Below are 57,671 nucleotides of genomic sequence, written 5' to 3'. Positions count from 1 at the left end.
GTGATTTTTTGTTATCGATACAAATGTATAAGTGATCAAAATAAAAAACAAACCCCGAAGCGATATTTCGTGAAAAATCAATCCAGCTTCCGTTTTTTAATAAAATCGAAACAAAATAGGTCAATTTTGGAAAAATTTCAATAATACTGCCATATACTGGCATGTCGTCTAACAATAAAAAAGCCCCCGGGGCCGGGGGCTTCCTATAAAATATGTACGTTTCCGTCAGGAAGCGAGGCATTTGTCGATGATCGCCTGGAGCTGCGGCTCCTTGGCGATGAGCTGCTGCAGCAGTGTCAGCTGGTTCTTTGCACGGTTGTAATTGTGCTCGGGATACTTGATCGGGTAATATACATCCCCGTTCAGGTAATCGGTCAGGAAACGGATCCCCTGCATGTAAATCATGAACTTGCCGGCATAGAAAAGGTGTTGCTTTTCTGTTTCGGTGAGCGTGCTCCCTACTTCGGAAAGGTAACCCTTCATGAGGGCTTCGTAATATTCGTCGCGCACTTCGATCTGGCTGAAATCGCGCTCTTCCTCGCTCACGGGGCACACATATGTGCGCACCATATCGCCCAGGTCGGAGATCACTTTGCCGGGCATGAGGGTGTCGAGGTCGCAGACGCAGATGCCTTCGAAGCTGCCCTTTTTCAGCAATACATTGTTGATCTTCGTATCGTGGTGCATGAGGCGGTCGGTGAATTCCGGGTTGGTTTTCAGCGACTCGAACGTTACCGCGATATCGCTGTACCGGAGGAACTGCTCCACCAGCGACTCCGCGAATTGCTTCCGCTCTTCCTTCGCCGTGCGGATGGCCTCCTGGAAGGATGCGTAGCGCAGGGTGAGGTTGTGGAAGTTGGGAATGGAAGCCCTGAACTCGTGCAGGTCGATGCCGTGGAACATCCGCGCCATCAGGCCGAACTGCTTCGCGGCTTCATACGCCTGCCGGGTATTATCCGCCTGGTCTACCGACGTGGAATCAGGGATGAACGGGATCATCCGCCAGTATTCATCGCCATGCTGGTACATCTCTTCGCCCGCCACCGTGGGAATGGCTTTGATGAAGAGATATTCCGGATGGTGCTTGTCGAGGTAATCGCCTGCCAGTTTGAGGTTGCGGGCAATTACATCTGGCTCGCGGAAAACGTAGGTATTGATCCGTTGGAGGATATAACGCTTATCATTTGGCCCGGTGAGCAGGAATGTGTTATTGATGTGCCCGCTCCCGAATTTCTGCATGCTGAACTCGCCGGGCTGAAGCCCGAATGCGCTGATGATGTCGGTATGTACCATTAATGCTGCTTATTTCCAGAGGTTGTCGGGATATTCTCCGCCGTTCACGAGAGCGGACAGGGAAGCCTGTACGCCCGGAGCGTCTTCCTTATAGGTAACACCGAACCATTGCGAGCTGGTGGGGATCACTTTTACGGAACCCAGGCCCGCTGCGATGAAGGAATCCACCACGATGGGGATGAAGAATTCTGATTTGGGATTGGAAAGGTTTTGCTCGAGGAACTGGCTGAACAGTTTTTCGCTCACTTCGAACACGGAAGGATCGAAACCCCAGAAGTTCATGGACACGGGCGTTTTAGGGCCCAGCTCCACTTTCTGGTCGCCGTCTTCGTACGCGATCTTACCATCTTCCACGGTAATCTTTGTACGCTCCACGATACCGGCCAGGTTGCCTTCGGCATTCACTTCGCAAACGCCGCGGGATACGGAACCGTATTCGCTCACGGTTTTGCCCAGCTCATACCCTACCACGCTGTAGCGGTTGGAATCGCATTCGTTGCGCAGGAACTCCGCCATTTTCTCGAATGCGTCGCGGCCATAGAAGTCGTCGGCATTGATCACCGCGAATGGCTCGCTGATAGCGTCTTTCGCGCAAAGTACTGCGTGAGCGGTACCCCAGGGCTTCGTACGGTCGGCCGGTACTTCGAACCCTTCGGTGAATGCGTTCATATCTTGAAAAACGTACGCCGTTTCTACTTTGCCTTTCAGTTTCGGCTCGAAAATCTCTTTGAATTCCGCCGCAAAATTTTCACGGATAATGAACACGATTTTTCCAAAACCTGCGCGGATAGCGTCATAAATGGAATAGTCGATGATCGTTTCACCGCTGGGGCCAAATTGCTGGATCTGTTTCAAACTTCCGTACCGGCTGGCCATACCGGCCGCCAGGATCAATAAAGTCGGTTGCATTGCTGATATTAGTTTTAATTGTCAGGTCGAATTAATATCGGGGGCTAAAAGTAAACATTAAATTTTTCCCAAACCGTTATAATCCGTTATTTTTTCGACCGGTTATACAAAAAAAGCGCCGTTTTTATTGAATCCGTCTATTTTTGTGACCTTGCCCCTACGGGAGCAGCCACCCCGCTCATGCCAACACCAAGTATGATAAGCAACGGGGATTGAGAAACAGTGTACATGAATTTCTTGTTAACAAACAGCTTCAAATGAAAAAACTAGTACTGGCGGGAGCCATGGCGTCGCTACTTGCCTCCTGCGCACAAAAAGGACCGCAGCAGGAACAGCCGCTGCAGCAGCAACAAAAGACGAATCCGGAAGAGATCAAAGAGAAAATGCAATGGTTCGCCGACGCCAAGCTCGGGATCTTCATTCACTGGGGCATTTACTCCGTGAACGGGATCGATGAAAGCTGGAGCTTCCACAACAGAAAGATTTCACACGCCGATTACATGGCGCAAATAAAAGGCTTCACCGCTGATAAATACGATCCCCAGGCCTGGGCCGACCTCATCGCCGCCTCCGGCGCCCGCTACACCGTGATCACCACCAAGCACCACGACGGCGTGGCCCTCTGGGATACCAAACTCAACGACCTCAGCACCGCCAAAGCCACACCCGCCAAACGCGATGTGCTCACCCCCTTCTTCGATGCCATCCGCCAACGCGGCATCAAAGCCGGCGCGTATTTTTCGCTCATCGACTGGACCAGCGACGATTATCCCGGTTTCCTGAAAGACAGCAGCCGGTATCAGATCAAAGACGACACCGCCCGCTGGGAACGTTTCCGCAAATTCTACCAGGGACAAATGGCTGAAGTTATGAACCAGTTCAACCCCGATCTCTGGTGGTTCGACGGCGACTGGGAACACAGCGCCGACGAATGGGAAGCGCAAAAGGTGCGCAAGATGCTCACCACGCACAACCCCAACACCATCATCAACGGCCGCCTCATGGGATACGGCGACTACGACACCCCGGAGCAGAACTTCCCCGTGCAGCGCCCGAGCTTCCGTTGGTGGGAGCTTTGTATGACCATCAACAACAACTGGGGATGGCAGCCGCAGGACACCAACTGGAAAACACCCTACGAAGTAATCACCATATTCGCCGATGCCATCGGCAACGGCGGCAACATGCTGCTCGACATCGGTCCCAAGGCCGACGGTACCATCCCGCCCGAGGAAGAAAACGTGCTCCGCGAACTGGGCAAATGGAACAAAAAGCATGAGACCGCTATTTTCGGTACGCTCGGCGGCATCCCGCAGGGCCACTTCTACGGACCTACTACTTTAAGTAAAGATTCTTCCACACTCTACCTCTTCCTGCCCGCCAAACAATCCGGCGAGATCATGGTGAAAGGGCTTGACAATGCGATCAAGGAAATTACGGTTGTGGGGAACGGAACAAAACTGAAGCACAAGATCGTAGGCAAGATCAGCTGGAGCCCCGTGCCCGGGATCGTCTACATCAACGTGCCCGAAACCGTCCTCGACACATACATGACCGTACTGGAGCTGAAGCTCGACAAGCCCGTGAAACTGTACCGCGGGAAGGGTGGATTGCAGGGATAGACAAAGCCTAAAAACCCACGTATATAAAAACGCACAGATGAAAAAAACGCTCCTATCCGCTTTAGCCCTGTGCCTGACGTTCGCCGCCAAGGCGCAACTGACGGCCAGACCCCAGGTGAACGTGGTGCCCGTACCGGCCTCCATCGAGGAAAAAACGGGAACACTGACCCTGCAGGGCACCAACGCCCGGTATTTCGCCAACAGCGAATCCGCCGAGCGCATGGCTAAACTCTATGCCGCTTACCTCGACGCCAATTTCGGCCTGAAGCTACAGAAAGGCACCATGCAAGACGCGCATGTGATCTTTTCCGATGATGACCATCTGCCACGCGAAGGCTACCAGCTCACCATCACCAACCGCAAAGCCGTGCTGCAAGGGCACGAAGCGGGATTGTTCTATGGCCTGCAAACCCTGCAGCAAATTTCACGGAACAAGACCAAACTGGGGCTCGTACTGCCGCAGGTCACCATCAAAGACCAGCCGCGCTTCGGTTATCGCGGCGTGATGCTCGACGTGGGCCGGTATTACCTGCCGGTAAATTACATCAAGCAGTACATCGACGTGATCGCTTCGCTGAAGCTCAACCGTTTCCACTGGCACCTCACCGAAGACCAGGGCTGGCGCATCGAGATCAAGAAATACCCGCGCCTCACCACCGTGGGCTCGCAGCGGAAGGAGACGTCCAAAGGCCATCTCAGCGAAAATAAATTCGACGGCACACCGCACGGCGGCTTTTATACGCAGGAAGAAGTGAAAGACATCGTGGCCTACGCCGCGGAACGCTTCGTGACCGTCGTCCCCGAAATCGAAATGCCCGGCCACGCCACCGCGGCGCTCGCCTCCTACCCCCAGCTGGGTTGCACCGGCGGGCCGTATGAAGTGTCCACCAAATGGGGCGTGCACAAAGAAGTATTCTGTGCAGGCAACGACGAAACGTTCACGTTCCTGGAAGATGTGCTCACCGAAATCCTGCCCCTCTTCCCCAGCCAGTACATCCACATCGGCGGCGACGAATGCCCGAAAGACCGCTGGAAGCAATGCGCCAAATGCCAGTCGCGCATCAAGGCGCTGGGGCTGAAAGACGAGCACGAATTGCAGAGTTATTTCATCTCCCGCATGGAGAAATTCCTCAACGCCAAAGGCCGCAAGATCATTGGCTGGGACGAAATCCTCGAAGGCGGCCTCGCGCCCGACGCCACCGTGATGAGCTGGCGCGGCGAAGCCGGTGGCAAAGAAGCCGCACGGCAACGCCACGACGTGATCATGACGCCGAATACTTACCTCTATCTCGATTATTACCAGGGCGCGCCTTCCGGCGAACCACTGGCGATCGGCGGCTACCTGCCGCTGGATAAAGTTTACGGCTACGAACCGCTCCCCGCCGACCTCACGCCCGAAGAGCAGAAACACATCATCGGCGTGCAGGGCAACGTGTGGACGGAATATATTCCTTCCGGCCCCGTATCGGATTACTTCACGTTCCCCCGCGCCCTGGCGCTGGCGGAGATCACCTGGAGCCCTAAAGCGAAAAAAGATTACACCGATTTCCGCAAGCGGATGCGCGGCGTATTGTACGACCTCGACAAGCGCGGCGTGAACTTCCGGATCCCGGAAGCCATCGGCGCTGAAAACACCGTGATCGCCGACCCATCCGGCGGCGGCGGCGAAGGCGTGGGCGCTTCAACGATCCAGAACGCCGCGCAGCGTTCGGTGGTGAAACTCGAGCCGCCCATGGCCGGTGCGGCAATTCATTACACGCTCGACGGATCGGAACCGACAGTAAAAAGCCCGGTAGCCGGCGCGCCGATCATTATCGCACCGAAACGCGACGAGACCATTACGCTCAAATACATCGTAACGCTCCCCGAATCCGGCCGCAGCAGCGGGGTGTACAGCAACACATACACCCGCAAGTCGTACAAACCCGCGGTGAGCGTAACGCCGGCCGGAAAAGGGATTAAATTCCAGGGGTATTTCAAAACCTTCACCGCCGCGGCGAAAGTGAGCGGCACGGCAGATACCAGCGGCGTGATGAACGACTTCTCGATCCGCGCTTTCCAGCGGCATCCCGCGTTCGGCGCCATATTCGAAGGATATGTGAAAGTGGACGAAGACGGACTGTACGAGATCGCATCCACATCCGACGACGGCTCCATCGTAAGCATCGACGGCGAGGAGATCGTGCAGAACGACGGCGAGCACGCGCCCACCACGCAAACGGGTATCGTACCCCTGCGCAGAGGCTACCACCGCATTAAAGTGCAATACTTCGACGCGGGCGGCGGCGACATGCTGAAAATCAATATCGGCGTGAAAGGCAAACAAAGCCTTAACTTGCGGAATGCGCTTTTCCACTAAAGACTTACTGCAAAATTTTCATACAACATGGCTGCCTGGGAACATCCGGGCAGCCATGTTGCGTTTGGACCAAATCCATCCGCTGGTGCAGGGCAACAAATGGTTTAAGCTGAAGCGCAATCTCGAAGCGGCGGGCGGTTTGCCCGTGGTAACGTTCGGGGGCCCGTGGTCGAACCACCTGCATGCCACAGCGGCGGCCTGCAAGTTGCAGGGCGCACCAGTGACGGGAATCGTGCGCGGGGAAGCGCCGCCGGAACCCTCGCAGACATTGACGGACGCGGCGGCCCTGGGCATGCGGATCGTGCATGTTTCCCGTGAGGCCTACGATAAGGCAAAGAAGGGTAAAATTCCGGAGGAATTGCGGACAGTTACGGACGGGGCGTATATTATCCCGGAAGGGGGCGGCAATGCGGAAGGTGCGGCGGGATGTGAAGAGATATTGGATTTGGGGGATTTCACCCCCTTTACACATATTCTCTGCGCCACGGGCACGGGCACTACGCTGGCCGGTCTCGTCAATGGCGCGGGGAAACGGGGGATCCAGGCGCAGTTCCTGGGGATTTCGGCGCTGAAGGGGGCCATTTCCGTGGAAGATGAAGTGCGGGGATTGTTGGAAGAGGATCGCGGGAACTGGGGGATACTGCACGATTACCATGAAGGCGGCTTCGCAAAGATCTCCCCGGCGCTGATCGCGGAGATGAATGACTTTTACGCGCAAACCGGTACCCCCACCGACCGGGTCTACACCGGCAAGCTCGTGCTCGCGTTCCGCAAAATGGCCGGCGAAGACCGCTTCCCGGCAGGCAGCAACATCCTGCTCATCCATACGGGCGGGCTGCAGGGAAACGCCTCCCTTCCACCAGAAACTTTACATTTTTAACAACCCTGTCACGGATACTGGCAAGGTTCTGGATGCGGGTAGGCTTTTACGCACCGGCAGCGTATATTTGACCTTCAGATCCTAAATTTGCCAACTTAAGAAGACCAGACAAGTATGTACTGTATGAAGCAGACGGTTAGATGTTTAATTGTGTTGATGTTCGTAACGGCCACCTTTTCCCGCGTAAAGGCGCAGGAATTCGTGCCGCCCGTATTGCCGGAGTTTTCGGCATTGATCAAAACAGGGAAAATCCAGCTGGACTGGATTTCCGGCTTTCCCAATGCCGTTCAGATCGGTGTGCAGCGTTCGCTCGACAGCGTGCTGAACTTTACCACCATCGGGTATGCGACCAATCCCACTTCGCAACGGAACGCCTACCTCGATAACAAGCCGCTTCCCGGCAAGAATTATTACCGGTTATTCATTCTTTTCAAGAACAATACCTACATGCATACCAAAGTAGTGCTGGCTACGGCTGATTCCACCATCGCGGGAGACACCAAGCTCGGCGCCTCCGACATCCCGACGATGACGACCACCAACGCCGAGGGCGAAAAGCAGGTTATTCCCTGGAAACCATCCAACTACATATACACAACCGCAGACGGGAACGTGAATATCAAGCTGCCGATGGCATTGCAGAAGAAATATTCCGTGAAGTTTTACGAGGCAACCGGGCAGTTACTCTTCGAGGTGGAACATGTAGCGGAGCCTTTCCTCATCCTGGAGAAAGCGATTTTCATGCATGCCGGCTGGTTTGATTTCGAGGTTTTCGAGAACGGCAAGCTGCTGGAGAAATGGAATCTTTACATCCCGCTGAGCTACCGTTAAATATCAGCTCCCGCCGGGAATAAGGCGCCTCTTACCATTTCGGCGTCGAAGATTTCAGAGAAATGGTGTACGATCCGGGCCCGCACTTCCTCCTCCGGCAGTGTGCGCCCGGTTTCTTTTTGCAGGGAAGTCACCGATTTGTCCTGAATACCGCAGGGCACGATGTTATTGAAGTAAGAAAGGTCGGTATTGACGTTCAGCGCGAAGCCATGCATGGTGACCCAGCGGCTGCAACGCACGCCCATGGCGCAGATTTTCCGGGCGCGGCCAGGAATGGAGGGATCGAGCCAAACGCCGGTTTCCCCCTTGGAGCGCTCTCCTGCCAGGCCATATTCCCCTATTGTCCGGATGATGACTTCTTCCAGGTTCCGAAGGTAGCGGCCGATATCGGTGTAGAAACGTTCGAGGTCGAGGATGGGATAGCCCACGATCTGACCCTCCCCGTGAAAAGTGATGTCGCCCCCGCGGTTGGTCTGGACGAACTGGATGCCTTTAGCCGCCAGGTCGGCGTCGCTCACCAGGAGGTGGTCCATATCCCCGCTTTTGCCTAGGGTATAGACGGGTGGATGCTCACAAAACAGCAGGTGGTGGCGGGTTTGAGGGATAGTTCCCGCCCCGGCCTCGCGCGCGGCGGCTTTGGCGTCGGTACCTTCCCGGAGGAGCTTCTCCTGCAGGTCCCAGGCGTCGCGGTAAGGGATCCGCCCGAGATCATTCACGATTATCTGCTGTTTCATCGCCTGCAAAGATAACTTAAAGTATCTTTGCAAAAATTTTCACCAATGACCGATCACATGCCGGAACTGGAAGACGAACTGGAAAACGGGGATGGAAGCGAAGAGATATACGAACGTGTGAACCTTGTGGTAGACAAGGGCCAGGAGCCCCTGCGCATCGACAAGTTCATCCAGGCCCGTATCGAAGGCGCTACCCGCAACAAGGTGCAGCAGTCTATCGAGAAAGGCATGGTGCTCGTGAACGACAAGCCCGTAAAGGCGAATTATAAGGTCCGCCCGCTCGACAGGCTCATCGTTTATTCCACCAAAAACCCCGAATCCACCGAAATAAAGCCTGAAAACATCCCGCTGGACATTGTGTATGAAGACGATGACGTGATGGTGGTGAATAAGCCCGCCGGGATGGTGGTGCACCCCGGCTGCGGGAACTATTCCGGTACGCTGGTGAATGCGCTGGCCTGGTACCTGGGCGACGAGAACGACCGTTCGGCCATCGAGCCCGAGATCCCCCGGTTCGGCCTTGTGCACCGTATCGACAAGAATACGAGCGGCCTGCTGGTGGTCGCCAAGTCGGACAAGGCCATGAGCGACCTCGCCAAACAGTTCTTCGACCACACCGTGGAGCGCCGTTACATCGCCCTCGTTTGGGGCGATTTCGAGGAAGACGCGGGCACTGTGGTGGCGCATGTGGGACGCCACCAGCGTTTCCGTAAAATTATGGACGCTTATCCCGACGGAGAATACGGCAAGGAAGCCATCACCCATTACGAAGTGCTGGAGCGCCATAATTACGTGACCCTCATCGCCTGCAAGCTGGAAACCGGCCGCACGCACCAGATCAGGGTACACATGCAACATACCGGGCATCCGCTCTTCAACGACGATACCTACGGCGGCGACCGCATCGTGAAAGGCACCGTGTTCGCCAAATACAAACAATTCGTGGACAACTGCTTCGAGATTATGCCGCGCCACGCGCTGCACGCGCAAACGCTCGGGTTCATCCACCCGCGCACCCGCAAGCTCATACAATTCGAAGCCCCCATGCCAGCGGACTTCAGCGGCGTACTGGAGAAATGGCGGAGATACCGCCGCAATCCCGAAGACTGATTATTTTCCCGCAGGACCGAACTTCCGGGGGAACCAGCTCACCGTAAACATGAAATATTGTTCGAGCACGTTGTTGCGTGTCTGGGAGAGGGTGTTGTTATTAGCCTGATTGACGATGCTCGTATTCTGATGGAGCAGGTCCAGCGCGGAAAGCGATAATTCCAGGTTCTTCCCCTTCATAAACCGGTAAGCGGCGCCCGCGTTCCAGATCGTGAAATTCACGCCAATTACAAAATGGCCGAATAGTGCACACGGCCTGCAGTCGCGGGGGCGACCGGCCGTGTCTCAAATCCCCCCTTTAATTGGCTAATAAGCACGCCGGTAATGTTTCCGGAATTGGATAAGTTGCATAAAAATCTAAGCATATGCTATTATCAGGAAAAACCGCCGTGATATATGGCGCCGGAGGCTCGCTGGGCGGGGCGATCGCGCAGGCGTTTGCGCGTGAGGGCGCTTTCGTACACCTAACCGGCAGGAATGCCGCGTCGGTCAACCAGACGGCGGAAGCCATCCGGAAAGCCGGGCACCAGTGCCATACAGCCATCGTGGATGCGTTGGATGCCGGGGCGATCGGCAGGCACCTGGAAGAAGTGGGGAAAGTGGATATTTCGTTTAACGCCATCGGTTGGGAAGACCGTCAGGATCAGCCGCTCACCGCCATGTCGGCGGAAGATTTCCTGCGGCCGGTGCGACGGGCGATGGAGACTGAATTTCTGACCAGCACCGCTGCAGCGCGGGTGATGATGCGGCAGCAATCAGGTGTGATACTCACGTTGACGGCCACACCGGGAGGCATCGGTTATCCGCATGTGGGGGGCTTTGGGCCGGCTTGTTGCGCGGTGGAAAGCCTGGCGAGGAACCTCGCTTCCGAAGTGGGCGCGCATGGAGTAAGGGTGGTGAACATCCGGTCCGGCGGGTCGCCCGATTCACGTGTGTTTCGCGAAGCGCTCGAAAACGGGGGCGCCGAAGTAAAAGGTTTTATGGATAAACTGGAAGCGGATACCATGCTCAAGCAAATGCCGATGATGAACGATATCGCGCAGGCGGCGGTATTCCTCGCGTCTGACCATGCAGCTAAAATCACCGGGATCACCCTCGACGTTACCTGCGGCACAACGGCCGCATTGAATTACATGGTGCCGAGGGTGCCCTTCCTGATACAACCATCTTAATAATTCAGCCATCAAACACATTCCAATTATTTTATTAAAAACAATCTACATATCAGAAATTCCGCTAATTTAGCGGTGTCATGGTTCCTATGTTCAGCCGTTTCAGGACACACCATATCTTCCTGATCTTTTTCCTGGTGGCAGTATCTTTTTCCGCCGCCGCGAAGCCCCGTCTCACCAACTTTACCTGGAATACTACCTGCCTCAACGATAGTGTTACTTTCATCATCACCGACGATACCGCCGGGATCGATTCCGTGAAATGGTATTTTGTGAGCCCGCCCCTCCGCCCGGAAGACTCCAGCAGCCGCATCACGGACGCGCGGCACCTATACGCCCTTCCCGGCACCTACACGGTAACGCTCAAAGCTTACCGCAACGGCGTGGAAGACATCACGACGCAGGCCATCACCATCGTTCCCCGGCAGAACATCGACCTGGGGCCGCAGAACATCACAATCTGCGAAAACGCCGCTCTCACCCTCACCGCTCCTGCCATACCTGGTGCCACTTACACCTGGTACTACCTCGAGGATACGGTAGATGGAACCAATACCTTCACCGCCACCGAAATGGCAACTTACCATGTAGCCATCAACGGTTGCCGGGAGATCGATTCGGTCAACCTGTTCACCTCGCCCATTCCTGACCTGGACCTGGGGCCCGACCGGACCCTCTGTACCGGTGAGCTCCTCACGCTCGACGCTACGGCGCAAAACGCCACCTACGTTTGGAGCACCGGCGAAACCTCGCCGACTATCGTGGCTTCCGGCGCGGGGGGCACTTACTCTGTGGTGGCCACGGTGGAAGGTTGCGGCGACTACACCGACCAGGTCACCATCAATTTCACCGGCCCTCCCCACCCTTTCAACCTCGGCAACGATACGCTGCTTTGCCCGGGCGAATCCGTGATCCTCGACGCCGCTACCGCCGGCGCCACGGGATACCAGTGGAACACCGGCTCCATCAATTCCCGCATCAACGTCCGCAACAACGGCACTTACTCCGTGTTCGTGAACATCAATAACATCTGCTCCGTGGTAGACACGATCGAAGTGCGCTACAGCCGCCTGCGGGATTTCAGCCTCGGCAACGATACCACCCTTTGCCAGGGTAGCTTCCTGGTGCTCTCAGCCGATCATGGCACGGGTATCTACCGCTGGCAGGATGGCTCCGACCAGGCCACCTATTACGTGGATTCCACCGGCTACTACAGCGTTCGCGTACAGATCGGCCGTTGCGTGGAAACAGATACCATCCGCGTCAATTTCCAGGATTCGGTGCGGGTGTACCTCGGCGAAGATACCGTGATGTGCACCGGCGAAACCCTCATGCTGCGGCCCATGAACGCCGGCATGCAGTACAAATGGCAAGACAGCTCTTCCGTCAACGTTTTCCCTGTAACGCAACGCGGCTGGTACGCCGTGGTGGCGGAAAACGTCTGCAACCGCTCCGTGGATTCCATCCGCGTATCGTTCACTCCCTGTGACTGCGAAATGTATTTCCCCACCGGCTTTTCTCCCAACGGCGATGGTTACAACGACTACTTCCGGCCAAAATACCGGTGCAACATCGGCAATTACAAACTCAGTATTTACAACCGTGTAGGCAATTTCATCTTCCACACCTCCGATCCGCAAGTGGCCTGGACGGGGCAAGTCAACGGCAAACCGGCTTCCATCGGCACTTACGTTTGGGTGGCGGAATATGTAGACCTGTCGAACCTGAAATATTACCGGAAAACGGGGACCATTACGCTGATCCGCTAACGGTCCAAACACATACATCGAAAAGCCCCGCGAACATTCGCGGGGCTTTTCGATGTATAAAGCGCGTTAGTTTTTGAAGTCGGAAAAGCGGGCGGTGAACACGGCCGTTTCGCGTTTTTTGAAGGGCACGTTCCAGGTGCCGTCGTACGTGATGAGGGCGGGCAGGAGGAGGTCGCCGAGCTTGGTCATCTGCACGTTCATCTTCACGTTGAAGTCGAAAATGAGGGTTTTGTACGACAGCGAATACCGGCGGCCCACAATTTCCATGGTTTCCTTATTGAACCAGGTGATCAGCTCGTCGTACACGATTTCGGCACGGTCGATGGCGTTGAGGTTTTTCTTCATGACGGCGCCGAAAACATAACAATCTACGCCCGCGAACGTGCCGGAAGTGACGCTGAAATCGTAGTATTTCATCAGGTTCCGGTCGAACACGGCAACTTTGCTGCCGACAACGGGAACACCGGAAATAGGTTTGCCGGGGTTGAAGATGAGTTGTTTGAGTTGCGAGCGGTGACGGGCGAGGCTGCCTTTGGCGGGGCCGCTATCGTCTCCGCATACGGTGCCTTTCGTGAAAAAGAGATTGGCGTATAGTTCTGCGGTGTAGTAATTGTAATCTTTTTTGCGGTCGTAGAAGTTGCCGGTCGTTTTTTCTTCGAGGACGGTCATGCTGCGGCAGCCGTTCTGCATATGTTGCCGGGTGCGCGACAGCAGGGATGCGATGGTTTTGCCGCCTTTTTTATCGGTGATGCGGATGTCGTTGTCTGCGGTGAATCCTACGATGCGAAGGTTTTTGAATGCGCGGTAGAAAGTGGTGTCTTCTTCCACGCGGCGGATGAAACCGTTTACGTCGAACCCTATGCGTTTGGCTTTCACCACATGTTCGTCGAGGTTGACGGTCATGCCTTTATATCGTGCGGTATCCTGTGCGGAGGCGGATATGGCCGGGATGGCGAGTAAGATCAGGAGAAATTTTCGCATTGCTCAAAAGTAAGTATTTCCGTGCAGGCGCGTGCAAGAATCGGGCCTGAGGGTGCGGATCAACCGGCTACTTTGCCGGCGAGGTACATGGCGGAGAGGGTGGGTGTGGGCGATCCGCCTTTCTTTTCGAGGGTGACGGCGAACATTTGCGCGCCGGGAACAGCTTTCATTTTCTGGAAGCCGGCGGTGGCGGTGCTCATGTCGAATACGCCTGCGTCTACGGGTTTGCCGTTGACGATGCTCCACAGCTGGTATTGCTGGTCGGCGGCGGGTTCAGGGAGGTTGTGAATGGTGAGGAGGACTTCCTGGGATTTGGGATTCCAGTACACGGTACCGAGCAGGCCGGGCCTGGCGGTGGTTACGGTGTACATATTCACCGTTTTCATGTTGCGGATGGTGGTGAGCATGGATTCACTTTCCTGCATCCGGGTCTGGAAGACTTTTTGTTCAGCCAGCATGGTTTCCTTTTCGCTGACGAGGGCCTCATACTTCACTTTCCACTCACTATCGGCCTGGCCTTGCTGGTAGATGTAGTAACCCAGTCCGATGACACCTGCGAGTGCGGCCACGGCCATTACTCTCCAGGCGGGATGAACGAGGGTGAGGGGCTTGCGCTCCCGGGGGACTTCCGCTTCATAGGCCGGTACGGCGCCTGCGGCGGTAACATCGGCCATTTCGGCGGACTGGTCGTTGTTGACCAGTAAAAACAGTTTGTCTTTTATACTGGCCGGAGGCGGCTGGCTTTGCATCTGGATATAACGTTCCATATCGAGCTGAGCCGCGTCTACCGCGGTTTTCAGCTCCGGCGACTGCTCCATGGCGCTGTGCAGTTCCCGAACTTCAAGTTCGGTCGCAAGCCCGGCAATGTAGCTTTCGATAATCCCGGATGATATGTAACGTTGAACGTCCACTTTGCTATTTACTGATTACATCTGTTTTAAAACATTACGCAACTGGATAATGGCGTTGCGCATTCTGGTTTTGACCGTTCCCAAAGGAATATCCAGCAATCTGGCGATTTCTTCCTGGGTGCACCCCTTATAGTAGGCAAGATCAATAATCGTCCGCTGTTCTTTACTCAGCTTTTCCAACACCTTGGTGAGGCCAAGATGATCCACGGAGGGATGAACCGTTAGCTGACTTGTTTGTAGATATACGTCGTTGCTAAGTTCATGGATTTTTTGATCGAGCTTGTGGGCTTTGGAACGGAGTGTGTCTATGGCAGTATTGCGGGCGATATTGAGCATCCATGTGAAAAGACGCCCTTTCTCTGTGTCATATTTTTCTATCCCCCGCCAGATTTTTAAAAACACTTCCTGCAACACATCACTGGCAGTATTTTCATCATTGAGCACTTTCAACACTACGCCGTAAAGCGCAGGTGAATAGTGATCGTACAGGTATCCGAATATCTGCTGGTCCCGCGCGCGGAGGCCCTGCACCAGTTCGATTTCGGTATATGTATTAGAAGTTCCCAAGTGTTGGATTCGGAAATAGTGGCTCGAAAATAATAAAAAATATTACAATATCAATTAAATCGGCATAAATATTTTATTTAATGCCCGGTTTTACCGCCGCTACCGGAAAATATCATTTCGGGAAAATCATCTTATAATCCACCCGGATCTTGCCTTTCGAAATATCGTCGAGGCGGCTTTTGATGAGGCGCTTTTTCAGCGGCTTGAGGTAATCGATAAACAGCTTGCCTTCGATATGATCGTATTCGTGGAAGATTACGCGGGCGGTAACGCCATGAAACGTTTGCTCCTGCGGCTGGAAGTTTTCATCAACATACCGCAGCGTTACTTTCTCCGGCCGGTACACATCTTCCCGCACTTTCGGAATGCTGAGGCAGCCTTCGTTATACGCCCAATCGTCGCCATCGGTATCAACGATATGCGCGTTGATGAACACCTGCTTAATGCCTTCATCGCCGGGAAATTCGTTCTTCTCCCCTTCTTCCAGATTGTCGATAATCTGCCGGCTGTCTACCACAAACAGGCGGATAGGCCTGTTGATCTGCGGCGCAGCGAGCCCTACCCCGTTGGAGGCATACATGGTTTCCCACATGTTATCGATCAGCTGTTTCAGGTTCGGGTAATCAGGCGTGATGTCCGGACAAACCTCCCGGAGCACTGCGGCTCCATAGGCTACGATTGGTAATATCATTGTTAAATGTAATCTGTTGGAAAATGCAAATTTACGAAATTCCTGCCAGCCGTCAGCCGTTGTACTGCAGGTACTCCTGCAAAAGGATGGTGGCGCTGATTTCGTCGACCAGCCCTTTCTGCTGGCGGTCCTTCTTCTTCATCCCGCTGTCGAGCATACTCTGGAAGGCCATTTTCGAGGTAAAACGCTCATCCACCTGCTTCACCGGCATATCGGGAAAGTGTTTGGCGAGGATGCGGATGCACTCTTGCACCAGGGCCGTTGCGTCAGTTGCCGAGCCGTCGAGGTTGCGGGGCATGCCGATGAGGACAAGCTCCACCGCTTCCGCCGCGAAATATTTCTTCAAATATGGGATCAGTTCGTGCGAGGGAACGGTTCCCAGCCCGCTGGCGATCATCTTTAAAGGATCTGTTACCGCCAGCCCCGTGCGCTTCTTGCCATAATCAATGGCCATTATTCTCGGCATTCGTCAGGATTTGAAAATGAACATGTCTGCAATGGCGAATACGGCATACACCACGCTGGCGATGCCATTGGTGGTCATGAACGCGATGTTTACGCGGGAGAGGTCGTTGGGCTTCACCAGGCGGTGTTGCGCGATCAGCATGCCGATAAATAAGGCCGCCCCGATCCAGTACACCCAGTGGAAACCACCCATGAGCCCTATCGCCACGGCCAGTCCCGCCGCCACGATGTGCAACACCTCCGAAAAACGGAGGGCCCCCACCTTGCCCAGCCTGGCCGGAATGCTATGCAGTTGCTGCGAACGGTCGAAATCTTCGTCCTGCAGACTATATATAATATCAAAACCGCTCACCCAGCACAGCACCATCACGCTCAGGAGCACCGGCAGCAGGCTGAAATAACCCGTCACCGCGAGAAAAGCCCCGATCGGCGCGAGCGACAGCCCCACTCCCAGCACCAGGTGGCACAAGGCGGTGAAACGTTTCGTATAACTATATCCCAGCACCACGATGATGGCCACGGGCGAAAGGAAAAAGCAAAGCGGGTTGATGAACCAGGTGGTCCCCATAAACAAAACCACGTTGCCGATCACGAAGTACAGTGCATTGCTGGCGCTGATGATTCCCGCCGGGATCTCGCGCTTCGCCGTACGCGGGTTGCGCCGGTCGATCTCCGCATCCAGCCAGCGGTTGAACGCCATGGCGGCGCTCCGGGCAAACACCATGCAGAGCACCACGAGCAGGAACAACTTCAGACTGAAGGGCTCCCCGCCCAGGTAACCGCCAAAAAGAAACCGGTCAACGCGAACGGCATGGCGAAAATGGTGTGGCTGAATTTAACGAGCGACAGGTAATTCCGGATAGTGTCTGATGCCATGTCTATTTTGCTTTGGTCAGTTTACAGAAAAGGTCCCAGATCACGATCCCCGTGCTCACGGAGATATTGAGGGAATGTTTCATCCCCAGCTGGGGTATTTCGATGCACCCGTCGGCCAGTTGCATCACGGTCGGGTCCACCCCGGATACTTCGTTGCCGAAAACCAGCGCCAGCGGGCGATCTCCTGGCACAAAATCGTTGAGCATCACACTGGTAGCGGCCTGCTCGATGGCGACAATGGCGAAACCCTCGGCACGGAGCGCTTCCACAGCCTCCACGGTGGTCGGAAAATATTGCCATTCCACCGTATCAGTAGCGCCCAGGGCGGTTTTCTGGATATCGCGGTGCGGGGGTACCGGCGTATAACCGCACAGCACGATCCCCTGGAGCAGGAAAGCATCCGCCGTGCGGAACACAGACCCCACATTATGCATGCTGCGGACGTTGTCGAGCACCACCACCAGCGGCGTCTTATCCGCCGCCTTGAATTCCGCCACCGATTTCCGGCCCAGTTCATCCATTTGTAACTTCCGCATGGCGCAAAGATACCACAAGGGGATATATTGCCCTCATTTTTTCCACCGCCCATCCGCCTTAGCCCTTAGCGCCCTATATTTGCCGCATGGCTAAAAGCAAAACGGAAGAAACGCCCCTGATGCAGCAACACAAGGCCATCAAAGCCCGGTACCCGGATGCCGTGCTGCTGTTCAGGGTAGGAGATTTTTATGAAACGTTCAATGAGGATGCGGTCATCGCGTCCAAAGTCCTCGGTATCGTACTCACGAAAAGAGCCAACGGCTCCGCTTCGTTTGTGGACCTTGCCGGTTTCCCGCACCACTCGCTGGACACCTACCTCCACAAACTGGTTAAAGCCGGCCACCGTGTGGCCGTGTGCGACCAGCTGGAAGACCCCAAAATGGTAAAAGGCATCGTGAAACGCGGAGTTACCGAAATGGTTACGCCCGGCGTGGCCGTCAACGATAAAATCCTCGAAAACAGCCAGAACAACTTCCTCGCCGCCGTACATTTCGGGGGAGACGTGACCGGCGTGGCCTTCCTGGACATCTCCACCGGCGAGTTCTACATTGCGCAAGGCAGCCTCGAATATATCGACAAACTGCTGCAATCATTCCGCCCCGCCGAAGTCATTTTCGCACGGCAGCAGCAAAAGCATTTCCGGCAAACGTTCGGGTCGAGGTTTTATACCTATAATCTCGACGAATGGATTTTTACCGGCACCTACGCCCGCGAAATCCTGCTCAAACATTTCGAAACACATAACCTGAAAGGGTTCGGGGTGGAAGAGATGAATGAAGCGATCATCGCCGCAGGCGCCACCATGCATTATCTCAAGGACACGGAACATCCCAACCTGCAACATATCACCAGCCTGCAACGCATCGATCAGGACGATTTCCTGTGGATGGACCGGTTCACCATCCGCAACCTGGAGCTGCTGCAAAGCACCGTGGAGCAGGGCAAGTCGCTCATCGGCACCCTCGACCACACGCTCACCCCCATGGGCGCGCGGCTCCTGAAGCGCTGGATCGTGTTCCCGCTCCGCGATATCCAAAAAATCAATGAGCGGCTCGACGCCGTGGAAACCCTCATCCGCGAAACCGAACTGACGCATAAACTGCAACAGCACCTCCGCAATGTGGGCGACCTGGAAAGGCTGGTGTCCAAAATCCCGCTCCGCAAAATCAATCCCCGCGAAGTGATGCAGCTGGCCAGGGCGCTGAAAGAAGTGGAAGATGTGGCCGCCCTGCTGAGCGACATCCAGGACCCGCTGCTGCGCCAGCTCCAGGAGCAGCTCGATCCCTGCAGGCCTATCCTGGACAAGATCCTGGTTGAAATATCCGACAATCCGCCCGTGCTCGCCAACAAAGGCGGCGTGATCAGGGAAGGGGTCGACAAAACACTGGACGACCTCCGCGCGATTGCTTCCAGCGGCAAGGAATACCTGCTCCGCATCCAGCAGCAGGAATCGGAAGCCACGGGCATACCTTCGCTGAAAGTGGCGTTCAATAACGTGTTTGGCTACTATCTCGAAGTGACCAACACGCACAAAAACAAGGTACCCGACACCTGGATCCGCAAGCAGACGCTCGCCAACGCCGAGCGCTACATCACGCCGGAACTGAAGGAATACGAAGAGAAAATCGTAGGCGCCGAAGATAAAATCATGGCGCTGGAGATTCAGTTATACGATGCGTTGATCCTGGCTTTGCAGGAGTACATCCTGCCGGTGCAGCGCAATGCGCAGGCCCTCGCCCGCCTCGACTGCCTGTTATGCTACGCCTATAACGCCGTGCAATACAAATATCGCCGGCCGGTGGTGAACGACAACTATCATATCAACATCACCGAAGGCCGTCACCCTGTGATCGAACAGGGGTTGCCTCCCGGGGAAAGTTACGTCCACAACGATATCCTGCTGGATCACGAGCAGCAGCAGGTGATTATCCTCACGGGGCCCAACATGTCGGGTAAATCGGCGCTGTTGCGGCAAACGGCGCTCATCACGCTCATGGCGCATATGGGCAGCTTTGTGCCGGCCACGGCGGCGGAGATTGGGCTTACCGACAAGATTTTCACCCGTGTGGGCGCCAGCGACAACCTCAGCGGCGGCGAATCGACGTTCATGGTAGAGATGAACGAAACTGCGAGCATCATCAACAACATCTCCCCGCGCAGCCTCATTATCCTCGACGAAATCGGCCGGGGCACCAGCACGTATGATGGCATCTCCATCGCATGGAGCATCGTGGAGTACCTGCACGATATGACGGAGCACCGTCCCAAAACCCTTTTCGCCACGCACTATCACGAACTGAACGAGCTGGAGAACACGCATTCCCGCGTGAAGAACTTCCACATCACCAACAAGGAAGTGGGCAACAAGATCATTTTCCTCCGGAAACTGGCGCCTGGCGGCAGCCGTCATAGCTTCGGTATCCACGTGGCAAAGATCGCGGGGATGCCGCCGCAGCTCATCAAGCGCGCCAACGAAATCCTTTCCCAGCTGGAAAGCCAGCACATCGAAGCGCCCATGGAACAGATCGCCGCGCCGGTGCAGAAGATGCAGCTCAGCATTTTCGACACGCACAGCGATACGTTCAAGGCCATCCGTGAAAAGCTCAACGACATGGACATCAACCGCCTCACGCCCGTGCAGGCATTGATGAAACTAAGCGAGATCAAGGATATGATTCAATAATCTTTTTATCCGACAAGCATAAAAAACCTCCGGTCAAACGACCGGAGGTTTTTCGTTATTGATCACGCTTAACTGTGGTTATTTTTTATCCCACCAAACGCGGCCTGTGATCTCTTCCGGCGCGGAACCATACTCGCCGCCGGACATCATCTCTGATACGGCTGCGCTCCAGTTCGGGCGGTTGAGTTGCTGCGGAACCGGGAGGGCCCAGCGGCGCGGGGTTTCGCGGACAACACCATTCGTCACGAAAGCTTCGCGGTTCAGGATGCCGCCTACTTTGGGATAACCCAGGCGCTTCCAGGAAGCCCAGGCTTCCCACGGCTGCTTAAAGTGGTTCAGGTATTGCTGGATGCCGATCTTCTCGAGCAGCACGTCGGTAGTACCGGTAAACGCTACATTCGGGTTGGCGAGGTATGCGTCGATATCCGCTTCGGGGATCGCCGCGAAGTCAACGATGGCCGCATCCTTACCCATTTGCTCGTAGGAACGGACAGACGCTTTCACGCCTTTCACGTACCATTCCTGCGCATCCTCGGTCGACAGACCGCGAACGGCCAGCTCGGAGATCAGGAAGCACATTTCCGCATAAGAGGCGAAAGGCTGGGTGTAGCGTGCCTCTGCTCCGCCGTCGGCCGCGAGGTCGAACAGGCGGTTCTGGTAAGTGGAGAGGGTATCGTAGTTCACCGTCACGGTATTGCCGTTTTCTGTAATCTGGAAGCTCTTCACACCAAACAGCCGGCTGTTTTCCACCGCTTTCGCCGCATCGGGAGAAGCAGGCATACCCACGTATTGACGGGGATTCCAGGTAGCGGAAGCAGGGAATGCGCCGCCTGCTTTCAGCCGGTTGAAAGCGGTCTGGTCAAAGGCATTTTTCTTGAAGAACAGCTCCAGGCGCGGGTCGTTGTTGGCATACAGGTAGTCGATGACCGCCTTGCCGCCCCGGTTGGCGAAGCCTTGCGCTGCCCAGTTGCCGCCGCGGGCGAAGTTATTGGTACCGGAAATGAATTTCCATTCCTCCGTGATACCGGTGAAGAGGCCGGCCGGGCTGGCGAGCACTTCCGCCACGATGGCGCGGGTCTTCTCCTGGTCGCGCTTGATGAGGCGCATGGCGATTTTGAGGCGCAGTACATTGGCTGCTTTCGCCCATTTCGCCGCGTCGCCGCCGTAGAATACGTCGGAGGTTCCAAAAGTGACTTGTCCGGCCGCAGGTGTCGTCAGCGCGGTAATGGCGCCTTTCAGCTGCGCATCGAACTGCGTGTACAGATCGGCCTGGGTGTCGTATTTCGGTGTGAAGTTCTCTTCGGTGCGGGCTTTCAGCGCTTCGGAATAAGGGATGCTGCCGTTCACGTCGGTCGCGCGCCAGGCACCCCATACTTTGTGTACAGTCGCGATTGCGGCGATATGCGCGTAGCGGGCCCTTTCCTCACCGCCCATGGCTGCCACCTGGCGCTCGATATCTGCCAGGTTGCGGCCGAAGTCGGTGTAAAACGCGCTGTACCAGCCGTTCACATTGCTCACAAGATTGAATATGGACTCAGGGTTACCGTTCGGGTAAGCGACGGTAAACTGCATCCAGGGCATGATGTAAGAATAGTTGTCGTAAAACCACTCGAAGTCGCGGTCTACCATCGTTTTCTGCGACTGGGTAATCAGTTGCTCCGGTTTCATGTTCTGAACGATTTCCGGATTGGTGTTCAGCTCGGAAAAGTCGCGGGTACAAGCGGTGGCAAAAGTTGCCAGTGCCAGCGCGCCCACTCCGAATTTATACATTGCATTCATGATAATCTTTCTTTTTTGATGTTAGAAACCAACTTGAACGGTGAGGGCCATGTTGCGCACGAAGGGCGTACCGCCGTATTCGGAGAATGCGGAGGTCGCGTTGTTACGGATACCTTCGGGATGGATGCCGTCGGGCAGGTTGTTGAAGAGGTAACCGAGGTTACGGCCCACCAGCATCAGGCGCAGCTTGTTCAGTTTCAGTCTTTCGGTGATGGAAGAAGGCATGTTGTAGCCAATAGAAACTTCGCGCAGCGCCACATAAGTTGCATCAAATACGGAAGCCTCGCGAATGCCGATACCCCAATCGCCGATCATGCCATAATAGTTCAAAGGGCTCATGGCGGACACATAACCTTTATCGTATGCCTCCGGGTATGTCATGCCGCTGAGGTCAACCTCATTGCCATTCACTACGCGCTTGGTACCGCTTTCAAACACGCCATCGGGAATCATCCCATCATTACGCTGACGGACGCTGCCATCGGGCGCGAGATCCGTCCATGCCAGACCGCCGCTTGCGGCATCACGGCCGGGCAGGGTGCTGGCGAGCGTACCGCGACCGGTACCATACTGGTGCGAAGCGGAGAAGATATCGCCGCCGATGCGCGCCTGGATCAGGAATCCGAGGCTCCAGTTCTTATACGTAAAGCTATTGCTGAAACCGAGGTTCAGGTCAGGGGTAATGTTACCCACGCTGGCATAACCGCGTTTGAAGGAAGTACCGTTGGTGTTGATGATGGGCAATCCGGATTTGGGATCGCGCACATAACCGTAATCGGTCACCAGTTCACCGTAAGCTTTGCCTACTTCAGCGATAGCGTGCACGCCCTGGTCTTCGTTCATCTGGTAAGTACGGATGGAAGGGTCCAGGTCGATGATCTTGTTGATGTTGCGGCTGCCGTTCAGGTTAACGTCCCAGGTGAAGTCCTTACCGTCGACAGGGCGGCCGTTGATCGCGAACTCGATACCCCTGTTGCGGAGGTGGCCGGCGTTGATGATCTTACGCGCTACACCGGATTCGGAGGGCACGTCGAGCTGGAGGATCTGTTTCTTGATATCTGCCTGGTACACGGCCACGTCAAAACCCAGACGGTTGTTCAGGAAGCGGACGTCTGCACCGAACTCGAAGTTACCTGCCATGGAAGGCTGCAGCTTCATGTTGGGCAGCAATTCGGGCTGGTAGATGCCGTTAAGCGGCATGTTGGCCTGTCCGGCGCCGTTCCAGATGCCACTGGTGATGTAACCGGTGTTGTTCTGCCAGGCGGCGAGGTCCCCCCTACGTATGCATAACTGGCGCGGAGTTTACCGTACGTCATCCAGGAAGGCATGCTTTGCTTGAAGGTTTCGGTGAATTCCCAGGCCGCGCTCACAGAAGGATAGAGGTAGGAATTGGTGCCGGAACCATCAGGGTAGGTCAGGGCGCTGGACCAGTCATTACGCGCGGTCACATCGAGGAACCAGGCGTTTTTGTACGCCAGGCTGGCCGCTGCGAAAACGGAATTGATGCGTTTTGTGGGCAACGGGTAGTATTCGGAATTGAGGGTGCCCACACTGTTTTTCATGGAATAAAGCGCCGGTGTGCGGAGGCCGCCCACGGTATTCATGTTCCATCTGTGGCCGATCTGCGAGTTCCACATTTCAGTACCCACGTTTACGTTGAGGTCCCAGTCTTTATTCTGGATTTTAGGATTGAACATCGCGATACCGGTGAGGGTATACTGCGTTCTGTTCTGTCCGGCGGTGGCGAACATACCACGGTCGCCGCCGAAGTTGGCTGCCCAGCCGAGCTGACGGCGGTCGTCGGCCATTTGCTCATTGCTGAAGTTACCGCGGAGCACAAATTTCATCCAATCGGTAGCGGTCACGTTGAAGTTCAGGTTACCCATGAACAGGCTTTCTTTCCGTTTCCAGCGGTCTTCGTTCAGGGCATACCAGTAATCAATACCCGGATACTCGGTCAGTGCGTCCATGAGGTTGCGGCCTGCGAGGGTAGGTACATTGTACCGGGAGCTCCAGTAGTTCACATCATAGTTACGCGGGAAGACGTAAATAAATTTGCGGCCAATGTTCTCGGTGGTGTAATCACCGCCCTGGCGGCTTGGATTCAGCGTATTGGACGCCGTGTAGGAAACGCCCCCATCTACGCTGAGGTATTTTGATACCACGGCGGAAGATTTGAGGGAGAATACGTCGCGCTTGAAGCTGTTGTTCGGCTGCACGCTGTTGTTGTCGAGGTGGGAGTAAGAGAAACGGAAATTGGCTTTCTCGTTTCCGCCTTCAACGGCCACGTTGGTGTTGGAATACTTACCGGTTTGATACGTGTTGATCCAGTTGTCGGGCTGGGCGTTGAAGGGAGCGAATTCGCCGTTAGGCAATTTTACGTTCTGGCCGAGCATTTCTGGGCCGAAGCTGTAACCGCCTATCCAGTCGATGGCCTGTACGCCGCCTGCTTCCTGGCGGAAGAAGGGGTTTTGGCCGGCGCCGTATTTGTTTTGCAGCGCGATGGGAGTTTTGAATACGCTTTCGATCTGGTACGTCTGGTTTACTTCCACACCGATGCCTTTACGGGTCGTGCCTTTCTTGGTGGTGATGAGCACGGCGCCGTTGATGGCGCGGGAGCCGTAGAGAGCTGTAGCGGCAGCGCCTTTCAGTACGGTAACGGATTCGAAATCATCCGGGTTGAAGTTCTTCAGTGCGTTACCGAAGTTCACGGCATTGTCGGATGTTTCGTTTTCAAAGATGGTACCGTCGACTACGAAGATCGGCTGGTCGTTCCCGGTGAGGGATTTCGCACCGCGGAGCACGATGCGGTTGGCGGCCTGGGGGCCGCCGGCGGCGCCGGAGATGTCCACACCGGCTACTTTACCCTGGAGGGCTGCAACCGGGTTAATGGAGTTGGTTTTCGCGATTTCGGCGCCTTTGAGCTCAGTTACGGCGTAACCGAGTTTACGCTGTTCGCGCTTGAAGCCCATGGCGGTTACCACTACTTCGTTGAGGGACCGCTGGTCATCTTTCAGCACGATATTGAAAGACGCGGCGGATGCGGGGACTTCCTGTTGGGAGTATCCCATGAATGTGAATACCAGCGTGGCAGAGGGATCGACGCTGATTTTGAAGGTTCCGTCGCCCATGGTTACGGTACCGTTGGAGGTACCTTTTTCCAGGATGGTGACACCTGGGAGCGGTGTACCGGCGGCATCTTTTACGGAGCCGGATACTGCTTTCTTGTGCTGCGCCCAGGCTTGTGGGGCGATGCAGCATAACAGCAACGTGGCAAGCAGAAGAATTCTTCGCATAGCTTCCTTAGATTTTAATTTGTGATACGTGAATGAGAAAACATGAAAAAATAATAGACATACATATCCCTTATCGGCAAGAGCGACGCGATGCGGTAGTTATAACGTGTATGCGCACACGACATTGCGTTCATTCATGGCAATACAATTCCATTATCGGCAAGAGTGAAGCGATGCGGGAGTCATAACGTGTATGCGCACACGACATTGCGTTCATTCATGGCAATACAATTCCATACGGCGTGGAGGCCGTTCTACATACGGATTACTGCGGCTGATAATAAATGGGAGGGTGATGGCTTCCTGGAAATTTGGTTAGTCAGCTTTTTATACCCTGTTCACTGTTAATAAATCGTTTAAGCATTTGGTTCCGTAAAAACCTGTGCTGTATCCCCTTCTCCCCTTCGTGTAGTCCTTTCGGTTTCATTTACTGATAAAACGTTTTAGCTAACATCAATAAAAAAACCTGTGGCACCGGGAGCACTGATCATTTTCACGCACAAGTTTGCATTCGATTAAACGAACGGATGCAACTTAATTAAAGTTGCCGTACATCCAAAAGAAAAATTAACTTTTTTTGATAATCGGTTAACAAGACGTTCACGATCGTAAAAATAATACCATCGTGCATTAAAATAGTATATGTTCAAACATCTAATCGAGGATTAACTGCTCATCACCGGGTTGATAAGGTAAAAACACCATGATCAGGGTCATCATTTCCTGCGTCGTTTTCATATCGCCGTCGGCAAATATCATCCGGGGCGGGTTAAATGGATTATTCGGATTCTTGCTGGTATTATCATACGTGCCTTCTACCGTGAGCACCGAGCCCCTGGGCACTTTCACCAGTTGCTTGTACCGGTAAATCTCCTGCCACTTGAAATCCCATTCAGGAATATCCACCAGGCGCACTGTATCGCCCTGCGGCGTTACCGCCCAGGCCCTGAATCGCTTGCCCAACAGGTGCATGTGCGGCCAGATGTACAGCAGGCTCTGATCTGCCGGCGTCGCCACCTTCACCGTAAAAGTCTTAACCGTATCGGCCTGGATCATGAAAAAAGGATCGATGTCGCGCTCCCCTATCCCGCCGCTCCCGATACTGATCAGCTTCACTTTCCGTTCGATGGGCTTTTTCGTGAAAAACAGGTTTACCCCGGTGATGCTTTCCTCATCCTTACCTGTCGGCGCAAAATGTACTGTCAGCAAAATCACCCCGCGCTTCGGCATTACCCAGCCCATCCCGGCCGGATAGGACTCTACCGTTGTACCGGGTATCCATCCGCCGTAATACGTCATGCTTTTTTTATAAGGAAGATACTGGTCGAATTGCCGGCGGTCGCTTCCCGAAAGATCGACATACGGCGCCGTACCGTGGATATCAACGTCTTCCTCCACCGGATGAAATCCGAAATTGGCGTGGTGCACGACCTTTTTGTTATTGGAAACGAACTCCATCGCTTCCACATTCATGGAATCGGCGAGTTCGAAAGGAATTTTGAATACAATAAACCGCTCTTCATTGTCGCCTTTCACGAGGAATGGCTTTTCGGTTTTGAGCGTGAGGTCGGGCTTACGGTGATAAAGTGTGCCATTTACAAAATCCGGCACTTTCACCGAACCCTTCCCTTTCGGCGCTTTGGCCGCGGCCCAGCGCCCGATCAGGGAAATTTCTTCAGGGGTTAATTTTCTTTCATGCGCAAAACTGCGGTAAGCGCCATCCGGTTTCCAGGGCGGCATATACCCGCTTTCCACCACTTCCCGCACAAAAGATGCGCGGCGCGACACATCCTCATAAGTGATGAGGGGGAACGGCGCGGCTTCGCCTGGCCGGTGGCAAGGCGTGCAGTTACGGTGGATGATGGGGGCGATGTCCTGGTTGAAAGTTACTTCCTGCGCGGCGGAGGGCCGTGCGAATGCAAGGAACAGGAAAACGACGCTGGCGCAGCTTCTAAACATATCGGCAATCTTAATAATCATTGATGAGGCACCCGATCGGCTCGGTGCGGCTGTTTGTTACGGCCAGTCCTGCCCTGTTGCGGAGGATCGCGTTTTCGAGGTAGCGTTCCGTCACAACGCGCCGCTTCTTCCCCAAACCGGCCATCCGGTCGTCGATCAGCCCCCTGTATACGAGGGCGCCCCGTTGAGAGAAGAAAAAGGCTTCCGGCGTAGCGATCCCTTTCAACGCTTTGGCGGCGGCAAGCTCATCGTCGAGCAGCAAAGGAAAAGAAATCCCGTATTGACGGGCATATTCCTGCACCATCGCGGGGGTATACGCTTTCCCGGGAACAATTCCGTACATCTTCACATCCGGCAACTGCTGTTGCAGCTCGCGGAGCGCTGGGGCGTAATTTTTACAAAGCGGGCAATCCGGCGCCAGCAACACCACTACCGTCCCCCCGTTCCCCGGCTGCATACGCTGCAACGCTCCCTGTGCGTCGCGGAGGCGCAGCGCGGGCAGGCGCAGCGTATCGGCGGCACAGACAGACGTGCCCAACAGCAGTGCGAAAAAGAGGATAGAAACGGATTTCATGTTCTCTCAATTTAAGAAAAAGAAAAACCCCGGCTGCCAGGAGCCGGAGTTTTTCCGCAAATTCTCCACTATTTTTTATCCCACCATACGCGACCGTAGATGTCGGTCGGGCCCTGACCGAAGTCAGCGTCCTTCGCCATGTCATCAAAGGCGGCTTTTGCATTGGTGTAGTTACGGTCTGTAGATACAGGAATGTTGAAGATCGCCCTGCGGGGCATGATCTGCTCGACACCGTCTGCCATCACACGTTCCCAGGGGAAGATGGTGGATGTCGGATTGGGGAATCCGGTACGTTTGTAAACGCTCCAGCCTTCGTTCGCCTGCTTGAAGAAGTTGATGTAGGATTGAACAGCGATCTGCTCCAGGCCCGTTGCTGCATTCCACTTCACTTTGGGTGCATCGTAGGCGGCATTGATTTCGGCGTCGGTAGCCTCACTGTATTCCACAATAGCTGCGTCTTTCGCCATCTGGCTGTAGTAAGCCATAGACGCTTTCACGCCTTTCTCATACCAACCTTCCGCTTCTCCGGGTGCGCCAACGATACTGCGGGCGGCCAGCTCTGCGCGATAGAAGCACAGTTCAGCATAAGTCAGCAGCGGGAAGGTTACCCTGCCGGTTCCGCCGTTTGAGTACGGGCAGAAAAGGCGGTATTGCACACGGCTCAGCGTATCCAGCACCAGATCCGCGCCGTTCTTGCGGATCGTGCGGGTGGTGTAATATTTCGCATTAACCGGGTTGGCGGCGGCATCAGGAGATGCGAAACTGCCCACGTACTGGCGGGGATTGAACACGGCCGTTGGTGGCAGTTTTTCCTGTGCTTTGGCCAGGTCAAAGTTTTCCTGGGTGTAGGAATTCTTCTGGAAGAACATCCGCAACCTCGGGTCGTTTGTAGTGTAGAGGAAATCCAGCAACGATTTCGGCGCGCGGAAGATTGCCGCGGTCGGGTCCCAGTTGTTTTGCGAACCGGTGTGTTCGCCGGTGGTAACAAAATCGAGGTTGTCGGCATTTCCTGCAAAGTTGTCTGCTGCATTCGCCAGCGCTTCGGTAGCGATGGTTTTTGCTTTAGTGGCATCGCGCTTCAACAGGCGCATCGCGATCCGGACGCGGAGGGCGTTCGCTGCTTTCACCCAATTGGCGGCTTCCCCTTTGTAGAACATGTCGGCATTACCATAAGAGGCCTGCCCAGAAGCAGACTTCAGTGTAGCGATAGCCGATTTCAGTTCCGCCTCGAAGGTATTGTACAGATTCTGCTGATTATCGTAAACAGGCGTCATGGTACCACCGTAACGTGCCTGGAAAGCCTGCGTATAAGGCATGCTGCCATTGATGTCGGTCGTATAAACGGCGTAGTATACTTTCAGGATCGTAGCGATCGCATTCTGATGCTGATACTTGTCCTTCTCACCAGCGGGCATGGCTTCGATGATTTTCTGCACATCAGTGAGCACATTTCCCACGCGGCCGTAGAAATAGCCGCGGCGCTGGTTGAAGTTGCCCACTTCGGCCATAAACGTTTTACCGTTCCCATTCTGGGAAGTATGATACTGCATCCAGGGCATCATGATGCGGTAGTAATCGTAATAATACTCGAAATCCGCTTCGAATGTAGCCACTACGGCATTAGCGAATTGCTCTTCAGGTTTCAGGTTGTAGATGGTGCCGGGATTGGTATTGTACGAGATGAACCCTTCCTTCTTACACGCCGTAGCGCCTACAGTTCCTGCAACCACCGCAGCCATCCATATTTTATTCAGTTTCATGTGATTCGTTTTTGAGTTGATAACATTAATCCTATCAGAACGCAACGTCCAGTTTAGCACCGAAGCTTCTTACGTAAGGCAGGCCGCCGTATTCAGCGAATGTGCCGTTACGGTTGCTAAGGAAACCGCCTTCAGGGAAGATGTCATCTTTGGTAGTCTTGTACAGGTAAGTCAGGTTGCGGCCCGTTACGCTCAGGCGCAGGTTCTGCACCTTCATTTTGGCCGCCAGGCTCTGCGGCAGGTTGTAACCAACAGAAACTTCGCGGAGCGATACCCAGCTGTTTTCGAATGTGGAGTATTCGCGGATACCGGTAGACCACTGCGTGAGGCGCGCATAATAAATACGTGCGCTCACCGGTTCTACTACACCCAGTTTCATCGCTTCGGCATAAGTCATACCGCTTACATCCACGTCAGCACCCTGCGGGTTAGCCAACGGCTTGAAGGTAGTACCATCCGGGAAAACGCCATCGGGAATAATACCATCATCAAACGTACCGGTTACAGCGCCGGTCGCGGGATCGTATGTTTTACGGGTTACACCGCCGAAAGCAGCGCTGCGGCCGGGCAAGGTGCTCAACAAAGAACCATTGGTGGAACCGTACTGGTGTGTTGCGGAAGCCATCATGCCGCCGATCTTACCGTCGATCTGGAAGCCGAGCATCCAGTTCTTATAGCGCAGGGTGTGCGTTGTACCAAACAGGTATTTTTCCATCATGGAACCCAGTTCTTTGTCGGGCTGACCTACTTCGGAACGACGGGCATAGCTGCCATTGCGTCTCAGCAGTTTCTTACCATTGCTGGCATGCGCTTTATTGGAACCGTCGGGATTCTTCGCCTGGTATTCGGCATAAGAATAACCGGTGATGATGGTACCGTAGTCTTTACCCGGACGGGCAACGGAATACATGTCTGCACCAAACGCCATCTCAAGCGGGAAGCTCGCTACACCGTCAGCAAGTTCGAGAATTTTGTTGCGGTTGCGGGTATAGTTGATGGTAGCGTTCCATTCGAAATCTTTCGTGCGGAAAGGCGCCAGCGTCAACATTACCTCGATACCCTGGTTCTGGATGTTACCGGCGTTGATAAACTCGGAGCTTACACCAGATTCAGGAGGCGCAGGCAATGGAAGCAGCTGGTCAATCGTATTTTTCTTGTACCAGGTGAAATCGAGCCCGATGCGGTTGTTGAGGAACCTTACATCCGTACCAAATTCCCATTCCTTCGTAGTCATCGGTTTGATTTTCAGGCTACCCAGTGTGCTGCCTTCAAAACCGTAACGGCCGAACGCGCCTTCAGGCCAGTTGTAGTTGCCGAGAAAGCGATAGTAACCCACGCTGGTTTGCCAGGGGTCAACACCCTGACCAGTATGGGCATAGCTGGCGCGAAGCTTACCATAGGAGAGCCATTTCATGGCATCCAATCCTTTCAGCGACTCCGTGAAGATGTAGCTCAGGCCAACGCCGGGATAGAAGTATATATAATCACCTTGGCCTGTTTTGGGATACACCAGTGTGGAGTTCCAGTCGTTACGGGCGCTGAAGTTCAAGGTCAGCATATTCTTATAGGTCAGGTCGCCATAGAGGTACAACGCATCGATGCGTTTACTGCTGCTGAATCGACCGGGGTTTTCGATCCCAGCATCCGCCCCCACAGCATTGATGGAGTTGCCCAGGAAAAAGAGGCCCGGTGTTTTCAGACCACCATTGGTATACGCACGGGAGAACCTGGCAGGCTCGAAGCGCTGGGTTTCACCCCCTGCGGAAACGGACAGTTCCAGGTCTTCGTTCAATTGCTTATCTGCAGTCAGCAACGCCTGGAAACGGGTGTTTCGGCGGGCCACCTGGTAAACGTCATATTTGCCGTCGCCTCCGGTGAATCCGATGCCGCGGCCCCAGTTTTTGGTTTCGCGTTCGGTGTTGGCGTCGTTAATGTTGGCGCGAAGCAACAGGTTCAGCCAGGGCGTGATGTTAGCGGTAACGTCCAGGTTAGCGAGCAGGGTTTTCTCCAGCTGGCGCATGTCGGTATACTCGCGGTCGAACCAAAGGTAGTTCAGCGCGTAGGGATCATTCCGGTTAACACCGCCAGCACTGTCCAGGTAGTTGTTCATCCAGTACTTGGTGTCGTAGTTACGGGGATTGAAATATACCAGGGCAAACACGGGGTTGTTGCCGCTACCTTGCGCCAACGGGTTTTTACTGTTGGTTACGGTATACTGTACGTTCGCGTCCAGGTTGATGAAATTAGACACCTTCTGCGTGGCGCGCACGGCGAAGTTGTTACGTTTCAGCCAGGTACCGGGCGTAATGTAAGTGTTGTACAGGTTATTGTAAGAAACCCGGTAAGTGTTACGGTCGCTTCCGCCTTCAACGGCTACGTTGGTATTTACGAACTTACCGGTCGAGAATGCATCGAGCAGGTTGTTGGGTTTGGCGGTCCAGTCAATCATCCGGCCGTCGATATCTTTCACTTTCTGTCCGTTGAACCGAGGGCCGAAGCTCCAGAAATAGTTGGCGGCATCTACCTGGTCTACTCCGTCTGCATCTTTGCCGAATGTAGGATTGATACCCGCGCCGAATTCGTTTTGCGTAGCGACCGTTTTATATGCTTTATCGAAACTTTCGGTGTGGCTGACTCTCACGCCGAGGCCTTTCTGTGCGCGGCCTTTCTTGGTGGTGATAAGCAGTACGCCGTTCTGCGCCTGGGAACCGTAGAGCGCGCTAGCTGCCGACCCTTTCAGGACGGTCACGCTTTCATAATCTTCAGGGTTCAGGTTCTTGTACTGGTTACCGAAATCCTGTGAGTTGCCCCAGCTGTCGCCGCCGGTAACACCCGGCTCCAGGATCACACCGTCAATTACAACGAGCGGCTGGGAGTTGGCACTTAGCGTGGCGTTACCACGGATACGGATAGTTGATGAAGACATCGGGCCGGCGTTCCCCATGTTCACGAATACACCGGAAACCTTACCGGATAAAGCGTTCAACAGGTTGGAGTTGTTGGCGCGCACCAGGTCCTCTCCTTTTACTTCTGCAATGGAATAAGAGATTTTGCGGGTAGATTTCTTCTGGCCGAAACCTGTTACCACCACTTCGCTGAGCGCCTGGTTATCTTCTTCCAGGGATACCGTAACGGCGGTGCGGTTGGCAACGCTCACCTCCTTTTTGATATACCCCACAAACGAGAACACCAACGTGGCATTGGGGTCCACTTTAATGGTGAAGTTCCCGTTCATGTCGGTTACTCCTCCGTTTTTCGTTCCTTTTTCACTGACGGTCACGCCAGGGAGGTTACCGCCCTTCGCGTCGTTTACCGTGCCAGTGACAGTCTTCTTGGCCTGCGCATAAACTTGTTGGCACGCAACAGCCAATAAAACTGCAATCAGTAGCAGCGATCTTTTCATTGTTCATTTTTTTGGTTAGTGTGAAGTTGCTGTATAAGGTAGTACACGCCCTGCAGGGGCATTCTGAAGAATTCCTGTCATTTGTTCACTGTTGGAAATACATCGTGCCTGCATCCTTTTCACGGGACACACCTGCAAAGGCAATGTCTGATTCTGGTTGTTACTTCATTGATTTTGTCTACGGAAATTTTTTTCTGCGAATTGATTTTGTTGATTTCGTTCTTTGAATGATTCACTATTACAAGTTCACTGTAAGGCATGATGACAAATCATACCGGCATATTACCGTATACAATTGCAAAGCCCATCTCTGATTCTGGTCGTTACTTAATATTTTAATTATCTACGGAAAAATCGACAGCAATAGATGCTTCTGCTGTGATCCTGGATGATTATTGTTGTTTGTTCACTGGTATAAAGTTCACTGGTATATTACTCACTGTCAATATAAACTGTTCACTTCCTAATCATATAGTCAATCGGTCTTATTATTCTGGTTGCTCTCACAAAGTCATAACGCGCAAAACAAAAATGGATGGGGTAAAATTCTTGCCGTTCATAGCGGCTATTCCGCTTCAAATATACACTTTTCTGCCATTCTTCACTAAAACGTTTTAGCGATAAGCGGATAAAAAAGAACCTTTTCCGGGCTCTTCGAACATTCTATCTGATAACTTACGTCCCAAACTTAGAATAAATTTCCAAAATAACCAACTATGTCCCTCCTCTTTTTATGAACTGCCGGAACAGGATAAGAAAATTCCATTCCGGCAGCGCTATCGTGTAGCATTTACACTTACTTATGCCACTGTAGTTTTGGAACGTTTGCGGCAGCTTTCCCGCTTCACAAGCGTGGCCGGCAGCACCACCTGGTTGATCTGGTGCTGATGCTGGTTCAGCTCATTCATTAATACCTGCACGAGGTTCTGCGCGATTTCATGGATCGGCTGCGACACACAGGTGATGCCAGGCGTATGCAGGCGGAAAAGATCGTGATCATCGAAACTGATGAGTGCCACATCCTCCCCTATCTTCCAACCCAGATCTTTGATCGATTCGATCCCGAACACGCCGAGATAGTTGGTCGCGAAAAAGATGGCGTCGAGGCCGGGAATGCTTTTCATGAAGTCCATGATCTGGCTCACCGCTTCGTCTTTACTGATGGAAAAAGGAATTTTCTTCACCATTTTCCGGGGGAAGGCGGCGCCATGTGCCTTCATCGCCGCCGTAAAACCATTCATGCGCTCCTTCATCTGGATCTGCTCTGATGTAGTAGTCACATACGCGATCTTGCGGTAGCCGAGGCCAAGAAGATACTCCGCCGCGTCGTAAGCACCCTGGAAATTGTTCACCATCACGTAATTGGTGGGAATCTGGGGAAGATAACGATCCATCAGCACCATGGGCTTCCGGCTGTTCTTCAGTATCTCGATCTCTTTGTCGAGGTTCGGCGTGGGCGTGATGATATACCCGTCTACCTGCCGGTATTCGAGCACTTCCAGGAGCCCGCGGGCCTTGGTGAGGTTGTCTTCCGTGCTGCCGTACAAAACCTTGTACCCGAACTTGTCCGCTTCTTCCTCCACTATTTTAGCAACGTTGGCGAAGAAGTGGTTGGCGATATCTTCCACGATAAGCCCGATGGTCTTGGTTTTGCCCGTCCTCAACCCTCTTGCGAGCTGGTTGGGCTTATATTTCAGTTTAGCAGCCAGTTTAAGGATTTTCTTACTCACCTGCTCGCTGATCCTCTTCTCCCGGCCTTTGCCGTTCAGCACGAACGACACGGTAGTTGGCGATACGCCTGCCTGTTTGGCGATATCTTTTATGGAAATCCCCTTCATGATTTGGTTGTTGCGGATTCGCTCAAACGATTTAGCATTGACAAATTACGCAAATTCCCTGAAAACAAAAAAGTTCATACAAAAACAACAAGACTAGTATTTTTTTAACCTAAATTTCATAATTTGCCTGAATAGAAATTAAAATGGCAAAACAACCAACTTGCCAGCTTTTTCATCAGGACAATTAACAAATCATATAAGGAAGCAAATATGAAACCCATTCTCATTAAAGTGGGGGCCTTTGCCGACAATCAGATCACCATCATCGAGCGGTGCGATCCCTATTTCAACACACCCTTCCACTTCCACCCGGAATGCGAGCTGGTGTATGTAACTGAAAGCCAGGGAAAACGCATCGTGGGCGACAGCATCGAAAGCTTCGACGTGGGCGATATGGTTTTCCTCGGACCGAACATACCGCATGTGTGGTATAACGACGAGGCATATCACCGCAACGACGATTCCCTCAAAGCCCGGTCAGTCGTGATCTATTTCCCCAAAGACATTTTCGGCGACAAATTCTACGGCCTTCCGGAAACCAAGGCCCTGACCGACCTGTTCCACCGTGCCCAGCGCGGCATGAAAATCATCGGCAACACGCAGGAAAAACTGAAAGACGAGATCCTCTCCCTCCCCCGCAAAGAAGGGCTCGAACGCATCATTTCCCTGCTGGAAATCCTCAAAACGCTGTCCGAAACCAAGGATTGCTATTACCTCGCGTCCACCGGCTATTCCCATGCCTACAACGTGAAAGACAATCACAAGATCGACGAGGTGTTCAAATACGTTATGAACAACTTCTCCAAAGAGATTTCCCTGCAGGACGTTGCCAGCATCACCAACCTTTCCCCGCAGTCGTTCTGCCGCTTTTTCAAGAACCGCACGAAAAAATCATTTGTACAGTTCCTGAACGAAGTCCGCATCGGCCACGCCTGCAAAAGGCTCACCGAAGAAGACTGGTCCATCGCTGAAATCGCGTACAGCTGCGGGTTCAAGAACCTGTCCAACTTCAACCGTTTCTTCAAGGAAATCGTGGGCAAAACACCGAAAGAATACAAAAACGAGCTTCGCCTGAAAGAAGCCCTCTAGACCACATTCCATATCTTTTACTATCCTTCCCTTACCTCCCCGCACACCCGCCCCTCCGGCGCGTGCGCCTTCCTATTGCCCGCAAAACCCGCATACTAAACGTTTAAGCACATAAAAAAGCCGGCCCAAAAGGGCCGGCCGGTCATTCTTAGATGAGCTATGTCTATTTATGCTATGGCTTGTCCCACCAGAGGCGGGTGCCACCGTTGTCGGGGCCACCTAGTAAAGTTGTTGCCTGCTGTACGCCTTTCGGGTTCGTTTCATACTCCGTTTGCACGAAATTCACCCGGCGCACGAAGTCCGTCGTGGAAATCTTTCCGCCGCTGTTATTGATCATCACCGGGAACAATTTCGGATACCCCGTGCGGCGGAACTCCGCCCAGGCTTCCTGCCCGTCGGGGAATACGGCGATCCATTTCTGCGTGATGATCCTTTCCAGCTTCCGCGCATCGGAGGCCGCATCGTCCCACTTCACCGTGATGGTGCTGAGGTTCGGGTTGCCCGCCGCGATGTTGTTGGCCGCATTCTTCGGGTCGGTATAAGGCGCTGGTTTGCTCACGGCATCATCGCGGTAAGTGGCAAAACTGCCGCTGGTACCATGTTGCGTGAACGACACTTCGATCCCCTTCTCATAATTCGCCTGTGCCGTTCCGGCGCCATCCCAATTCCTCACCGCGGCTTCGGCGCGGAGGAACCATACTTCCGCAGCGGTCATCAGCTGCACGCGTTTGCTGGCAAACAGGTCGCCGTCGTTGTTGAGGCGCGAGAAATTCACGTACCGGCCCTTCTCCGGCATATCCACGCCCTGGCGGATGCCTTTGAACTGGCCTGGATAGTCTACAGACGCTTTGAAGTATTTGGTGAGCCGGGGATCATTGAGCCCCACGAGGATGGATTCCATCGGCGCGGCCATGCGCGCGTCCTGCCAGCCTTCTGAAATGCTGCTCATGGGGTGCTCCATGGGCGCGATGTCGATCGTGAGATTGTCGGTATGCACTTCCAGGAGCCCGGCTTTGTGTTTCAGCGCGGCCTCGCCTTCCAGCTTCGCCTTTTGCGGGTCCACCTTGCTGATACGGATCGCCAGGCGCAACCGCAGAGAATTGGCCAATTGCAGCCATTTTTTGTAATCACCTGCATACGGACTGAGATCGAACTTGGTAAAGGCGGGCGCGGCGCCGTCGTCCATGTATTTCGTGAGGATGGTAATGGCCTGGTCAAGGTCGGCGAAAAACGCGTAGTACGCATCTTTCTGGGAATCGTAATCCACGCTTCCGTCGGCGTTCAGCTGCCCGTATTTCGTGTAGATGATCGGCCCGTACACATCGGCGATCCTGTGCATGGTGAGCACTTTCAGGACTTTCATCCAGGCGTAGAAATGGGGGCTTTCCTTCTCCGTCAGTTCCGCCAGGTATTTACAAACGGGCATCACCGAGTTTTCGGAAGAAGAGGTGTAGGAACCATATGCGCATCCCCACAGGGCAACGTTCCAGCCGTCCTGCAGGTTGTACGTGTTGTTGTTGTTATTCAGGTTGCCGAAGGGGTTCGGCGGGGTCATGTACCCGGCAAACAGGTCGCCCATCAGGTTTTGCTGTATCTGGAAAACCCAGGTAGGGTTGGAAACGTAGATGCTGCGCTGGATTTGTTTGAAGGGTTCGCCGATATACTGGTAATCCCATTTCAGTTCTTCTTCCGAAACACCGAAAGGATTTTTATTAAGGTCCTCGAAATTCTTGGTGCATCCGGCGAAGGCCAGCGCCACCGCCATTCCTGCCACCAGCATCCCGCGGACGATTGTATGTTGAGTGCGTTTCATGTTCTTGTTTTTTTGCATGTACGAATGGATCAGAATCCGATTTTAACACTGGCGCCAAAGCTCCTGGTGGCGGGCAGGCCGAAGATGTCGATACCCTGCAGGCGGTTGTCGCCGCCGGCGGAAGTTTCCGGATCAAACGGCGCTTCGCGCTTCAGGAAGAACAGGTTCCTGCCGATCAGGCCCACCTGCAGCGACCGGATGCCTTTTGTGCGCAAAGGAATCCTGTAGCTGAGCGACAGTTCCCGCAGCCGGATGGCCGTGGCATCATACATGTACATGTCGCCGTTGCCGTTCCTGCCCCCGATATCCGAGAAATACATCTCCGGATCATACTTCCCGGTAAAGGGTTTCCCATCTGCCCCTACTGCATTTTCCAATGTTACGCCGCCGTTATCCCGCGCTTTGGCGCTGGCTTCGCTCACGCCGCGGGCATCCAGTTCAGCTTGCGTCAGGCTCATCACCTTGCCGCCGAAACGGCCGTCGATCAGGAACGTCAGGGTAAAGCCCTTGTAATCGATTTTGTTGTTCCAGCCGAGCAGAAAATCCGGATTGGGTGATCCGGCGAAGAGGATACCGCCGTTGGTAGAGTCGATGATCCTGTTCTGGTCGTTCAGCATGATCTGGCCTTTTTCATTCCGTTTTACCAAAGCCTGCGTATAAATATCTCCCCATTGCCCGCCTTCTTCCACCGCCGAAGCGTACATGTTGGAACCAGGATCGGTCAACCGGAAGATCACCGTGTTTTGCACCAGGTTGGGATCAGACAGCTTCACGACCTTGTTGCGGTTCAGGGAGAAGTTGAAGTTGGATGTCCAGGTTATACCGCGGGTTTTCACCGGCACCAGCGTCAGCATCGCTTCAACACCCGTGTTGCGGATATTGCCGAGGTTGAGGTAATAGATGGAATAACCGGTTCCCGAAGGCGCCGGGATCTCCACATATTGCTGGTAGTTATTGTTCTTATACCAGGTAAGGTCGATGCCGATGCGGTCTTCCAGCAAACGAACATCCAGCCCCGCCTCGAAAGAACGGTTGTCTTCAGGCTTCAGGTACGTCCGCGGCGCCGGTACCTTGTTATTGAAACTCAACTGCTTCAGCCCGCCCAAAATGCGGTAGTTGTACGTGGCCGGACGACTGATATACGCCGGCAGGTCGTTCCCTACTTTCCCATAAGACAAGCGCGCTTTCGCGAAATTGATCGCGGCAGGCAGCTTGAACATCTCGCTCAACACGGCGGTAAGGCCGGCGGAATAATAGAAATAACCGCTGTTCATGCTGGGCGTGTAGGCAAAGCTGCTCGACCAGTCGTTGCGCGCCGTAAGGTCCAGGAAAAGATAATCCCTGAAACCGAAGTTCGCGCTGGCGAACAACGCCTGCACCTGCTTGCGGTCGAGCCCCTGCTGCACCGTAATGGAATTGGGATCGATGTTGGCCAGCTGGAAAATATTCGGAGAAAATAACCCATCGACATTTCCGATGTTAACGTCGTTCAGCGTGCGGTCGCGCAGTTGGTAATCGGTGAGGCTTCCGCCGAAAATTCCGGACAGCTTCAGGTCTTTCGTCAACGCTTTGTTGTAATTGAAGATCAGGTCCGCGTACATCTGCGTATTGAATTCCCTTTCCAACGAATACCGGCCGTTTTTGGCGGCGATACGGGTATCCGTACTGGCATAAGCTTTCAGCTCGAATTTATCGTACGAGCGGTCAAAGTTCCCCCTCGCCTGGACAGCCAGCCAGTCGGCCAGTTGGTACTTCACCGACAGCGAAGCCATGCTGCGGAAGCGCGCTTCGTCTCTGGGGTTGCGGTACAATACCCAATAAGGATTGGGATATTCCACTTCACCCACGAGATTCTTGTCGGTATTGATATTCCACCAGTTCTGCGTCATCATGTTCCGCGAAAGCGACATCACTTCGAATTCGTTTTTATATTCTTCGAAGTTCAGCCCGCGCGGCATGGCGTACACGCTGGGAAGCGGGTTGTAATACAAGCCGCTCACCGGCCGGTTGTGCGCATCCTGCTTCACGAAAGTGACGTTTGCATCGAGTGTGAGACGGTCTTTCAGGAGCTTCAGCGTTTCCCTGAAGTTAAGTGTGTGCCGGTTGAAGCGGCTGGTGGGGATGATGCCTTTGCTGTTGGTATTGGAATAGGAGAAATACGACTGCGCGATTTCGTTGCCGCCGCTGACGGACAGGCCGTTGGTCCAGGTGCCCCCTGTATTGAAGAACCCTTTCACGTGATCGGGCGCATTCACTTTTTCGCCCCAGCTGCCGGCGCCGGGCGTGCCGCTGTCGTCGATGGTTTGGCCGTAACGGAACTGCAGTTCGGGCAGCAGCATCACTTTATCGATGGTGTAATCCGAGGAATAATCGATCCGCATGCGGCCGGCGCGGCCGCGTTTGGTGGTGATCACGATCACGCCATTGGCCGCCTGGCTGCCGTACTGTGCGGCGGCGGAAGCGCCTTTGAGGATGTTGATGGATTCGATATCGTCGGGGTTGATGTTGGAGATACCGTCGCCCCCGTCGCGCCCGGGGCCTGACTGCATATCGTTCGACTGGCCGAAGGCATTGGCGGGTTGGGAGGGGGAATAGTTGGCCATGGGCACACCGTCGATCACGTACAGCGGCTGGTTTTCGCGGGTGGATTTGTTGCCGCGCATGATCACGCGGGCGGTACCGCCGAGGCCGGAAGCGCTACGGGTTACAGACACGCCCGCCGCTTTACCGGCGAGGCTGTTGATCACGTTGGCGTCCTTCACACGGGAGAGGTCATCGTTATTGAGCTGTTGCGTAGCGTAGGTGAGCTCTTTGGATTTGCGCTGTACACCGAGGGCGGTAACCACCACTTCGTTAAGGGAGCGCGTATTTTCCTGTAAAACAATATCATACACATCACCGCTGCCCACGGATAATTCCTGTGGGGTAAACCCCAGGAAGCGGAAAACCAAAATATCACCGGGATTGGCGTTGAGGGAGAAATCGCCCTGGCCGTTGGTTTGGGTACCTTTGTTGGTGCCTTTAACCACAACTGTGACCCCGGGCAGCGGGTTACCGTTGGCGTCCTTTACCTTGCCGCGGATCTCCTTGTCCGCCCGGGTGGCTTCTTCGCCCGGTTTCACCTGGGAGCCGGAGGCGCCGGCTGCCGCCTGATCGATGTTTACAATAATCTTATTGTTTTTTCTCGTAAATTTCAGTCCGGTTTGTTCCGTCAGCTGGTTGAGCACCTCTTCCAAAGGCAACTTTACGCAGTTGAGGGAGATCTTCTTCCGGAGGTTCAGATCGGATTTGTCGTAATGGAAACTGAGACCTGTCTTAGCGGCAATTTCAGTAAACACCTCCTCCATGTTTTTGTTCTTGACCTGGATGGTGATACTGATGCTTTTAGGTTCCTGCGACTCGGCACGAGCACTGGCGGTGTAAGGAGCCGCCAGTGCGATGGCCATCGCAAGACCTGCCATCAACACAAGGTGTAGGCATTTTTTCATACATCTAGTTTTTGCGGGTAAGGAAAATAGTGTCGTTTTTCAGTGTGTAGCTGATGTTTTTGATTTGACAAATGGTTTCGATAATTTCCTGCAGGCTCTCGTCCCTGAAAGAGCCGGTGTAAGTCCAGTCCGCATTCCCCGTTTCATTCACCATCGTAACATTATACCTGTTCTCCAGCTCGGTGGCTACTTCGCTGTACGAGGCGTCCCTGAATGCGAGTACGCCGTGCTTCCATCCCACGATATCGTCTTCCTCGCGGAAGGTGGATTTGGCAACCGCCAGCGACTGCAAGTCGAAGCTCAGTTGCTCGCTTGGCAGCAGGATCACCGCTTCCTGCTGATGGGCGTGGCCCACTTTTACCTTACCCGTCAGCAACGCAACGGTGATGCGTTGTTCCCGGGAATATGCGCGGATGTTGAAGGAGGTGCCCAACGCCGTGGTGGCCAGGCCGCGGCTGTGGACGATGAACGGATGGCGGGGGTCTTCGGCCACCTTAAAGAAGGCTTCCCCTTCTTCAAGATATATGTCGCGGTTGGGACCGCTGAAACTTACAGGATAGCGCAGCCGCGAACCCGCGTTGAGGTTCACGGTGGAACCATCAGCCAGTACAATCTTTTCCGTGGCCCCCTTCGCCGTGGTGATCTCAACGAAACCGTTGCGGACCACGCGGTTGGATTTGGCCGGAGCCGATTGTACCGCCGATTGGAGCGGGTTGGAAGGATGATCGGCTGGCGTGGATGTGAACAGGAACGAAAAGGCGATGGCGCCGGTCAGCATGGCGGCCGCACCTGCCGCGATGGCCCACACACGCCTGCGGCGCGGGCGCAGTGGAACTACAGGCGCATCTGAAGCAGCGATGTGGTCGGCCAGGCGCATCCGCACTTCTTCCAGCTGCTCCTGCAGGAATTCTTCCTGTATCATCGCCGAACGGTGCCGGTTTACACTGGCAAACCATTGTTCGATGATACGCACTTCTTCTTCGGTGCATTTCCCCTGCGTGTACCGTTCCAGGACTTTTCGGATCTGTTCAATTTCCACGGCAATAGTTTTTTAGTTGGTGATACAAGGATGTCGCACCAATAAAAAAATAGTACCATGCAGGCGGTTGGGAATTTTTCAGGGGAGCAGGGAGAGCACCACCGCCACCGTCAGCAGGTCGGTTTGCGTGTAATGGGTGCGGAGTATCTTGAGGGCTTTGGAGATTTGATTCTTAACGGTTTGCTGCGATAATTCCAGCCGGGTGGCGATCTGTTCTATCGTCAAATTCTCGAACCGGCTCAGCATGAAAATCTCCTTCATTTTTTCAGGAAGGCGGTTGATGGCTTCGAAAACTTCTGCAGCTTTGGCTTTGTAGTCGTAAGTTTCGGAAATATTATGGGGCTGCGCGTCGAAATGCTCGATGAGTTGCTGGAGGTATTTGCGGTAGGTAGCGTCTTTCCGGTATAAGTCGATGATTTTATGGCGCACGCATTGGTAGAGATAGGACCGCAGCGACAAATGAATGTCCAGCGCCTGGCGCTTTTCCCATAGCGTAGTGAAGAGGTCTTGCAGCACGTCCTTGCTGGTTTCACCCTTATCCGTCTTGCTGAGAATGTAAAGGTACAACGGCCTGCTGTACCGCTCGTAGATGGCATTGAACGCACCTGCGTCTCCATTCCGCAAAAGGGATAACAATTGCTCGTCTGTAAAGCTATGGTACATAAGAAATTGTGGTTGATAAAATGCGATCGATCTTGGCCTGTCTTTCGTCCTTTTCGTAATCCTAACGTGTCAAATCCGGTTAACGGCTGCAGGCAAAATAGTAAATCTTGTACAATTTCAACTTTTTTCACGCGGCAAATTTTCCAGCCCGCCCTTCATGTTCCTTTTACACACCCTGATGGAAATGCAAATTCTTTTCCTTAGATTTGATATCAAATTGATATCATTATAAATAACCTCGTACCATGGAAAAAGTTACCTCGCCAATGTCCGGCTACATCGCCTTCATCCTCGCCATCCTGATAGTGCTCGCGGGGGGTATTGCCTGATCGCCGGGATTCAGACGGAAAGCAGCTCGCTCCGCTTCATGGCCGCCATACTGGCCGTCCTGTTTATATTCGTATCGAAAGGCATCATGATCGTGAACCCCAACCACGCGCGGGTGCTCACTTTCTTCGGCAGTTACGTGGGCAGCGTAAAGCAGAACGGCCTGTTATGGATCAACCCGCTCTTCCGTTCGCAACGCATCTCGCTCCGCGCCAATAACCTGAACGGGCAAACGCTCAAAGTGAACGACAAGATGGGCAACCCCATCGAGATCGCCGCCGTGATCGTATGGCAGGTAAGCGACACCTACAAAGCGATGTTCGAAGTGGAAGGGTACCAGCAATACGTCCAGATTCAAAGTGAAGCCGCCGTGCGCCACCTGGCCACCACCTGCCCGTATGAGCAGATGGAAGACGAAACCGCTGAAATCACCCTGCGCGACGGCGGGGAAAGGGTAAATGAATTGCTGGAAAAAGAACTGAACGAGCGCCTCTTCGCCGCGGGCATCACCGTTCGCGAAGCACGCATCAGCCACCTCGCCTACGCCCCCGAAATCGCCGGCGCCATGTTGCAGCGCCAGCAAGCCACCGCCATTGTTGCCGCCCGCTCCAAAATCGTGGAAGGCGCAGTTGGCATGGTGGAAATGGCGCTCGAACAACTCTCCCGCAAACAACTCGTTACCCTCGACGAAGAACGCAAAGCCGCCATGGTCAGCAATCTCATGGTCGTGCTCTGTGGCGAAAAGTCCGCCACGCCCGTCCTCAACACCGGATCATTATACGCATAAGCCATGCCCGGAAAAGACCAGAAAAAATCATTCGTCCTCCGGCTCGACGGCGCCACCTACGAAGCCCTCGAGCGATGGGCCGCCGACGAATTCCGCAGCGTCAACGGCCAACTGGAATGGATCATCGCAAAAGCCCTCCGCGACGCCGGCAGGGAAAAGAAAAAACCGAAAGACAAAAAAGGCGACACCGAATAATCAGCCTTACTCCACCATACCGCCCGCCGCAACCCCGGCGGGCTTTTTTCGTATACTTTCATTGAAACTTTTCCCAAACCCGGGCGTCTTTATACGGGAAACGTCCCGATTTATCCACCCTACAACTGATTACCAATGAAATCCGCCCTTCCCATCATCTGCCTGCTCACCACCCTTTCCACCTACGGACAAGACAAATACAATTATAACATTTTCAATCGGTTAAGACCGATCGACGGCACACCTTACGTACTCACTTCCATCGATAACCTAGGCAAAATGGGCACTGTCCACCGGGAATATCTCCTCTTCATCAACACGAAAAACGGCCAGGCCAACCCCGTTGATTTCGGAGAAAACGCCTCACTGCATAACTGGGAACAATTCAAGTTCGACAGCCTGGGCGTCAATACCATCGTGCTGACCGCGCGTACCGTCACCCTCGATAAAAACCGCCGGATCGACTGGAACGATCCCATACAGGTAATCGTGATTTCTCCGGACGGCAAGCAGAAGAAACAACTGACCGACGACCGGTTTTTCACCGTTCACCATGTTGTTCACCGCGAAACCGGTGTGATCGTCATCAATGGATATTATGACACCAACAATAACGGCAAACACGATAAAACGGATAAGGACGAGATCGTGCTGTTTGACCTGAAGACCTGGGAATTGATCGCCAAACGCTGATATTTTTGTTCACTGACTATATACGATAAAAAAAGGTGCGGTTCTCCGCACCTTTCCTATTTCTGGTAATTCGTTGATTTATTGGCGTGCCTGTTGCATCGGGTTGCCGCCGGTGGAAGTACCCCGCGCCGCGCGTTCCGACTTGAACAGCTCGAACCGGGAAGGCGTGGCCTGGCGGGGCCAGCTGTTGTTGGACTCGTCGATATCCGCGGTTTCGCGGTAGGGATCGAGTTGCACGGACACCACTTGTTTGTCTTTCGCAAACACTTTCGTCACTTCCTGTTCGTTGTGGCGCCAGATGTATGCGGAAATGCGGTCCACTTCCTTTGTGCCGTCGGCGAAAGTCCATTCCACGATAACGGGCATCACGTTGCCGCCGATATTTTTGAATGTTACTTCGTAGAAGTTCTTTTTGCTTTCGTAGCGCTTCTTTTCTTCGGGCGTAAGGCTGGCCTTCATTTGCTGGTAAGCGGCCGACTGGGCGGGCGTTACAGCGTAGCGGTCCCATTTGCTGTAGAAGTCCTGCAGGCTGGTATCCTGGTCCACCACGTATTTCATGCCTTCGGCTTTATTCCGCGTTTGCGCGATGTGCGTGTTTTCACGGAGGGCGGCGGCTTCGGCGGCTTTATTGTTTTCGGCGGGATCTTTCGCATCCATCCGGTACCATTTTACGCTGTCGATCGAGATATCTACCGGTTCGGTGCCGAAGAACCAGCCGCGCCAGAACCAATCCAGGTCCACGGCGGAGGCATCTTCCATCGTGCGGAAGAAATCGGCCGGGGTGGGATGTTTGAAAGCCCATCGGCGGGCATATTCCCGGAAGGCGTAGTCGAACAGTTCGCGGCCCATCACGGTTTCGCGGAGGATATTCAGTGCCGTGGCGGGTTTGGCGTAGGCGTTGGGACCGAACATGATGATGTTTTCGGAATTGCTCATCACGGGTTCCAGCTTGTCTTTCGGCATGCTCATGTATTCCACGATGTGGTGCGCGGGGCCGCGGCGCGAAGGGAAGTTGCTGTCCCACTCCTGTTCGGCCATGAACTGGCAAAAAGTATTGAGCCCTTCGTCCATCCAGGTCCACTGGCGTTCATCGGAATTGACGATCATAGGGAAGAAGTTGTGGCCTACTTCGTGGATGATCACGCCGATCATACCGTTTTTCGTGGTTTCGCTGTACGTGCCGTCCGCTTCCGCACGGCCGTAGTTGAAGCAGATCATGGGGTATTCCATACCGTTGGCCGCTTCCACGGAAATGGCAACGGGATAAGGGTATGGAATGGTATGGTTCGAGTAGGAACGCAGCGTGTGAGCGACTACTTTAGTGGAATAGCGGCGGTAGAGCGGATAGGCTTCGGGGCCGTAGTAGCTCATAGCCATCACAGGTTTGCCTTCGATGTTAACGCCCATGGCGTCCCACACGAGCCTGCGGGAGGCAACCCACGCGAAATCGCGTACGTTGGTGGCTTCGTAGATCCAGGTTTTTTTGCGGGTGGATTTGCCTTTCATGGCTTCCTGCGCTTCTGCGAGGGTCACGATCTCTAGTGGTTCCGCTGCCTTCTGTGCCTGCTGCCAGCGCTGGAACTGTGCAGGGGTGAGCATTTCTTTATAGTTCCGGCATTCCCCGGTTGCGCCTACCACATGATCCGCCGGAACGGTCATTTTCACTTTAAAGTTCCCGAAGGTGAGGGCGAATTCGCCGCGGCCGGTGAACTGTTTGTTCTGCCATCCCTGGAAGTCGGAATACACGGCGAGGCGGGGGTACCACTGCGCCATGGTGTACAGGTCATTTCCATCGGCCGCGAAATGCTCGTAACCGCCCCTTCCGCCAATGGTCATGCGGTTGGGGATCTTATACCACCAGTCTATTTTAAACACAATTTTCGCGCCCGGCGCCAGCGTTTGCGGCATTTCGATGCGCATCATGGTTTGATTGATGGTGTATGGCAGCGGTTTCCCGGAGGCGTCGGTCACTTTGGTGATATTCACCCCATGCCCTTGCTCCATGCCCAGTAAACGGCCGATTTCGCGGCTGCTCATCCGGTCTTTCATCGTGCTGCCGTCGAAGCTGTTGTTGTCCGACTTCGGGTCATGCTCATTTTCGTCGAGCTGGAGCCAGATGTAAGTAAGCGGGTCGGGGGAATTGTTATAATACGTCACGGTTTCCGAGCCGATGAGGCGGCGCTGCGCTTCGTCGAGCTCGGCGGTGATATCGTAATCCGCGCGTTGTTGCCAGTATTTCGGTCCTGGAACGCCGGAAGCGGAGCGGTACATGTTGGGATCGCTCAGCAGGGTGCCCAGTTGTTCGAAGCGGTTGCCGTGATTGGAGCCCGGGTTCTGCGCCAGCGTTGCGAGCGGCGCGGCTACCAGGAGGCATCCTAAGATGGAACGTATCGTCATCGATGATCTATTTTTCCAGTAATAATGCAAATCTTTCTATACTCATTACGAATGCCACCCCGAAGATCGCGGCGGAGAGGAACAGCGTCCAGTCGCGGCGCGAAGCCCTGCTGAAGCGGATGATCAGCTGGGAAAGGAGGAGCACGATTGTTACAATGATCAACTGCCCGAATTCGAGGCCCAGGTTAAAGGCCAGTAGCGGCTGCAGGATATCGGCCTGCGAGCCCAGCATGCTGCGGAGGTAGTTGGAGAACCCCAGCCCGTGGATCAACCCGAAAAAAATCGCGAAAAAGTAATTCCAGTTAGCGCGCGCCGGTTCCTTGCCTCCCCGGATTACATTTCCCAGCGCCGTCAACACAATCGTTACCGGGATAAGGAATTCTATAAGGTCGGTAGACACCCTTACGATGCCGAGCACACTGAGCGCCAGGGTAATCGAATGCCCGAGCGTGAAAGCCGTCACCAGGATGAGCACTTTCTTCCAGTCTTTCATCAGGTAAACGGCACAAAGCGCCATGATAAACAAAATGTGGTCGTATCCTCCGAGATCTGCTATATGTTGCCAGCCTTCCTCGAAATACAAGCTGAACTCCTGCATGGCGTAGATTTTTGCGTAACTTCGTAATGTTAATCTGTTAACGGTAAATATAAAAATATTTTAGGGCCGATGGGAGTAATGTTATTTAAATGGTGCCTGCCTGCGCTGATGGCCGCAGTGCACCCTTTCTACATGAGCGTCACCGAAATACGTTACAACAACCCACAGAAAACCCTGGAAATCAGCGTCCGCATCTTCTCCGACGATCTCGAAAATGTCCTGAAAAAGGAATCCAAACAGCCGTTGGATATCATCCATCCCAAAAACCGCGCAGCGGCGGACTCCCTCGTGGCCCAGTACCTCCGCAGGCACCTCAGCCTGCAGGCCGATGGCAAACCTTTACAGATCCGCTACCTCGGCTACGAAATCTCTGAAGACGCCACCTGGTGCTTTTTGGAATGCGCGCCCCTCGCGCCGTTCAAAAAACTCGATCTGCGCAACGACGTGCTCTATGCCGAGCACGATACCCAAAGCCACATGATCCATGTGATCGTGAACGGTCGCCGGCAAAGCACGAAGCTGGACAATCCCTCGCCCAGTGCTACTTTCAACTTTTAATTATTTCCGGTTGTCGATAAATTTGACTGGCTTGCGGCTGCCCTCGGGGAACTGCATTTTCAATATCTCCGGCATGGCGCAGTAACGCACCTGTGGGATCACGCGGAGCTTTGCCTGGAGATAGGACTTGATCCGCCGGTCGCCGTCTTCCGACTCCTCGCGGGGGTGCAGGTGCAACAGGATTTCGTCGGTGCCGATTTCGTTGGAGAACACTTCCACCACAAATTCCCTCACGTCTTCCATATCGCTCAGCAGGTCGTAGAGCGCGGGCGGATAAAGCGTTGTGCCCTTGTACTTGATCATCTGCTTGCGGCGGCCGATTACGGGCGACAGCCGCAACGTTTGCCGGCCGCAACTGCAGGGCGTTTCGTCGTACTGGCAAATATCACCGGTCTTGTAGCGCAGCAGGGGCATGGCTTCCACGCCGAGGGTGGTAATGGTCACCTCGCCGGGCGCGCCGGGAGGAACGGGGCTGTCCTGGTCGTCGAGCAGTTCAACGATAAGCAGTTCGGGATGATGGTGCCCTCCCCTGCCCTGGCGGCATTCGGTGAAGGCTGTCTGCATCTCGGTAGATGCGTATGTGGAGAAAAGATCGATGTTCCATTTGTCCGTAATCTTCTTGCCCAGCACGTTATACGAAAAATCCGTGTTGCGGATATTCTCGCCGATACAAACGGCCTTTTTCACGGTGGATTCGTTGATGTCGATCCCGTGCTCTTCCGCGAAAGCAATGAGTTTCAGGATGAACGACGGCACCGCCACGATCACCGTGGGCTGGATGCGCCGGATATTCTCCCATTGCAACGAAGGCACGCCCGGGCCCACGCGCAGCACGCCCGCACCGAGTTTGCGGATGCCGTTGTAGTAAGCCATCCCGGCCATGAACTGCCGGTCGAGCGTGAGCATGAGCTGGTAGATGTCCTCGTCGGTGCCGCCGGCGCAGCTGAAGGAGATGAACTCGTTGTAGCTGAGGCGGTCGAGGTCCTTATCCGTGAGCGGGATGATCACGGGGCGGCCCAGGGTGCCGGAAGTGGAGGTGTACTCGGCGATCTTGCTTTTATCGACACAAAGAAAATCCCAGTTCCGTTGCTGCAGGTCTTCCTTCGAAACGGTTGGCAGCTGTTGCAGATCATCAACCGAGCGGATGGCGTCGGTATCGATATTGTTGGCGGCGAACCATTCGCGGTAGAAAGGGGAAAACTGGCGGAGATAGCCCACGAGGTGCTGCAGCTCCTTGTTTTGGAATTGCCGGATGGCGGCGTGATTTTGTAATTCTATGTCGGGTATGTACATAAATCTGGCGGTTAAAGGATGACCACGGTTGCCATGGCCACGGATTTCACATGGGAAAGCGACAGCAATACCTGTTTGCCTTCCATGAGCGGGGCGGCGTTGCCGGTGAGGAACAGCTCGGGTTTGCCGGCTTCGTTGTTCCGTACTTCGATCTCGTTGAATTGCATGCCGCTGCCTGCCCACCCGGTGCCGAGGGCTTTGAGGAAGGCTTCCTTGGCAGCGAACCTGGCGGCGTAGCTTTCGTATTTGTTGGCCTGTTTCTCGCAATACGCGATCTCAAGCGGAGAAAACACCAGCTCGCGGAAGCCCTGATTCTTCCCGAGCTTCTCCGCGATGCGGTCTACTTCAACGATATCTGTTCCCAGGCCTTTCATCTTTGTTTATCGCATTTTTCAATTTGCCGGAGGATGTGCTCCTTTTCCGGTCCAGTGGCGATTTCTTTCGTCAGCGCCGTTTGGTAATAAGTTTTCGCTTTCGCGAATTGTTTGTGTTTGAATAGATAATCGCCGGCGAGCACCCAGGCATGATAATATTCCGGGTTGTCGGCCGTGATCCTGTCCACATCGATTGCCGCCCCATCCATCACGGCGGCTTTGAGGCGCCGGAAGTCCGTGAATTTACGATAGTTGTCGGTAAGGAGGAAGGAATCTTTGGGGATGATGGCGCTGCTGTCGCAGATCTCGTGGTCTGACTGCAGGCCTTTCATCGAAAAAATGGTATGGAGATCGTAGGCCACGAACTCGCCGAGTTGCCAGGGGGCGGTGGAGATCCATACTTTTCTTTCTTTCGGTTTGAAGACGATGGCGTGATGGGCGATCAGCTGATTGATGGCTTTTTCGTTCCCCATCCCGATGTCCACATCCTTCAGCCCGCGCTGGTCGCGGAGGATCGACACGGTTTTGGCCACGCTGTTCTTTCCATTCCTTTCCAGCAATTCCTGCAAACGCTGGTAACGGTAAGGCGAAGCGCTGCCCGCCAGCTGTTCCCTGTTGGCCTCCGAAGCGCCCAGCCCCTGGCTCTGGAAATGGTTGGCGCACGATATCTCGTTACCGCGCGGATCGTACAAGGCAATGCTGTCGGGCGTTTTCTCGATGATGGCAGCGCGGTTATCCGCGGCCGAACCGATCAGGAACGATTCGCTCACGAACATTTTCCGCTTTTGCGCGATCGCATATGCTTCGTGGATGTTGCCCGCATATTGCAGGATTTCCCGCGCCACAAGCGACACCGGCGTGGCCGATCCCGAAGGGATATCGCTCTTCGCGGCGTTGATCGTAACCGTCAGTCCCGCCATGTTCATCCCCGACACTACACCTGTAAATCCACCCCAGGTCACCATCATGAACGGATGCCCCTTCTCCGGCCGGTAGAACGCAACTATTTTGTCTTCCGCGAACTTATCGCCTACATAAAAATCGAAGTTCCGGCCGATGATCAGGGAACTGTCCTCCGAGCGGTCGTTCCAGGTCCCGAACGACGTACAGCCCACCAGCGCCAGGTTCTGCAGCGCATGCCCGATGTCGTGCGCGGCATGGTAGTTCATGATGCGCTGGTAGTTGGTGCCGATGAAATCATAATCCGGCGAAGCGGAAAACGAAACACCGTAAATCTCCTCCTTGAATTCATCCGCCACGTTTTTATCCATGTTCCGGTTAAACCAGCCGATGAGGTACTTCAGGAAATGCTGGTACGTCCGTGAAGGGATCATTTTCCCGATCTGTTCGGTGAAATGATCTTCCTGGCGCTGCACCAGCTCTTCGGCCAGCTTTCCGTACACAACGCCCCTTTCAAAAGGCTTCCCTTCCACATACATTTCATACAACCCGCTCCGGCTCTTGCGGAACCAGCTGTTGCCCAGCGTATACGCCGTGGAATCCAGCCTGGTGCGCTGCCATTGCAGGCTGCTCTTGTCCGTGATGTCCGGCGGCGGCATGCGCGCCACGATCCAGAGGTACACAAACAATCCCACGATCAGCAGCACGAAAAACCCTGTGATATACAGCAGGACTTTCCCTATTTTCCTCCAGATGCTCTTCTTCTTTGCCATGATTACGCTTCGTTTATCTCGTGCAAGAGTTTTTCCATGTCCAGTAATTCGCCGCAGGTCAGCAGGGCGGTCATTGTTACGCCCAGGATGCCATGCAGGTTCAGGTTCTGCCCCGTCAGGAACAGGTTATTGAGTTTGGTTCGGGCGCTGATGAAAGTCCGCAACGGATCGTTGCAATCTTTCATGACGCCGTACATCGACCCGTCGGCGGTGCCGATGTAATCGCGGAAAGACAGCGGCGTGGCTACGGAATAGCTTTGGATGCATTGCCGCAGCACGGGGAAGCGCTGCTCCACCAGGTCGATCAGCTTTTCAGCTTTCGCGGTTTTGAACGCTTCATATTCCGCTCCCCTTGGCGATTCCCTGGAAACGGTGTTGAACGTGTCTTTCCAGGGCTCCAGTTCGCGGATGTTCATATACGCCAGGATGGAAAGGCTGTTGGCGAAGCGCTGGTCTTTCGGATCGGGGGTGATGAACATCGAATAGTTGAGGGGCCATGCGTTTTCGTCGTAATCGTGTCCGCTCCAAACGTCATCTACATCATGATAGTAAAAATTGTAGTTCATATGCGGAAAGAAGCCTGGTTTCAACACCGCATTGACCATCAGGCAGCCATTCCCGTTTTCCAGGGTTTTGATGCGGCTGCGGTAGGCCTGGCGGATGACGTCGCTTTCGAGCATGTCGAGCGTATTGGCGGGGTGGATATTGGAAATGTAGTATTTCCCGGAATACCGCCCGCCGTCCGCCGTTTCCACGAACTGCACTTCGTGCCCTTGTGCCACGATCCTTTTCACTTCCTTATGTTTTAACAATGTGCCGTTGTTGTCGAGGATCACGCGGGCGAGCCATTTCCCGATTTGAGATCCCCCGTTCAGGCATTTCCACGAACTTTCGATATAGCTGTTCAGGACCAGGGCATGTACGTACATGGGCGTCTTGCCCCGCACCCCGGCGTAAAGCGAACTATTGGCTGCCAGCACCGCCGTCAGCTTCTTGTTGCTGCTGAGCCCGTCGATATACGCGGCGGCATCCATGCCCAGCACGGATTCCTTCTCCCCGAAATCCCCCAGCCGCAGGTTGTACAAGGGAAACTTCGCGCAAATATGCTTCAGCATGTCGCAATACTCGCGCAACGCTTTTTCCTCTTCCGGAAAATCCTGCAACAGGTTCTGGATGAACCCCTCATACCCTTGCGCCATTTTGTATTCCTTCGGATCGTCGCGGAAGGCGATGCGGTCGAAGCAATCCATATCCAGGCGCTTGAGTTTCAGTTTATCCATGATCCCCAGGTATTGGAAAACCTGGTAAAGATTCTGCCCTTTCTCCAACCCGCCCACATAATGCACGCCGGAATCGAAAATGGTTTTGTCGCGGCTGAACGTCTGCAAACATCCGCCCAGCTGCTTGTTTTTTTCCAGCACCAGCACGCGGTACCCGTTTTTGCTGAGTATCGCTCCGCAAACCAGGCCGCCGAGGCCGCTACCGGCTATGACTACGTCGTAACTATGCATTTCTGATGATGAAAACAATATTGGATGTAAATTTCGTCTGATCGATCCGCTCCACCGTGCCGCCATGGCTTTCCACGGTCTGCCGCAAGGTGGCGGACGAAAAGAAGGACAATGGATGGGCCGACGTTTTATTAAACCCGAGCAGCTTCGTGCTGAAAAGCTCCGTCAGCTTTGTGCCGCGGTGCTTCTTCTTCAGGTCTGCGTCGCCATCGCGGATGATGATGACGCCGCCGGGCCGGAGCTTGTCCATGCACCGGCGCACCAGGCTGGCTTGCTGTTCGGGTTGCAGGTAATGGAGCACGTCGAGCAAAACGAAAGCGTCTTTTTCCGGGATATCGTACTGCGTGATATCCGCGGAACGGAATTGCACGGAGTCGTTGCGGATGTAGCAATGTTGCGCCACCGCGATCTTATCTTCGTCATAATCCACGCCGAGCATATTCCTTTCGGGCGAGAGGAAATGCAGCATATAGCTCATGAATCCGTACCCGCAACCGATGTCCATAATGTCGCCTTTGAGGGGCAGCATACGGTGGAAATCTTCGTAATTCCGCTCCATTTTCGTCTTGATCCGCATGTACCATTCCAGTACCGGGCCTTTGTAAATATACTGATAGATCAGTTGTTCGCGATAATAGGCGGGTGTTTCGATGGCTTCGGCCAGTTTGCCGTATTCGGCTTTGAAGTACTTGCTGATGGATTTCGTCCGGGCCGCGTAGCCTTCGCCCCAGGCGGTGTCGGAGGCTTTGATGCGGGGGAGGATCTTCATCGTCATCGTGCCGTCTTTCAATAGGAAATCGCCCTTCGACATGCAATACGCCGTGCCATGGATAATCGCCGGAATGATGTCGAGGTTCAGCTCCTGCGCCAGGTAAAATGCGCCTTTGTGGAAACGTTTGATATGACTATCCTGCGAGCGCGTCCCTTCCGGGTACACGACGATCGAATAACCATGGGCCGCACGGTCGCGCAGGTGATCGATGCCTTCTTCAGCGCCCTCCGCCACGGGATAATAGTCCGCCATTTTCACGACCTGACCGAAAACCGGTGAATTGTACACCCACTGGTTCGTCAGCAGCACCACGTTGGGATGCATGGAGGTGGACATGAGAATATCGAGGAAAGACTGGTGATTGCTGATGATAACCGCCGGCTTTTTAAAATCCTCTTTGTGCTCGTTGATGGTTACCTTCTTCGTGTTCCCCATCACATGCAGCACGCTCCAGGTGCATTTGGACAATAACCAGTGATAAATCTTCTTGCCTTTCTCTTTATTGAAGGGGTTCAGACGGATGAGGATGGTACCGATCACGGTGAGCACCATCGCACCGAAGGCGAAATAAATGAACGAGAACATCGATTTCGACCAGCTCCAAAGCGTCCATGGCGGACGCTTGTTTTTGTTGACGCGGTTGGTAATGAGGAAATTGAACAGGAATGGAATAAGCACTTGTGAAGTGATCACCACGCAAAGTATACCGATCACGGCGATCAGCGCGATGGATTTCAGGGACGGGTGCTCCGCGAAAATCAGCACGCCCAATCCGAGAATGGTGGTAATTGCTGAGAAGAATATGGACGATTTGAAGGAAGGAAGATGCTTGCTGCCGGTTTTGTATTCCTGCAGCAACCCGTCCATCGTGAAGATGCTGTAATCATCCCCCAAACCGAAAATGAAAGTAGAAAGGATAATGTTGACGATATTGAACGGGATGCCGAATAATCCCATGATCCCCAGAATCCACACCCAGCTGATGGCCATCGGGATGAAGGTGATAAGCGCCAGCTCGATGCGCCCGTACGACAGCAGCAGTGCGAAGAACACGAGCGCCGACGTCATCCAGGCGATGGTATTGAACTCGTCGCGGATCACGACGGCGAGGCGGTTGGCGGTGTATTGCTTGTCGACCACCACCGTTCCCGGCAAGGCGTCCAGCGCGGCGTACACTTCGTTTTTGCGGGCGGGATCAACCTTCAAAATACCCGACAGCGAAGCGTTTCCATCTTTTAATGTTACAAAATCGCTGATTGAGGGCAACGTCATGAGCGGCGAATGCTCCGGCCGGATTACGATATAATCCTGCATCACCAGCGCCTGGAACTTATCGAACGCATCCGGCCTGAATCCGAACTTCGCGCCCTCCTGCCGCAAGGTCGCCATCACGGCGGCGGTGCGCTCCGGCGACCAGTATTTTTTCCACCTTTCGATGCGCTTTTGCTGCTCGGCTTCCGATAACAGCAGTTTGCCGGGACCGCCCGTTTTCTTCAGAGCGCCAGTGGCGAGGAGGCGGTCCAGCGCGGTATCGGCGTCGGCGCGGTGCTGGAGGGCTTCGTCGAGGCTGGCGCCTTCGGACAGCATGTACACCGTTTGCGCGGTGTAATCGTTGAGGCGGTTGAGTTTTTCTTCGGCTTCGCGGAGCTTTTCGGGCATGTAGTTCATCCGCATCATGTCGCTTTCGAATGCGACATTTTGCGCGGTGAAGAAAAACACGACGGTGAGACCCAGGATGCCGTACACCAGTTTCTTATTGCGTTCCGGCCGCCAGCCTGAAAGGCGGTCGATGATGTTGTGTTGAACCGGGCCATTCTTCGCGGGGGCCTTGCCCATCACGATGAAATGCGGGAGAATGATGAGCGAGAAGAGTGAAGCCCCGATGAGGCTGAACGCCGCGAATAACCCGACGTCTTGCAGCATGGGGGATTTCACGAACTGCAGGCAGAAAAATCCGCCCACGGTGGTGAAGCTGCCCACCGTCATGGGCATGGCCAGGTCGGCCAGCACCCGCCGGATATCCGGCAAATGGCGGAAATGGTTGAAAACGTGCAGCGAGTAATTCACCGCCACGCCCAGCACCACGCAACCCGCGCCCAGCGCGATCACGGAAATGCTGCCCTGGATCAGGTACACCATGGCCAGGGAGAACAATCCGCCGAACACCACGGGCATCATCACCAGCAGCGGCGCGCGCTTGCGGCGGAAAAACAGGGCGATGAGCACGATGAGCAACAACACGGTAATGCCTTGCGTAAAGAGCGTATCCTTCCGCAACTGCACCGCATTCCCCACCGCTACTGCCGTGGCCCCAAAGTACGTGATCGATATGGCGGGCGTGGGAATGAGGGTGGAATCAATCAGGTTGTCGAGCTGCGAAAGGAACTTTTTGTTGATATCGGTTTTGTTCGGACCGTTTTTCGGTGTGATGAGGAGGAGGATGTTTTTCTCGTCCTTGCTCATGAGGTAGCCGTCGTAGAGCGTCCAGGTGTCATCGGCCTGGAGCTGTTGCAGCTTCTTCATCCCGATCCAGGTGACGCCGAACGGGTCTGCCGCGATGGATTTTTTCAACACCATCCCGGCGGGGGAAATGAGCGTGTTATAATTTGCTTCCACCGCGGCGGCAATGCGGTCGGGGGAAGTGAGGGAATCCAGTGTGATGTAGTCCTTTTCTTCGAGGAACAGCGGGAGGTTGGACTGCACGCGGTCGAGGAGGCTGAACAGCAGCGTGTCTTCCATCCTTCCTGTAACCTGGGAAACGTATTGGTGGAAAGTTTCGGCCTGCAGGCCGGCGACCAGCTGTTCCGCTACCGCGGTGAGGCTGTCGGGGGTGGCGGGGGCGGCGGTATCGCGCTGGGACACGATGACGGCCAGTTTATCCGCGAACTTGGAGTTTTGAAAGAACTGGTTGAGGCGGTCGATTTTGGGATCCTGCGGCAATACGCGCGTGATGTCTTCTTCGAGTTTCACTTTGGAAGCGAAGAAGGCGGCGGATAAAAAAGGAAAGCCGTAAACAGCCAGAGCAGCCATTTACGGGCGTTAAAGAAATTGTAGATCGATATGAAGAAAGTTCCCATGAATCGTTTTTAGGTTTGCGCCGCGGTCCGCTTGCGCCGGAATACCGATAGCGCCAGGTACGTCACGAGGCCCGCCACGAGCCCCGCCGCCACGGCCAGCGTGATACTGCCCGTGATATATTGGAAAAGGTTTTGCTTCACGTCGTCGAGCGTGAGGTTTTTACTGAAAATGATCCAGGTCGCATCTTCCGTCACAAACATCCTGCCCATCAAAAAACTGCCGTACACGATCAGCGGGATCATGGGCGGTATACTGATGTTGGACGCGATGAGCACCAACGCTTTGTTCAGCCGTAGAAAAGCCGCCACGATTACGGCGATCAGC

Annotated in this window: 45 protein-coding genes (1 of these 45 running past the window's edge); 13 read left to right on the top strand and 32 right to left on the bottom strand. The window is 54.3% G+C overall.

Annotated features, from left to right (window positions below):
* Nucleotides 1-225: 225 nt before the first annotated feature.
* Nucleotides 226-1,293 (bottom strand): aminoglycoside phosphotransferase family protein, encoded by a 1,068-nt coding sequence (locus WJU16_RS19700; protein ID WP_341835128.1) that lies wholly within the window; start codon nt 1,291-1,293, stop codon nt 226-228.
* A gap of 9 nt (nt 1,294-1,302) precedes the next feature.
* A complete protein-coding gene (locus WJU16_RS19695) occupies nt 1,303-2,202 on the bottom strand; it encodes a sugar phosphate nucleotidyltransferase (protein WP_341835127.1) in 900 nt (299 codons plus the stop codon).
* A 257-nt stretch (nt 2,203-2,459) separates the two neighbouring features.
* Between WJU16_RS19695 and WJU16_RS19690 the strand changes: the two genes are divergently transcribed.
* From WJU16_RS19690 to WJU16_RS19675, 4 genes are all read left to right on the top strand, one after another.
* The gene (locus WJU16_RS19690; protein ID WP_341835126.1) at nt 2,460-3,824 is read left to right on the top strand and encodes an alpha-L-fucosidase; all 1,365 of its coding nucleotides are present in this window, start codon (nt 2,460-2,462) and stop codon (nt 3,822-3,824) included.
* 37 nt (nt 3,825-3,861) lie between these two features.
* Nucleotides 3,862-6,183: a family 20 glycosylhydrolase gene (locus tag WJU16_RS19685; RefSeq protein WP_341835125.1), complete on the top strand. Its 2,322-nt coding sequence runs from the start codon at nt 3,862-3,864 to the stop codon at nt 6,181-6,183.
* Between the two features lie 55 nt (nt 6,184-6,238).
* Nucleotides 6,239-7,063 carry a pyridoxal-phosphate dependent enzyme gene (locus WJU16_RS19680; protein WP_341835124.1) on the top strand — a complete coding sequence of 275 codons (825 nt, stop codon included), beginning with the start codon at nt 6,239-6,241 and terminating at the stop codon, nt 7,061-7,063.
* A gap of 150 nt (nt 7,064-7,213) precedes the next feature.
* Nucleotides 7,214-7,894 (top strand): hypothetical protein, encoded by a 681-nt coding sequence (locus WJU16_RS19675; protein WP_341835123.1) that lies wholly within the window; start codon nt 7,214-7,216, stop codon nt 7,892-7,894.
* On the opposite strand, the gene lipB is transcribed toward WJU16_RS19675, so the two are convergent.
* Nucleotides 7,891-8,628 carry a lipoyl(octanoyl) transferase LipB gene (lipB, locus tag WJU16_RS19670; protein ID WP_341835122.1) on the bottom strand — a complete coding sequence of 246 codons (738 nt, stop codon included), beginning with the start codon at nt 8,626-8,628 and terminating at the stop codon, nt 7,891-7,893. The genes WJU16_RS19675 and lipB overlap by 4 nt on opposite strands.
* A gap of 45 nt (nt 8,629-8,673) precedes the next feature.
* Here lipB and WJU16_RS19665 point away from each other — a divergent pair, with 45 nt between their 5' ends.
* The gene (locus WJU16_RS19665; protein ID WP_341835121.1) at nt 8,674-9,738 is read left to right on the top strand and encodes an RluA family pseudouridine synthase; all 1,065 of its coding nucleotides are present in this window, start codon (nt 8,674-8,676) and stop codon (nt 9,736-9,738) included.
* On the opposite strand, the gene WJU16_RS19660 is transcribed toward WJU16_RS19665, so the two are convergent.
* Nucleotides 9,739-9,960, bottom strand: a complete 222-nt coding sequence (locus WJU16_RS19660; RefSeq protein ID WP_341835120.1) for a hypothetical protein — start codon at nt 9,958-9,960, stop codon at nt 9,739-9,741.
* Between the two features lie 143 nt (nt 9,961-10,103).
* On the opposite strand from WJU16_RS19660, the gene WJU16_RS19655 reads away from it, so the two are divergent.
* Together WJU16_RS19655 and WJU16_RS19650 are read left to right on the top strand one after the other, a co-directional pair.
* Nucleotides 10,104-10,910 (top strand): SDR family oxidoreductase, encoded by an 807-nt coding sequence (locus tag WJU16_RS19655; RefSeq protein ID WP_341835119.1) that lies wholly within the window; start codon nt 10,104-10,106, stop codon nt 10,908-10,910.
* Between the two features lie 80 nt (nt 10,911-10,990).
* On the top strand, nt 10,991-12,679 hold the full coding sequence (locus tag WJU16_RS19650; protein ID WP_341835118.1) for a gliding motility-associated C-terminal domain-containing protein: 1,689 nt from the start codon (nt 10,991-10,993) through the stop codon (nt 12,677-12,679).
* Nucleotides 12,680-12,745: 66 nt separating this feature from the next.
* Here the strand turns inward: WJU16_RS19650 and WJU16_RS19645 are convergent, their stop codons facing one another.
* The 8 genes from WJU16_RS19645 to WJU16_RS19610 all read right to left on the bottom strand — a co-directional run bounded on the left by WJU16_RS19645 (nt 12,746) and on the right by WJU16_RS19610 (nt 17,706).
* Entirely contained in the window at nt 12,746-13,660 is a 915-nt protein-coding gene (locus tag WJU16_RS19645) for a hypothetical protein (protein ID WP_341835117.1), read from the bottom strand.
* A gap of 59 nt (nt 13,661-13,719) precedes the next feature.
* A complete protein-coding gene (locus WJU16_RS19640; RefSeq protein WP_341835116.1) occupies nt 13,720-14,571 on the bottom strand; it encodes an anti-sigma factor in 852 nt (283 codons plus the stop codon).
* Between the two features lie 15 nt (nt 14,572-14,586).
* Nucleotides 14,587-15,138: a sigma-70 family RNA polymerase sigma factor gene (locus WJU16_RS19635; protein ID WP_341835115.1), complete on the bottom strand. Its 552-nt coding sequence runs from the start codon at nt 15,136-15,138 to the stop codon at nt 14,587-14,589.
* A 112-nt stretch (nt 15,139-15,250) separates the two neighbouring features.
* Nucleotides 15,251-15,829 carry a peptide deformylase gene (gene def, locus WJU16_RS19630; protein ID WP_341835114.1) on the bottom strand — a complete coding sequence of 193 codons (579 nt, stop codon included), beginning with the start codon at nt 15,827-15,829 and terminating at the stop codon, nt 15,251-15,253.
* Between the two features lie 52 nt (nt 15,830-15,881).
* Nucleotides 15,882-16,295, bottom strand: a complete 414-nt coding sequence (ruvX, locus tag WJU16_RS19625; RefSeq protein WP_341835113.1) for a Holliday junction resolvase RuvX — start codon at nt 16,293-16,295, stop codon at nt 15,882-15,884.
* A gap of 3 nt (nt 16,296-16,298) precedes the next feature.
* Nucleotides 16,299-17,042: a UbiA-like polyprenyltransferase gene (locus tag WJU16_RS19620; RefSeq protein WP_341835112.1), complete on the bottom strand. Its 744-nt coding sequence runs from the start codon at nt 17,040-17,042 to the stop codon at nt 16,299-16,301.
* A gap of 2 nt (nt 17,043-17,044) precedes the next feature.
* Nucleotides 17,045-17,170, bottom strand: a complete 126-nt coding sequence (locus WJU16_RS19615; protein WP_341835111.1) for a hypothetical protein — start codon at nt 17,168-17,170, stop codon at nt 17,045-17,047.
* 2 nt (nt 17,171-17,172) lie between these two features.
* Nucleotides 17,173-17,706, bottom strand: coding sequence for an RNA methyltransferase (locus WJU16_RS19610; protein WP_341835110.1), 534 nt, complete (start codon nt 17,704-17,706; stop codon nt 17,173-17,175).
* 86 nt (nt 17,707-17,792) lie between these two features.
* On the opposite strand from WJU16_RS19610, the gene mutS reads away from it, so the two are divergent.
* Nucleotides 17,793-20,390: a DNA mismatch repair protein MutS gene (mutS, locus tag WJU16_RS19605; protein ID WP_341835109.1), complete on the top strand. Its 2,598-nt coding sequence runs from the start codon at nt 17,793-17,795 to the stop codon at nt 20,388-20,390.
* A gap of 78 nt (nt 20,391-20,468) precedes the next feature.
* Here mutS and WJU16_RS19600 read toward each other — a convergent pair whose 3' ends face one another.
* From WJU16_RS19600 to WJU16_RS19565, 8 genes are all read right to left on the bottom strand, one after another.
* The gene (locus WJU16_RS19600; RefSeq protein WP_341835108.1) at nt 20,469-22,169 is read right to left on the bottom strand and encodes a SusD/RagB family nutrient-binding outer membrane lipoprotein; all 1,701 of its coding nucleotides are present in this window, start codon (nt 22,167-22,169) and stop codon (nt 20,469-20,471) included.
* Nucleotides 22,170-22,190: 21 nt separating this feature from the next.
* Nucleotides 22,191-23,369 (bottom strand): TonB-dependent receptor domain-containing protein, encoded by a 1,179-nt coding sequence (locus WJU16_RS19595; RefSeq protein ID WP_341835107.1) that lies wholly within the window; start codon nt 23,367-23,369, stop codon nt 22,191-22,193.
* Nucleotides 23,324-25,465: a SusC/RagA family TonB-linked outer membrane protein gene (locus tag WJU16_RS19590; RefSeq protein WP_341835106.1), complete on the bottom strand. Its 2,142-nt coding sequence runs from the start codon at nt 25,463-25,465 to the stop codon at nt 23,324-23,326. Before WJU16_RS19590 ends, WJU16_RS19595 begins: the two co-directional genes overlap by 46 nt.
* Nucleotides 25,466-26,119: 654 nt before the next feature.
* On the bottom strand, nt 26,120-27,424 hold the full coding sequence (locus WJU16_RS19585; RefSeq protein ID WP_341835105.1) for a cytochrome c: 1,305 nt from the start codon (nt 27,422-27,424) through the stop codon (nt 26,120-26,122).
* Between the two features lie 10 nt (nt 27,425-27,434).
* The gene (locus tag WJU16_RS19580; protein ID WP_341835104.1) at nt 27,435-27,998 is read right to left on the bottom strand and encodes a redoxin domain-containing protein; all 564 of its coding nucleotides are present in this window, start codon (nt 27,996-27,998) and stop codon (nt 27,435-27,437) included.
* A 68-nt stretch (nt 27,999-28,066) separates the two neighbouring features.
* Nucleotides 28,067-29,758 (bottom strand): SusD/RagB family nutrient-binding outer membrane lipoprotein, encoded by a 1,692-nt coding sequence (locus WJU16_RS19575; protein ID WP_341835103.1) that lies wholly within the window; start codon nt 29,756-29,758, stop codon nt 28,067-28,069.
* Between the two features lie 34 nt (nt 29,759-29,792).
* Nucleotides 29,793-33,161: a SusC/RagA family TonB-linked outer membrane protein gene (locus WJU16_RS19570; protein ID WP_341835102.1), complete on the bottom strand. Its 3,369-nt coding sequence runs from the start codon at nt 33,159-33,161 to the stop codon at nt 29,793-29,795.
* An 800-nt stretch (nt 33,162-33,961) separates the two neighbouring features.
* Nucleotides 33,962-34,999, bottom strand: a complete 1,038-nt coding sequence (locus tag WJU16_RS19565; protein ID WP_341835101.1) for a LacI family DNA-binding transcriptional regulator — start codon at nt 34,997-34,999, stop codon at nt 33,962-33,964.
* A 210-nt stretch (nt 35,000-35,209) separates the two neighbouring features.
* Between WJU16_RS19565 and WJU16_RS19560 the strand changes: the two genes are divergently transcribed.
* The gene (locus WJU16_RS19560; protein ID WP_341835100.1) at nt 35,210-36,088 is read left to right on the top strand and encodes an AraC family transcriptional regulator; all 879 of its coding nucleotides are present in this window, start codon (nt 35,210-35,212) and stop codon (nt 36,086-36,088) included.
* A gap of 172 nt (nt 36,089-36,260) precedes the next feature.
* Here the strand turns inward: WJU16_RS19560 and WJU16_RS19555 are convergent, their stop codons facing one another.
* From WJU16_RS19555 to WJU16_RS19540, 4 genes are all read right to left on the bottom strand, one after another.
* Nucleotides 36,261-37,901 carry a SusD/RagB family nutrient-binding outer membrane lipoprotein gene (locus WJU16_RS19555; RefSeq protein ID WP_341835099.1) on the bottom strand — a complete coding sequence of 547 codons (1,641 nt, stop codon included), beginning with the start codon at nt 37,899-37,901 and terminating at the stop codon, nt 36,261-36,263.
* Nucleotides 37,902-37,930: 29 nt separating this feature from the next.
* Nucleotides 37,931-41,389: a SusC/RagA family TonB-linked outer membrane protein gene (locus WJU16_RS19550; RefSeq protein WP_341835098.1), complete on the bottom strand. Its 3,459-nt coding sequence runs from the start codon at nt 41,387-41,389 to the stop codon at nt 37,931-37,933.
* Nucleotides 41,390-41,393: 4 nt separating this feature from the next.
* A complete protein-coding gene (locus WJU16_RS19545) occupies nt 41,394-42,428 on the bottom strand; it encodes a FecR domain-containing protein (RefSeq protein WP_341835097.1) in 1,035 nt (344 codons plus the stop codon).
* 78 nt (nt 42,429-42,506) lie between these two features.
* Nucleotides 42,507-43,091, bottom strand: coding sequence for an RNA polymerase sigma-70 factor (locus tag WJU16_RS19540; RefSeq protein ID WP_341835096.1), 585 nt, complete (start codon nt 43,089-43,091; stop codon nt 42,507-42,509).
* Nucleotides 43,092-43,458: 367 nt separating this feature from the next.
* Here WJU16_RS19540 and WJU16_RS19535 point away from each other — a divergent pair, with 367 nt between their 5' ends.
* From WJU16_RS19535 to WJU16_RS19525, 3 genes are all read left to right on the top strand, one after another.
* Nucleotides 43,459-44,205 (top strand): SPFH domain-containing protein, encoded by a 747-nt coding sequence (locus WJU16_RS19535; RefSeq protein ID WP_341835095.1) that lies wholly within the window; start codon nt 43,459-43,461, stop codon nt 44,203-44,205.
* A gap of 3 nt (nt 44,206-44,208) precedes the next feature.
* A complete protein-coding gene (locus WJU16_RS19530; protein WP_341835094.1) occupies nt 44,209-44,400 on the top strand; it encodes a hypothetical protein in 192 nt (63 codons plus the stop codon).
* 135 nt (nt 44,401-44,535) lie between these two features.
* Nucleotides 44,536-45,093, top strand: a complete 558-nt coding sequence (locus tag WJU16_RS19525) for a hypothetical protein (RefSeq protein WP_341835093.1) — start codon at nt 44,536-44,538, stop codon at nt 45,091-45,093.
* Nucleotides 45,094-45,171: 78 nt separating this feature from the next.
* On the opposite strand, the gene WJU16_RS19520 is transcribed toward WJU16_RS19525, so the two are convergent.
* Entirely contained in the window at nt 45,172-47,490 is a 2,319-nt protein-coding gene (locus tag WJU16_RS19520; RefSeq protein WP_341835092.1) for a M1 family metallopeptidase, read from the bottom strand.
* Nucleotides 47,491-47,497: 7 nt separating this feature from the next.
* The gene (locus WJU16_RS19515) at nt 47,498-48,088 is read right to left on the bottom strand and encodes a HupE/UreJ family protein (protein WP_341835091.1); all 591 of its coding nucleotides are present in this window, start codon (nt 48,086-48,088) and stop codon (nt 47,498-47,500) included.
* A 69-nt stretch (nt 48,089-48,157) separates the two neighbouring features.
* Between WJU16_RS19515 and WJU16_RS19510 the strand changes: the two genes are divergently transcribed.
* Entirely contained in the window at nt 48,158-48,646 is a 489-nt protein-coding gene (locus WJU16_RS19510; RefSeq protein WP_341835090.1) for a DUF6702 family protein, read from the top strand.
* On the opposite strand, the gene WJU16_RS19505 is transcribed toward WJU16_RS19510, so the two are convergent.
* The 6 genes in view from WJU16_RS19505 to WJU16_RS19480 are tightly spaced (at most 56 nt apart) and all read right to left on the bottom strand, a layout consistent with a single transcriptional unit that may run on beyond the window.
* Nucleotides 48,647-49,939 carry an AMP-binding protein gene (locus tag WJU16_RS19505; RefSeq protein ID WP_341835089.1) on the bottom strand — a complete coding sequence of 431 codons (1,293 nt, stop codon included), beginning with the start codon at nt 49,937-49,939 and terminating at the stop codon, nt 48,647-48,649.
* Nucleotides 49,940-49,950: 11 nt separating this feature from the next.
* Complete coding sequence (gene acpS / locus WJU16_RS19500) at nt 49,951-50,313, bottom strand: holo-ACP synthase (RefSeq protein ID WP_341835088.1); 363 nt, start codon at nt 50,311-50,313, stop codon at nt 49,951-49,953.
* Nucleotides 50,310-51,986, bottom strand: coding sequence for a C45 family peptidase (locus WJU16_RS19495; protein ID WP_341835087.1), 1,677 nt, complete (start codon nt 51,984-51,986; stop codon nt 50,310-50,312). Before WJU16_RS19495 ends, acpS begins: the two co-directional genes overlap by 4 nt.
* 2 nt (nt 51,987-51,988) lie before the next feature.
* Nucleotides 51,989-53,497: an NAD(P)/FAD-dependent oxidoreductase gene (locus tag WJU16_RS19490; RefSeq protein WP_341835086.1), complete on the bottom strand. Its 1,509-nt coding sequence runs from the start codon at nt 53,495-53,497 to the stop codon at nt 51,989-51,991.
* Entirely contained in the window at nt 53,490-57,299 is a 3,810-nt protein-coding gene (locus tag WJU16_RS19485) for a 1-acyl-sn-glycerol-3-phosphate acyltransferase (protein ID WP_341835085.1), read from the bottom strand. The genes WJU16_RS19490 and WJU16_RS19485 overlap by 8 nt, the downstream gene beginning before the upstream one ends.
* A 56-nt stretch (nt 57,300-57,355) precedes the next feature.
* Nucleotides 57,356-57,671: the final stretch of a DUF2062 domain-containing protein gene (locus tag WJU16_RS19480; RefSeq protein WP_341835084.1), read on the bottom strand. It continues 884 nt past the right edge of the window; 316 of the gene's 1,200 nt are visible here — the last part of the coding sequence; its start codon lies beyond the right edge, outside the window; it ends in the stop codon at nt 57,356-57,358.

It is taken from the genome of Chitinophaga pollutisoli (genome assembly GCF_038396755.1).
Taxonomy (GTDB): Bacteria; Bacteroidota; Bacteroidia; order Chitinophagales; family Chitinophagaceae; genus Chitinophaga; species Chitinophaga pollutisoli.
Note: the sequence above shows the minus strand (reverse complement) of the source record. Positions and strands in the feature narration are given on the sequence as shown.

Bases quoted from the DNA above. Each gene is read 5' to 3' on its own strand.
- WJU16_RS19600 (WP_341835108.1), bottom strand. From the start codon at position 22,169: ATGAATGCAATGTATAAATTCGGAGTGGGCGCGCTGGCACTGGCAACT.
- WJU16_RS19665 (WP_341835121.1), top strand. From the start codon at position 8,674: ATGACCGATCACATGCCGGAACTGGAAGACGAACTGGAAAACGGGGAT.
- WJU16_RS19555 (WP_341835099.1), bottom strand. From the start codon at position 37,901: ATGAAACGCACTCAACATACAATCGTCCGCGGGATGCTGGTGGCAGGA.
- def (WP_341835114.1), bottom strand. From the start codon at position 15,829: ATGATATTACCAATCGTAGCCTATGGAGCCGCAGTGCTCCGGGAGGTT.
- ruvX (WP_341835113.1), bottom strand. From the start codon at position 16,295: ATGCCGAGAATAATGGCCATTGATTATGGCAAGAAGCGCACGGGGCTG.
- WJU16_RS19570 (WP_341835102.1), bottom strand. From the start codon at position 33,161: ATGAAAAGATCGCTGCTACTGATTGCAGTTTTATTGGCTGTTGCGTGC.
- WJU16_RS19575 (WP_341835103.1), bottom strand. From the start codon at position 29,758: ATGAAACTGAATAAAATATGGATGGCTGCGGTGGTTGCAGGAACTGTA.
- WJU16_RS19485 (WP_341835085.1), bottom strand. From the start codon at position 57,299: ATGGCTGCTCTGGCTGTTTACGGCTTTCCTTTTTTATCCGCCGCCTTC.
- WJU16_RS19590 (WP_341835106.1), bottom strand. From the start codon at position 25,465: ATGCGAAGAATTCTTCTGCTTGCCACGTTGCTGTTATGCTGCATCGCC.
- WJU16_RS19595 (WP_341835107.1), bottom strand. From the start codon at position 23,369: ATGCCGCTTAACGGCATCTACCAGCCCGAATTGCTGCCCAACATGAAG.
- WJU16_RS19495 (WP_341835087.1), bottom strand. From the start codon at position 51,986: ATGGCAAAGAAGAAGAGCATCTGGAGGAAAATAGGGAAAGTCCTGCTG.
- acpS (WP_341835088.1), bottom strand. From the start codon at position 50,313: ATGAAAGGCCTGGGAACAGATATCGTTGAAGTAGACCGCATCGCGGAG.
- WJU16_RS19535 (WP_341835095.1), top strand. From the start codon at position 43,459: ATGGCCGCCATACTGGCCGTCCTGTTTATATTCGTATCGAAAGGCATC.
- WJU16_RS19585 (WP_341835105.1), bottom strand. From the start codon at position 27,424: ATGTTTAGAAGCTGCGCCAGCGTCGTTTTCCTGTTCCTTGCATTCGCA.
- WJU16_RS19610 (WP_341835110.1), bottom strand. From the start codon at position 17,706: ATGCGGAAGTTACAAATGGATGAACTGGGCCGGAAATCGGTGGCGGAA.
- WJU16_RS19680 (WP_341835124.1), top strand. From the start codon at position 6,239: ATGTTGCGTTTGGACCAAATCCATCCGCTGGTGCAGGGCAACAAATGG.
- WJU16_RS19525 (WP_341835093.1), top strand. From the start codon at position 44,536: ATGAAATCCGCCCTTCCCATCATCTGCCTGCTCACCACCCTTTCCACC.
- WJU16_RS19490 (WP_341835086.1), bottom strand. From the start codon at position 53,497: ATGCATAGTTACGACGTAGTCATAGCCGGTAGCGGCCTCGGCGGCCTG.
- WJU16_RS19650 (WP_341835118.1), top strand. From the start codon at position 10,991: ATGGTTCCTATGTTCAGCCGTTTCAGGACACACCATATCTTCCTGATC.
- WJU16_RS19560 (WP_341835100.1), top strand. From the start codon at position 35,210: ATGAAACCCATTCTCATTAAAGTGGGGGCCTTTGCCGACAATCAGATC.
- mutS (WP_341835109.1), top strand. From the start codon at position 17,793: ATGGCTAAAAGCAAAACGGAAGAAACGCCCCTGATGCAGCAACACAAG.
- WJU16_RS19685 (WP_341835125.1), top strand. From the start codon at position 3,862: ATGAAAAAAACGCTCCTATCCGCTTTAGCCCTGTGCCTGACGTTCGCC.
- WJU16_RS19615 (WP_341835111.1), bottom strand. From the start codon at position 17,170: ATGGCATCAGACACTATCCGGAATTACCTGTCGCTCGTTAAATTCAGC.
- WJU16_RS19645 (WP_341835117.1), bottom strand. From the start codon at position 13,660: ATGCGAAAATTTCTCCTGATCTTACTCGCCATCCCGGCCATATCCGCC.
- WJU16_RS19565 (WP_341835101.1), bottom strand. From the start codon at position 34,999: ATGAAGGGGATTTCCATAAAAGATATCGCCAAACAGGCAGGCGTATCG.
- WJU16_RS19655 (WP_341835119.1), top strand. From the start codon at position 10,104: ATGCTATTATCAGGAAAAACCGCCGTGATATATGGCGCCGGAGGCTCG.
- lipB (WP_341835122.1), bottom strand. From the start codon at position 8,628: ATGAAACAGCAGATAATCGTGAATGATCTCGGGCGGATCCCTTACCGC.
- WJU16_RS19690 (WP_341835126.1), top strand. From the start codon at position 2,460: ATGAAAAAACTAGTACTGGCGGGAGCCATGGCGTCGCTACTTGCCTCC.
- WJU16_RS19520 (WP_341835092.1), bottom strand. From the start codon at position 47,490: ATGACGATACGTTCCATCTTAGGATGCCTCCTGGTAGCCGCGCCGCTC.
- WJU16_RS19510 (WP_341835090.1), top strand. From the start codon at position 48,158: ATGGGAGTAATGTTATTTAAATGGTGCCTGCCTGCGCTGATGGCCGCA.
- WJU16_RS19580 (WP_341835104.1), bottom strand. From the start codon at position 27,998: ATGAAATCCGTTTCTATCCTCTTTTTCGCACTGCTGTTGGGCACGTCT.
- WJU16_RS19530 (WP_341835094.1), top strand. From the start codon at position 44,209: ATGCCCGGAAAAGACCAGAAAAAATCATTCGTCCTCCGGCTCGACGGC.
- WJU16_RS19700 (WP_341835128.1), bottom strand. From the start codon at position 1,293: ATGGTACATACCGACATCATCAGCGCATTCGGGCTTCAGCCCGGCGAG.
- WJU16_RS19515 (WP_341835091.1), bottom strand. From the start codon at position 48,088: ATGCAGGAGTTCAGCTTGTATTTCGAGGAAGGCTGGCAACATATAGCA.
- WJU16_RS19505 (WP_341835089.1), bottom strand. From the start codon at position 49,939: ATGTACATACCCGACATAGAATTACAAAATCACGCCGCCATCCGGCAA.
- WJU16_RS19695 (WP_341835127.1), bottom strand. From the start codon at position 2,202: ATGCAACCGACTTTATTGATCCTGGCGGCCGGTATGGCCAGCCGGTAC.
- WJU16_RS19540 (WP_341835096.1), bottom strand. From the start codon at position 43,091: ATGTACCATAGCTTTACAGACGAGCAATTGTTATCCCTTTTGCGGAAT.
- WJU16_RS19550 (WP_341835098.1), bottom strand. From the start codon at position 41,389: ATGAAAAAATGCCTACACCTTGTGTTGATGGCAGGTCTTGCGATGGCC.